This window comes from Symbiobacterium terraclitae, from assembly GCF_017874315.1.
Classification (GTDB): Bacteria; Bacillota; Sulfobacillia; order Symbiobacteriales; family Symbiobacteriaceae; genus Symbiobacterium; species Symbiobacterium terraclitae.
The window spans coordinates 54,425-111,366 of the sequence record NZ_JAGGLG010000002.1; the positions used below are offsets into that span (position 1 = coordinate 54,425).

Sequence of the window (56,942 nt, forward strand, 5' to 3'; positions counted from 1 at the left end):
GAGCCTGGCACGAGTGGGCAGCATGCGTCGCCTGCCCGTTCGCAGGGACGTATGCACCAGCACCTGGCTAGTATCTGGAGACAGGACCTGTGGATATGAGAAAGCGCTCCCCTTGACCGCAGTGCGGTCGCGGGGAGCGCCGTTTTCCGTTCCGTGTCACTCGCCGACCTTCTGGGCCTCCTCCAGCACAGCCGCCGGGATGTCGAGGCCGAGGATCTCCGCGGTCTTCGTGTTGACCATCAGGGTGAGGTCCTCGTTGTACCGCACGGGCAGGTCGCCCGGGTTCCTGCCCTCCAGCACGTCGACGATGATCTCGGCCGTCAGCTTGCCGTGCAGGTAGTAGTTCAGCCCGAGGGTCGCCAGGGCGCCCTGCTCGACGTAGCTCTCCACCGAGGAGATCGCCGGGATCTTCCGGGAGTTCGCGATCTCGATGACCGAGGCGACGCCCTGGGCGAGGGTGTTGTCGGTGATGAGGTAGAGCCCGTCAACCCGGCCCACCAGCGACTGGGCCGCCTGCTGCACCTCAGCGGCGTTGGCCACCATGGCCTCGACGACGCTTAGCCCCAGCTCGCCGGCAGCCGCCCGGATGTCGTTCATCAGGGCCACGGAGTTGGCCTCGCCGGCGTTGTAGATGACGCCGAGGTTTGCGACGTCGATCCCCAGCCGCTGGAAGAGCTCCATCTGCACCTTGACCGGCACCAGGTCAGACGCCCCGGTCACGTGGCCGCCGGGCTTCTGCAGATCGGCCACCAGGCCGGCCCCCACCGGGTCCGTGATGGCGCTGAAGATCACGGGGATCGGGTTGCTCTTCGTCGCCTGGACCGCCGCCTGCGCGCTGGGCGTGGCGATGGCGATGATCAGGTCTTTCTTGTCGGCCACGAACTTCTCCGCGATCTGCTGCGCGATCGTGGGCTCGCCCTGGGCCGACTGGAACTCGATCTTGATCTGCTGGCCGTCCACGTACCCGGCCTCAGCCAGCCCGTCGATGATGCCCTGCCGGGTTGCGTCCAGCGCCGGGTGCTCCACGATCTGGGTGAGGCCGATCTGGATCGGCCCCGCCGTGTTCTGCTGGCCCGAACCGGTCTGCTGGCTGCCCTGGGTGCTGTTCGAAGCCGACCCGGAGCTGCTGCCGGAACCCTGGGGCTGCGATGAGCCCCCGCCACACCCGGCCAGCACGAGCATGGCGGTGAGAAGCACTGCAAGCACTCGACGCACGGCGGATCGCCCTCCTCTGTCGCTCTGAAACTCTCTCTATATGGGAACCCCCGCGAAGGGAGAACCGCCTAGTCGGCCAGCACGGCCCGGTCGTAGTTGAACCCCTCGCCCCGCACCCGCTCGAAGGCGCTGCGCAGGCCGTCGATGGTGAGGCTCTGCTTCTCGGCGCCGCCGACGGTGAACAGGATGCGCCCCTCGTGCATCATGATCAGCCGGTCACCCAGCCGGATGGCCTGCTCCAGGTTGTGGGTGATCATCAGGGTCGTCAGCCGGTGCTGCCGTACCCAGCGGTTGGTCAGGTCGGCGATGAGCGATGCGGCGCGCGGGTCCAGGGCGGCGGTGTGCTCGTCCAGAAGCAGGATGTCCGGGCGCTGCAGGGTGGCCATCAGGAGGCTCAGGGCCTGCCGCTGGCCACCCGAGAGCAGGCCGACCCGGTCGTCCAGCCGCTTCTCCAGGCCGAGCCCCAGGTGGGCCAGCTCCTCCGCGAACTGCCGGCGCCTCCCCGCGTTCAGCGCCCACCGGAGCCCCCGGCTGCGCCCCCGGGCGAGGGCCAGGGCGAGGTTCTCCGCCACGGTCAGGCTCGGGGCGGTGCCCGCCAGGGGGTTCTGCAGCACCCGGCCGATGCGCCGGGCCCGCTCCACCTCCGACTGCCGGGTGACGTCGACGCCCTCCAGCAGGATCCTCCCCCGGTCGGGCGTGATGACCCCGGCGATGGAGTTGAGCAGGGTCGACTTGCCGGCGCCGTTGGACCCGACCACCGTGACGAACTCGCCGGGCGCCAGGTGCAGGTCGATGCCCCGCAGCGCCTTCACCTCGTTGACCGTCCCGGGGAAGAACGTCTTCTGCAGCCCCTCGATGGAGAGTCCGGTCACCGGGCCTCCCCCCCTTCCGCAAGGCGCACCGTCTTCTTGATCTGCGGCACGGAGAGTGCGAGGACCACCAGCGCAGCCGTGACCAGCTTCAGGTCGCTGGCCTGGAAGCCGGCCCTGAGCGCCAGGGCGAAGAGCGCACGGTATATGATGGAGCCCAGCAGGGCCGAGACGGTGGCCCGCGCCACGGTGGGGGTGCCGAAGAGCGTCTCGCCGATGATCAGGGCCGCCAGCGCCGCCACGATGGTGCCGATGCCCATCTGGGCGTCCGCAAACCCGCTGTACTGCGCCACCAGGGCGCCGCCCAGCCCCACGATGCCGTTGGAGAGCGTGAAGGCCAGCAGCCGCATCGAGTCGCTGCTCACGCCCAGCATGCGCACCATGGCGTCGTTGTCGCCCGTGGCCCGCAGGGCCAGGCCCAGCTCGGTGCGGAAGAACAGGTTGAGGACCAGTACCAGCAGCCCCGCGATGACGGCGAAGAGGGCCAGCTGGGCCCAATCGTCGTCCGGCACCAGCGTCCTGAGGTTGAAGAGGGCGATGTTGGAGCGCCCCATGATGCGCAGGTTGATCGAATAGAGGCCTGTCATGGTGATGATGCTGGCCAGGAGCGGCTGCACCTTCAGCCTGGTGTGGATGAGCCCGGTGATGGCGCCGCCGGCGGCGCCGGTCAGGAACCCGGCCAGGGTGGCGGGAAGCGGGTGGACCCCGAGCGTGAGCAGGCGTGCGGCGGTGGCCGCGCCGGTGGTCAGGGTTCCGTCAACCGTCAGGTCGGGCACGTTGACCACCCTGAACGTCATCCAGACGCCCAGGGCGACCAGCCCCCAGACCAGACCCTGTTGACAGACGGGCAGCAGGAAGTACAGGACGAAATCCATGAAGACGCCTCCATTTCGGAAACGGTCTGGCGATGGCGAAAACGAGAAGGGCGCCCGAGGGTGCGGGCGGCCCAGAGCTGGTGTTCCGGCGCGGTGGCGATGCTCCCCGTGACGTGCCCGGGAGGGATGACGCTGTAAGATTCACAGACTTGGGCACTATGATACTTTACCAAGGTGAAGCGTGTCAATAGGAAAAGGACGAATCATGCCGCAGAAACAACAGGATGGGGGCAGACTGGCTGCCCCCACAGTATAGCAGCCCGGGTGGGCGAAACCTGTCGAAACCTGGCGGCGCCGCTGCATCAGGCCTCGACCGGCGCCGAGAGGGCGATGAGGTAGCGGTCGCCCTCGGGCGAGCGCCGCTCCAGTGCGACCACGTAGCGGCGTCCCGGCTGGAGGCCGCGCACCACGGTGCCGTCGCCGGGAAAGGAGAGGTCTGCTGCGTGCACCTGACCGCCCACGGTGTCGAACACCCGCAGGCAGGGCTGCGTGGCCCGGAACCGCCTCTCCCCCAGCATGGTCCGCAGCCGCTCCTCGCCCCTGCCGCACAGTTCCCAGCGCACACGCAGGACCCCCGGGCCGTCGTCGGCGGCCTCGACGACGTCCGGCTGCTCCGGTTCCGGCGCCTGTTCCCAGTCGTCCGCCGCGTCCGCCTCGAAGGCCTGGTCGAGGGTGCCCGGATCAGGCGGCGGCGCGGCCGGAGGCTCGAGGGCCGGCTCGGCGGCCGGACCGGGCGCCACCTCCTCGGCCAGCTCCATGTCCGGGCCGCCGGCCAGCATCGGGCCCTGCGGGCGCCGGCCTGACGCGTGCCGGCGCCGGGCCCGGGCCTCCGCCGCCATGAACAGCAGGCCGGTGGCAATCAGGGCCAGCGCCAGCAAGAGCGGGAATCCCATGTCGTCGTCCTCCCCGGTCACATGCGTCCTAAGCGTGATTCTCTGACCGGAGAGGAGAGTTTATACACGCGCGCCTCCGCGCCTGCGCCCGCCCCCGTCTAGAAGCGGAAGTAGATGAAGGCGGCCTGCCTCGGCGCGGAGACGATGGCGATCAGCACCACCACCGCGGTGTAGGCCAGGGCCCGCACCGGGCTGGGCACCATTCGGGTCCAGAGGTCGTAGATCTCGGCCTGCCGGTGCCGGAACCAGAACTCGGCCACGTGAAGCAGCGCCAGGAAGACGATCAGGCCGAGGTAGAGGGCATTGATCCGGGTGAAGTGCAGGTCGGCCAGCGTCAGCATCTGGCGCACCATGTGCAGGGCGATCCGCGCCCCCTCGGCCCGGAAGAACACCCAGCCCACCGTCGTCGCCTGGAACATCAGGAAGACCGAGGCCCAGCGCACTGCCCGGTCGGGCAGGGGCCAGCGGAATCGGGTGAGGACGAAGCGCCGCCAGAGGCGATGGCCAACCGACAGCAGGCCGTGGTAGAGGCCCCAGAGCACGAAGGTCCAGGCGGCGCCGTGCCACAGTCCGGAGAGGCCCATGGCGGTCAGCAGGGCGGCTGCGGCCCGCCACTCCCCGCGGCGGGAGCCCCCGAGGGGGATATAGATGTAGTCCCGGATCCAGCGGGAGAGGGTGATGTGCCACCGGCGCCAGAACTCCGGCGGGTTCCCGGCCAGGTAGGGGGTGTCGAAGTTGGGCGTGAGGGTCAGGCCGAAGAGGTGGCCCACCCCCAGCGCCATGTCGCTGTAGGCGGAGAAGTCGAAGTAGATCTGGAAGGCGAAAAGGTAGGCGGCGATCCACGACTCGAGCGCACCCAGGTAGCTCGCCTGTGCGAAGAGGGAGTCGGCCAGCGGCGCCACCTGGTCGGCCAGGAGCACCTTCTTCAGGAGGCCGATGGTGAAGAGGAAGGCGCCCAGCTTGAACTCGCGGGGCTGAAACCGGATCCGGTCCTGGTTTTCCACCTGGGGCAGGAAGTCCTCCGCCCGCATGATCGGCCCGGCGATCAGCTGGCCGAAGAAGGCGATGAAGACCCAGAACTCCACGAGGCTGCGGGCCGGCGGCACCTGCCCCCGGTAGACGTCCACGAGGTAGGCGAGCAGCTGGAAGGTGTAGAAGCTGATGCCCACCGGGAGCACCAGCTGGAACAGGCGGGGATCGAGGCCCAGGTGCAGGAGCCGTTCCAGGTTGCTGACGGCGAAGGCGGTGTACTTGAAGATGCCCAGGTTGAGCAGGTTGGCCACGACGCCGGCCACCAGCAGGAGCCGGGGGCGAACGCCCCGGGCGATCGCGCGGGAGAGCCAGTAGGTGAGGGCCGACATCGCGAGGAACAGCAGGAGGTACTGCCATCCCGAGGCGGCGTAGAAGACGATGTTGGCCACCGCCAGCACGGGGATGCGCGTCCGGGGAAACAGCCAGTACAGCAGCAGTGCGGCCAGCATGGTCAGGACAAACTCAGGACTGTGAAACAGCAAGCGCGCCCACCTCCTCGAGGGTCTGCAGGATCATGCCAGCCAGGACCTTGTACCCCTCCGGCGTGAGGTGCACCTGGTCCGTGAAGAGCCCGTCGGGCAGGGCGCTCTCCCAGTTGCGGTAGACGGCGGGCTTCCCCTCGAACCAGGCGTCCACGGCCCGCAGGTTGGCCTGGTAGCCCGGGTGTGCGGTGTTCTCCGCCATCAGGACCTGGTTGGTGGGGCTCAGGAAGATGAGCGGGGGATGGTCGGCCGTCTTCGCCAGGATCCGCTGCAGGAAATCGACCTGCGGGTTGGCGGCCGTCATGTCGAAGGGCTCCGGGCTGAAGCTGCGCTGGTACATGTACTGCTTCATCAGCTCCGGCAGGCCGGGCTTGTCCGTCCACGGGCGGGTATCGTAGACCTCCTTCACGGAGCCCGCCACCCGGAAGAGCCGCTCCTTCAACACGGGCTGGTAGGCCAGCAGCGGGACGAGCCGGCGCAGACCGGCGTTCAGGCGCTCCACGGGCGTGCGGCTGACCGTGGCCTGCGGGTTCTCGATGATGCTGGTGCGGTAGCGGCTCCACGCCTCGGGATCCACCCGCTGCAGGTCGTCGCCCAGCCAGTAGACGATCGGGGCGCCGCCCTCCCGGTTGACGAAGCCGGCGTAGACGAGGTTGATCACCAGCCGGTCCGTGGCGATGCCCCGCCGGCGGAGCTTGTCCAGGACGATGTAAACGTCGCCGACCTGCATCGCGGGCTGGGCCAGGTTGAAGACCCGCAGGGGCCGGCCCTCGGCCTGGGCGAGCTGCTCCATGTAGTAGCCGATGGACTGCTCCGGGCCGCCGGGGCCGCTGTACATCACGGAGTCGCCCAGCAGGATCACGTAGTCCGTGAGCCCCTCGCGCCGGATCTCCCCCTCGATCTGGTCAAGCGCCAGGTCGAGCGTGTGCGGCCCCTCCTTGAACGCCTCGTACGGAATCCGGTAGTGGTACGTCCATGAGTCGGGCACGAGCAGGCCCAGTGCGAACTGAAGGACGAGCAGATAGACAATAGCGTACTTCCAGGTTGACGACACCGAGACTACTCCCTTCGTGGGCGGCTACCACGATTCGGCCGGGGGTCGTGGCACATATCGGACGAACTGCCGGCGGGTTGGGTTCCGGTTCCACCGCCTGGCGGAGAGGCTGTGCAGCGCCGGGCGATACAGGCTATACTTGTGAACAGTAAGGAGGCGATTACCGATGCCCGTCAGCCGATTCTGGTCCTCGGTGTGGACGGTTGTCGGCTTCCTGCTGCTGCTGGCGTTCCTCCAGGGCCTGGCCGACCGGGTGGCGATCCTCTTCGGCCTCCTGCCCTGGGTGGCGCCGGGCGTCGCCCAGTGGGCGCTGGCCGTCAGCCGCGCCGTCGTGCCCATCTGGGGCGCGCTCACCTACGTGGACTGGCGGTGGGGGTGGAAGTCCGACAACGCAGGTCTGCGCCAGACGCCCGCGGCGCGGTTCTGGCTGCTTCCCGGCCTGGCCGGGGGGCTGGCGCTCGCCGGGGCGGGTTTCCTGATCGCCAACTGGGGGCGCGTGCCCCAGCCGGACCTGGCGCCTGTGCCGCTGCTCCAGGCGGCCCTGGCCGCCGTGGCGCTGTTCGGCACTGAGCTTATCTTCCGCGGCATCCTCGCCTCCCGATTCGCCCAGGACCTCTCCGGCCGGGAAGCCCTGCTCCTGACGCTGGCCGGCCCGGTCGTCTGGGGCGTGTTCGCCCCCGTGATCGGGCAGATGTTCCTCGTGGATATCCCCCACCCTTCCATCGACGGGCTGGGGGCTGTGGCCCTCTCCCTTCTGCTGAGCCTGCTCTTCCTGCAGACGCAGTCCGCCTGGCTGGTGGCGGGCGTGCACATCGGGCTGGACCTGGGCCGGCGCCTGCTGGGGCTGGCCTTCTCCGACGCCGCGCTGTTCCTCGTCTCCGCCGTACCCGCGGCCGTGCTCTTCTGGCTGGAGTACGAGCGCATACGGCGCATCCGGCGGCCCGGTCCCCGCGGCGGCCCCAGGCGGGTGGTGTACGGCAAGACGGTCCGCGGCCCGTGGGGGCAGCACTAGGCCGGGGAAGGCCGGACGGTTTGCATCTTTATGCTTGCAAACTGCATAGATATGCGCTACACTCTTCTTCACCGAGGGTGGGGAGGTGCGGCGCGTGAAGGTGATGGCCCTGAAGGGGCGGGACTTCATCTCGCTCCACGACTGGAGCCGGGATGAGCTGGAAGAGGTGCTGTCGCTGGCGCAGTGGCAGAAGGCTCGCCTGAAGGAGGGCATCCAGGACGAGCCGCTCAAGGGCAAGCAGCTCGGCATGTACTTCGCCAAGCCCTCCACGCGCACACGCCTCTCATTCGAGGTGGGCATCCAGCAACTGGGCGGCAGGGGCCTCTTCCTCTCGGCCGAAGACCTGCAGCTCTCGCGGGGCGAGTCCATCGCCGACACCGCGCGGGTGATGAGCCGCTTCCTCGACGGCATCATGATCCGCACCTTTGCCCACCAGGACGTGGTCGAACTGGCCCGGTGGGCGACCGTGCCGGTGATCAACGGCCTCACCGACGAGGAGCACCCCTGCCAGGTGATGGCCGACCTGCTGACCATCCAGGAGCGGTTCGGCACGCTGGAGGGGATCAAGCTCGCCTACGTGGGCGACGGCAACAACATGGCCCACAGCCTGATGGACGGCGGCGCCAAGTTCGGCATGCACGTCACCGTGGCGAGCCCGGAGGGCTACAAGCCGGATCCGGGCCGGGTGGCCCGGGCGCAGGAGACGGCCGAGCGCCACGGCGGGCTCGTGGAGGTGCTGACCGATCCGGCGGAGGCCGTGAGGGGGGCGCACGTGGTCTACACCGACGTGTGGGTCAGCATGGGCCAGGAGCATGAGGCGGAGCAGCGGAGGGCCGCGTTCCGCGGGTATCAGGTCACGGAGAGCCTGATGCGCCTGGCCGCGCCGGACGCCATCTTCATGCACTGCCTGCCCGCCCACCGCGGCGAGGAGGTGGCCGCCGAGGTCATCGACGGGCCGCAGTCGGCCGTCTTCGACGAGGCCGAGAACAGGTTGCACGCCCAGAAGGCGATCATGACCCTCATCATGGGGTAGCGGACCGGACCGAAGCAAACGCATAAAGATACAGCCAGCACCGGCGTGCTGGCTGTTCTTGCTGGATATGCGCTTGTGGCTGCGGCTAGGCTGATGCCTTGGCCGTGGCCCCCTCGCCGCCGGTCAGGCGGGCGATGGCCGAGCGGAACGCAGGCCGGAACCAGTAGTCGACGCCGAGGTAGCCGGCGTAGGCGCCGCCCAGGGCGATCAGGACGAACTCGAGGGCGAGCAGGTTCGGGTTGCTGCTGATCGTGCCGCTCATGAGGAAGGAGAAGTTCATCACCATGCCCATGGTGGCGGCGAAGATGGTGGCGAAGCCCAGGATCAGCGCCAGGCCCACCAGGAACTCGCCGATGGGGACGAGGAAGTTGAACAGGCCGATGTTGGGAAGGGCGAAGTTCTCGAGGAAGGCGCCCCACCAGGCCTGCACGACCGGCTTCGCACCCTCGGAGGCGGGAACCGACTTGGCGATGGCGCCCTTGATGAAGCCCGAGGCGTCGAAGCCGCCCGTGAGCTTGCCCCAGCCGGCGTGCAGCCACTGGTAACCGACGTACAGACGGATCACGAGCCAGATCCAGCTACCCTTGGGGCCCTTGAAGAACTCCGTCATGCGATCTCCTCCTAAAAATAGCGATACACAAGAGCCGATGATAGAAATTCGACCGATATGTGCGAGCGAGGTGCAGGAGTGTTACAAACTCCTTACAGCCACACTGTAACACCGGACCTGCGCAACTCACCATCCGTCGTTGGGTTTATTGTGAATGATACTTTGGAACCATGGCAGCGCTACCGGTATTACCCCTTCGTGCCATTTCGCACACCCGGTCCATTGTGGATCAGTTCGGGCAAGCAGCACGCCATCGGTTCCAGACAGGGGGCAGAAAGGCGGACGCGCGTCGTCGGTCCGGTGGTCCACCGGGCGATTGCCCTAATGCCATCAAGGGGTCTTTCGCCCATGGTTACCTGTGGACGCGGTGTGTTACGCTGAGCACAGGACCACCCGGGGGGTGACCGACGTGCGCGGACTAAACCCGTTCGGGACCCTGATGGCGGCCGCCCGTCCGCCTTCGTCCCGAAATACAGATGAAGAGATACGCCCGTGCCACCTCTGCCTGAGGTGCGTTGAGGCCTGCCCCACGTCGGCGCTCGCCTACGAGCGCCCCCGGTGGCGGCTGGATCTGTCGCTGTGCATGGGGTGCCGCGACTGTACCGCCGTCTGTCCCAACCCCTTAATTCAAAGTTCCTGAGAGAAGTCCAGCACGGCCAGCATCCTGCGGGATGCTGGCCGTTTGCTGTCTGCGGGGCCACCGGCGAGAAGCGCGGTCGTGAACAAAATAACTATTAGCAAGCCTAGTCAGAAAGGAGGAGTTAGAGTGTTACATTCAGAATACAATGGGCCGAATGAATGGCCATTCATTCAGAGAACGGCGGGGAAGCGCTCCGGACTGACTAGGGGGAGGGGAGGATGTGTCGCAAGGATACGCAGCCAGACCGTGGTTGAGGGCCTACCCCGAGGAGGTGTCTCCCACACTCACCATTGAGGACGTGGCCCTGTACGACTTTCTGCGGCAGTCCGCCGAACGGTATGGCGATGCGACTGCAACGGTGTTCTACGGGGCCCGGCTCAGCTACCGACAGCTGTACGAACAGGCGCGCCGCGTGGCCGGCGGGCTCATCAACCTCGGCGTCAAGAAGGGCGACCGCGTGGCCATCATGCTGCCCAACTGCCCGCAGGCGGTGATCGCCTACTACGGGGCGCTGATGGCCGGGGCGGTGGTGGTGCAGGTCAACCCGCTCTACATGCCCCGCGAGCTGAAGCACCAGGTGGGCGACAGCGGTGCGCGGGTGATGATCGCCATCGACCTCGCCTACCCGAAGGTGAGCCAGCTGGCGCTGGAGCAGGTGATCTACACCGGCCTGCAGGACTACATGCCGGCGCCGGTGCGCTGGATTGCCCCGCTGAAGCTCAAGCCGCCGCGCATCGCCTACCGCAAGGGCGTCATGCCCTGGTCCGCCCTGGTGGCTGCGCCGCCCATCACCGCGCCGGTGCCCGTCACGCCGGCCGAGGACCTGGCGCTGCTCCAGTACACGGGCGCAACCACCGGCCTCCCCAAGGGCTGTATGCTGACCCACCGCAACCTGGTCGCCAACGTCATGCAGACCGAGGCGTGGCTCTACCGGGCCAAGCGGGGCCCGGAGCTCGTCACCCTTGCCGCGCTGCCCTTCTTCCACGTCTACGGCATGACCACGCTGATGAACTTCACCATCCGCATGGGCGGCACGATGGTCCTGCAGCCCAAGTTTGAGCCGCGCGAGGCGCTGAAGCTGATCCAGAGGTACCGCCCGTCCATCTTCCCCGGCGCCCCCACGATGTACGTGGGCATCAACCACCTGCCCGACGTGCAGCGGTACCGGCTGGACTCCATCGAAGCCTGCATCTCGGGCGCCGCGCCGCTGCCGGTGGAGGTGCAGACCACCTTCGAGCGCCTGACGGGCGGCCGGCTGGTGGAGGGCTACGGTCTGACCGAAGCCTCGCCGGTCACCCACGCCAACCCGATCTGGGGCCGGCGCAAGGAGGGCTCCATCGGCCTGCCCTGGCCGGAGACCGAGTGCCGGATCGTCGACCCGGAGACCGGCGAGGACGTGCCCGTGGGCGAGGTGGGTGAACTGCTCATCCGGGGCCCCCAGGTGATGAAGGGGTACTGGAACCAGCCCGAGGCGACCGCGGAGGCCCTGCGGGACGGCTGGCTCCACACCGGCGACATGGCCCGGATGGACGAAGAGGGCTACTTCTACATCGCCGACCGGAAGAAGGACCTGATCATCGCCGGCGGGTTCAACATCTACCCGCGCGAGGTGGAAGAGGTGCTCTACCTGCACCGGGGCATCAAGGAGGCCGCGGTGGTCGGCGTGCCCCACGAGTACCGCGGCGAGACGGTCAAGGCGTACATCGTGCCGAGGGAGGGCTACACCCTCGACCCCGCGGAGATCATGGAGTTCTGCCGTCAGCACCTGGCGGCGTACAAGATCCCTCGGATCATCGAGTTCCGGGAGGAGCTGCCCAAGTCCATCGTGGGCAAGGTCCTGCGCCGGGTTCTGCTCGAGGAAGAGCAGGGCCGGAAGGAGGTAGGCTAAGTGGCTCAGCGGAGCGGCGACAAGTACATCGCCATCCTGGACGCCGCTCAGCAGGTGATTGCCCGTCAGGGCTACCACAGTGCGCAGATCTCGCGCATCGCGGCCGAGGCCGGCGTGGCGGCGGGAACGGTCTACCTCTACTTCGAGAACAAGCCCGATCTGCTGGTCTGCCTCTTCCGCGAGCGGCTGCAGCTCCTGATCCGCGAGCAGCAGGAGGCCATCGCGGGGGTGAGCGATCCCCGGGAGAAGCTGCGCCGGGTGATCGCCCAGCACTTCCGCTCGCTGGGGAGCCGGCCCGACCTGGCCGCCGTCACGCAGATCGAGATGCGGCAGGCGGACACCCGGGTGCAGCAGCGGATCAGCGGCCTGATGAAGGGCTGGTTTGCCGTGGTCGATCAGGTGATTGCCGAGGGCCAGGCTGCGGGCCTCTTCACCCGCAACGTGCCGGCCAAGCAGATCCGCAACCTCATCTATGGCACCCTCGACCAGACCGTCACCGCATGGGTCCTGTCGGGGTTCAAGTTTGACCTCGAAGCGCTTGCAGAACCCACCTACAGGCTGATCGCACACGGCGTTATGGAAGACCGAGAAGGAGGTAGTGGCGCACATGGAAATCCTGGTGCTCCTCAAGCAGACCTTTGACACCGAGGCCAAGGTAACCGTCAAGGACGGCCGGGTGGTCGACGACGACGTCACGCTGGTGATCAACCCCTACGACGAGTACGCGGTGGAGGAGGCGCTCAAGATCCGCGAGGCTCACGGCGGCACCGTCACCGTGATCTCCGTCGGCGGCGACCGGGTCGACGAGGCCCTGCGCCGGGCCCTGGCCATGGGCGCCGACGAGGCCGTGGCCATCACGCCGCCCGAGAACGCCGACGAGTTCGTGGTGGCAAACCTGCTCGCCGCCTGGGCGAAGGGCAAGAGCTTCGACCTGCTCCTGGCCGGCAACGTGTCCGTGGACACCGGCGCAGGGCAGACGGCGCTGCGGGTCGCCGAGCTGCTGGGCATGCCGCACGTGGCGGCCGCGCTCAAGCTGGAGGTCGCCGGCGGCACGGCGACGGTGCACCGGGACGCCGAGGGCGACACCGAGGTGGTCACCGTGTCGCTGCCGGCGTTGATCACCGCCCAGCAGGGCCTGAACGAGCCCCGCTACCCGTCGGTCCCCGGCATCATGAAGGCCAAGCGGAAGCAGATCGCCCGCCTGACCGCCGCAGACCTGGGGGTGGACGTCGCCCCGAAGACGGCGATCACCTCCGTCTACCAGGCCACGCAGAACCGGCGGAACCGGATGCTGGGCGGAACGGCGGAGGAGCAGGCCCGCGAGCTGGTCAACCTGCTCCGCAGCGAAGCCAAGGTTGTATAGGGGAGGGCGCGAGGAATATGGCACGCAACATCCTGGTGGTCGCAGAGGTTCGCAACGGGCAGCTCCGCCCTGTGTCGTTCGAGTGCATCGCCGCCGGCCGGGCCATCGCCGAGGGCGGCAGCGTCACGGCTGTGCTGCTGTCGCAGGCGGATGTGGACGGCTCCGAGCTCATCGCGCGGGGTGCAGACCGGGTGGTCCTGGTCAAGGGCGAGCACCTGAAGGAGTACACCCCCGACGGCTGGCTGTCTGCGCTGCAGCAGGTCTACCTGGCCGAGAAGGCCGACGTGGTGCTGATGGGGCACACCGGCATCGGCCGCGACCTGCTCCCCCGGTTCGCCATGCGCAACGCCGCCGGCATGATCAGCGACGCCATCGCCGTCAAGCTGGAGGGCGGCCAGGTGGTCTTTACCCGGCCGATCTACGCCGGCAAGGCCTACGTCACCCAGATCGTCACCGAAGGTCTCATCGTCGCCACCATCCGGCCCAACAACGTGGCCGCCCTTGAGGCCGACGCCGGCCGCAGCGGCGACGTGGTCCAGTCTGAGGCTGCCCCCGTCGACCTGCGCACGGTGGTCAAGGAAGTCGTGCGGCAGGCCGCCACGGGCGTGGACCTCACCGCCGCCAAAATCGTGGTGGCCGGCGGCCGCGGCGTCAAGTCGGCCGAAGGGTTCAAGCCGCTGTACGAACTCGCCGAGGTGCTGGGAGCCGCAGTGGGCGCCAGCCGGGCCGCCGCCGACGCCGGGTTCTGCGACTACGCCCTGCAGATCGGCCAGACGGGCAAGACCGTCACCCCCGACCTCTACATCGCCTGCGGCATCTCCGGGGCGATTCAGCACCTGGCGGGCATGAGCGCCTCGAAGGTGATCGTGGCCATCAACAAGGATCCGGAGGCGCCGATCTTCAAGGTGGCCGACTACGGCATCGTCGGCGACCTGTTCGAGGTCGTGCCGCTGCTGACCAGGGAGTTCAAGGCGCTGCTCGGGTAGCGCTTGTGCAGCAGGGCTCGGCGCCCAGGGACCTCCCGGGCAGCGGGGCTCGGCGCCCAGGCCGCCCATTCAGCGGTATTGCTCCTCGGCAGACTGGCGTGCTCGCTCCGCTGCGCTCGCGCCGTCTGCCTGCGGAGCTTGAACTTGCGGCCTGAATGCGCCTTCGCCCCCGCTGCCCAGGTCAACCGGTGCTTACAGCCGGCCTGGGGAGTCTGAGTGGAGCGGCCCTGAGCGCCTGATGCCGTGGTCAGTGCACGGCCCGAACAGTGCGAAGGCCACCGATTGGATGGAACTGCAAGGAGGGAGAGACTCGTGCCCAACGCGATCCGGAAGGCAGCTGTGCTGGGGGCCGGCGTGATGGGGGCGCAGATCGCGGCGCACCTGGCCAACGTGGGCATTCCCACGCTGCTGCTCGACATCGTCCCGAGGGAGGTCACACCCGAGGAGGCGGCGAGGGGGCTGACCCTCGAGTCCAAGGAAGTACGCAACCGCCTCGCCACCAACGCCCTGCAGACGCTGCAGAAGCTGAAGCCCTCGCCGCTGTACTCCAAGGACGTCCTGCGGCTCATCACCCCCGGCAACCTGGAGGACGACCTGCCCCGGGTGGCCGAGTGCGACTGGGTGGTCGAGGCCGTCATCGAGAACCTGAAGATCAAGCAGGACCTCTGGCGGCGGGTCGCCGAGTTCCACCGCCCCGGGATCATCGTCTCCTCCAACACCTCGGGCATCTCGATCAAGGCGATGGTCGAGGGCACGCCCGAGTCATTCCGCCGCCACTTCCTGGGCACCCACTTCTTCAACCCGCCCCGCTACATGAAGCTGCTGGAGCTGATCCCCACGCCCGACACCGACCCGGAGATCGTGGCCTTCATGGCCGACTTCGCCGAGCGGGTCCTGGGCAAGGGCGTCGTGATGGCCAAGGACACCCCGAACTTCATCGGCAACCGCATCGGCGTCTACGGCATGATGGTCACCCTCGAGGAGATGAACCGGCTGGGGCTCACGCCGGACGAGGTGGATGCCCTCACCGGCAAGGCCATCGGCCGGCCCAAGTCGGCCACCTTCCGCACGCTGGACGTGGTCGGCATCGACACCTTCTGCCACGTGGCCGACAACTGCAAGGCCACCATCCCGGACCCGGCCGAGGCCGCGATCTTCACGGTACCCGACTCCATCCGCGCGATGGTGCAGCGGGGCTGGATCGGCCAGAAGGCGAAGCAGGGCTTCTTTAAGAAGGAAGGCGACCAGATCCTCACCCTCGACCTGGAGACGATGGAGTACCGGCCCCGGAAGAAGGCCAGCTTCGCCTCCCTGGAGGCCGCCAAGGCCAACCCCGACCTCCGGAGCCGCGTCCGTTCCCTCGTCTTCGCGAAGGACAAGGCCGGCGAGTTCCTCTGGGCCATCACCAAGCGCACGCTCCTCTACGCGGCGGAGAAGGTGGGCGAGATCGCGGATGACGTGGTCGCCATCGACAACGCCATGAAGTGGGGCTACAACTGGGAGCTCGGCCCCTTCGAAATGTGGGACGCCATCGGCCTCGAGCAGTCCATCGCCCGGATGGAGGCCGAGGGGCACGCCGTGCCCGACTGGGTGAAGGCCGCGGCCAAGCAGGGCGGCTTCTACAGGCGGGAGGCCGGCAAGAGCTTCTTCATCAGCAAGGGCGAGTACGCCCCGGTGCCCGTCAGCGACCGGGTGATCGACATCGCCGCGCTGCGGGAGACCGGCAAGGTGGTGCGGGAGAAGAAGGGTGCCACCCTGCTGGACATGGGCGACGGCGTACTGCTGCTTGAGACCCATTCGCCCAAGTCGGCCATCGGCAACGATATCATCTACATGTGCCGCGCCGCGGCCGAGGAGCTGGCCAGCGGCCGGTGGTCCGGCCTGGTGATCGGCGCCCGCACCGAGAACTTCTGCGTGGGCGCCAACGTGGCGATGATGCTGCTGGAGGCCCAGGACGAAGAGTGGGACGACCTGGAGATCATGGCCAGGCAGTTCCAGAACGCCTTCATGGCCCTGAAGTTCGCGCCCAAGCCCGTGGTGGTGGCCCCGTACGGCCTCACGCTGGGCGGCGGCTACGAGCTGTGCGCCATCGGCGACCGGGTCGTCGCCGCGGCTGAGTCGTACATCGGCCTGGTCGAGGTGGGCGTGGGCGTCATCCCCGGCGCCGGCGGCAACAAGGAGATGCTGATCCGCGGCCTGGAGGGGATCCCGGCCGGGGTGCAGGTGGACACGCAGCCCATCGTCAACCGCATCTTCGAGACCATCGCCACCGCCAAGGTCGCCACCTCCGCCCGGGAGGCCCAGGAGATGGGCTACCTGCGGAAGAGCGACCAGATCGTGGTGAACAAGGACCACCAGCTCTACGAGGCCAAGCAGGCCGTCCTGGCCATGGAGGCCGCGGGTTACCGGCCGCCCGAGCCGGCCCTGATCCCGGTGGCCGGGCCGGATGGCAGGGCGGTGCTGGAGATGGGCGCCTACGGAATGTTCCTGGGCGGCTGGGCCACCGAGCACGACCTGCTGATCGCCCGGAAGCTGGCCTATGTGCTGACCGGCGGCAACGTGCCGGCGGGCACCCGGGTGACGGAGCAGTACATGCTTGACCTCGAGCGCGAGGCCTTCCTCAGCCTGCTGGGCGAGAAGAAGACCCAGGCCCGGATGGCCCACTTGCTCAAGACCGGCAAGCCGCTGCGGAACTAGGGAGGTGGCGAAGTGGTGCGCGAAGCTGTGATCGTGAGCGGAGCCCGACTGGCGCAGGGCAAGGCGCCGAAGGGGTCGCTCCGCCATATGCGGCCTGAGGACATGGCCGCCACCGTTATAAAGGAAGCGATTGCCCGCACGCCGGGGCTCGACCCGGCTGCGGTGGAGGACGTCGTGCTGGGGTGCGCCTTCCCCGAGGGCGAGCAGGGGCTGAACATCGGCCGCAACGCCGCCATCCTGGCAGGGCTGCCCACCAGCGTCCCGGGCTTCACCATCAACCGGTTCTGCTCGTCCGGGCTGAATGCGATCGCCATCGCGGCCCAGGCCATCCGGTCGGGCGAGATGGAGATCGCCGTGGCCGGCGGCGTCGAGTCGATGAGCCGGGTGCCCATGGGCGGTCATACGCCCCGCCCGCACCCCGGGATGGTCTCCAGCTACCCGCAGCTTTACATGTCGATGGGCCATACGGCCGAGATGGTCTGCGCCCGGTACGACGTGAGCCGGGAGGACATGGACGCCTTCGCCCTCGCGTCCCACCAGAAGGCGGCAGCGGCCATCGACGCCGGCCGGTTCAAGGACGAGATCGTCCCCGTCACCGTGAAGCACACGGTGTTCGACGGCAAGCGGGCAGTGGAGAAGGAGTTCGTCTTCGACACCGATGAGGGCGTCCGGCGCGACACCTCGATGGAGGCGCTGGCGAAGCTGCGCCCGGCCTTCTCCGCAAAAGGCCAGGTGACGGCGGGCAACTCGAGCCAGACCACCGACGGCGCCGCCGCCGTGGTGGTGATGTCGGCCGAGAAGGCCCAGGAGATGGGCCTGAAGCCCATGGCCATCTTCCGCTCGTTCGCCGTGGGCGGCGTTGAGCCCGAGGTGATGGGCATCGGCCCGGTGGCGGCGGTGCCCAAGGCCCTCAAGCTGGCCGGGTTGACGCTGGCCGACATCGACCTGATCGAGCTGAACGAGGCGTTCGCCTCCCAGTCGCTGGCGGTCATCCGCAAGCTGGAGATGGATCCGGCCAAGGTGAACGTCAACGGCGGCGCCATCGCCCTGGGTCACCCGCTGGGGTGCTCGGGCGCACGGCTCACCGTGACGATCATGTACGAGGCCCGGCGCCGCAAGGCGAAGTACGGCCTGGTGACGATGTGCGTCGGCGGAGGCATGGGCGCCGCAGGCGTACTGGAGTTCGTGCACTGATCTCAGTGTTACCGGGCAGGGCGGCTCGCCGCCGCTGGCGCTCAACAGCGGTAATGCTCCTCGTCGGCCGGGCGTGCTCGCTCCGCTGCGCTCGCGCCGGCCTCCTGCGGAGCTTTAAACCGGCGCCAGGAATGCGGCTTCGCCCGCCCTGCCCGGGCCCAGGCGCCCGCGCTCCAGCACGACGTGCGGCAGGGGCAAGGGGGCTCGGCGCCGCTGGCGCGCACCAGCGGTAATGCTCCTCGTCGGCCGGGCGTGCTCGCTCCGCTGCGCTCGCGCCGGCCTCCTGCGGAGCTTTGAACTGGCGCCAGCAATGCGCCTTTGCCCCCCTTGCCCCTGGCACGGGCACCCCAGACCGGTGCAAGTGCGACGACTCCAGCACGGCCGGCGGATGGGGCACGGGGGTTGAGCTCCTCGTCGGCCGGGCGTGCTTGCTCCGCTGCGCTCGCGCCGGCCTCCTGCGGAGCTTTGAACTGGCGCCAGCAATGCGCCTTTGCCCCCCTTGCCCCTGGCACGGGCACCCCAGACCGGTGCAGGTGCGACGACTCCAGCACGGCTGGCGGCAGCCCCAGGGCATGTGGCTGTGCGAGGACTCCAGAACGACAGAGCTGACCATCCAACCGAAGGGGTACCCGGGGGAACCCGGGAGAACGAAGGAGGTACGAAGATGTCCGAGGCTACCAAGATGTTGAAGGGTGGCTCCTTCCTGCTCTCCATGCCGGATCCGGAGCAGGTGTTCACGCCCGAGGACCTGAGCGAGGAGCAGCGGATGATCGCCGGCACGGCCCGCGAGTTCTCCGAGAAGGTGCGGGCGCGGCTGCACGAGATCGAGCAGGATAAGCCGTTCCACTCCCGCCCGCTGCTGCAGGAGCTGGGCGAGCTGGGCCTGCTGGGCCTGGAGATCCCCGAGAAGTACGGCGGCATGGGGCTCGACAAGGTGACCGCCACCGTCGCCGTGGAGGAGTACTCCCGGGCGGGCGCCTTCGCCATCACCATCGGCGCCCACACCGGCATCGGCACGCTGCCCATCGTCTACTTCGGCACCCCGGAGCAGAAGGCCAAGTACCTGCCCAAGCTGGCGACGGGCGAGTGGGTGGCGGCGTACGCCCTCACCGAGCCCAACGCCGGGTCTGACGCCCTGGGCGCCCGCACCACGGCCCGGCTGTCCGAGGACGGCAAGTACTGGATCCTGAACGGTACCAAGCAGTGGATCACCAACGCCGGCTTTGCCGACGTCTTCGTGGTCTACGCGAAGGTGGACGGCGAGAAGTTCTCCGCCTTCATCGTCGAGCGGAGCTTCCCCGGCGTCTCCATCGGGCCTGAGGAGAAGAAGATGGGCCTGCACGCCTCCTCGACCTGCTCCCTCATCCTCGAGGACGCCAAGGTGCCCGTGGAGAACCTGTTGGGCGAGATCGGCAAGGGCCATCACATCGCCTTCAACATCCTGAACATCGGCCGCTGGAAGCTGGGGGCGGGCGCCGTCGGCTCGGCGAAGCTGGTGCTCTCGATCGCGGCCGAGTACGCCAAGACCCGGAACCAGTTCGGCAAGCCCATCGCCGAGCTGCGGGCGATCCAGCAGAAGCTGGCCGACATGGCCGTGCGCACCTACGTCACCGAGTCCATGGGCTACCGCACCGCCGGGCTCCTCGAGAGCGCGCTGGAGGGCCTCGATCCCGATGCCCCCGGCAGCGAGGTGGCCAAGCGCCTCGAGGAGTACGCCATGGAGTGCTCCATCATGAAGGTCTTCGGCTCCGAGGCCTTCGACTTCGTGGCCGACGAGGGTGTGCAGATCCACGGCGGCTACGGCTTCATGGATGAGTACGAGGTCAGCACCGCCTACCGCGACAGCCGCATCAACCGCATCTTCGAGGGCACCAACGAGATCAACCGCCTGCTGATCCCCGGCACGCTGGTCCGCCGGGCGATGAAGGGGCAGCTGCCCATCATGCAGGCGCTGGCCGGCCTGCAGGGCGAGCTGATGGAGCTGACCCCGTTTGAGGAGTCCGACGAGCCGCTGGCCCAGGAGGTCTTCATGATCGACCGGGCCAAGAAGGTCTTCCTCATGCTGGCCGGCCTCGGCGTGCAGAAGTTCCAGATGGCGCTGGAGAAGGAGCAGGAGCTGCTCCTTGGCGTGGCCGACATCGCCATCGAGATCTACGCCATGGAGTCTGCCGTGCTAAGGGCGCTCAAGGCCATCCGCGCGGGGCGGCCCGGCCTGAAGCCCGAGATGGCCCGCGTCTACTGCCAGGAGGCCTTCGAGCGCATTGCCACCATCGCCCGCACGCTCCTGCCCGCCGTGGAGGAGGACGGCGATACCCTGCGCACCCAGCTCTCGATGCTCAAGCGGCTGACCCGCTACACGCCCACCAACACCATCGCCCTGAAGCGGCAGATCGCCGCCCGGGTTCTGGAGAAGGGCGACTACGTCTGCTAATCCCCCCTGCGCAGCGAGACCAGGATGGGCCCGGTCGGGCTCATCCTGGTCCGCGCGTAATACAGCGCGAAAATAAGTCACGCGTAAAATCACCTACGAAACATGAAGGTGTTCTCGGAGTGATCTAGAATCTATTGCTAATGCCTTCCTTCAACCAGGTGTCCAAGGGATATGCGAGCACTCTCAACCAAGCGATAAAGGCACACCCGTCGAAAGGCGGGGCCGCAAAGCCACGGGGCTAAAGGAGCGCATGCTCCCATGCCAGCCGGGTTGCCGCTCGGGATGTCGGCGGACGGCCGCCGGCGTCTTGGGGGTGCTTTTGCCATTGTTTCGGTGGCGCCAAGACGGGGCCCATACGATCATTGGTGGATTTCCCATTGTCCCGGAAAGCGCCAAATTGGCTCCTGCGGCTATTTGTAGAAGGGTTCATAACCACATATATCGAAAAGGACAGGATGAAAAATCCCTAACCTACCTGTATTCGGGAAGGATTCCGGCGATTTGGCGCGAATCCTAGGTAAAAGAGTTATGTTTAACTAGTTCTGTCTTTCAGTGATCACATGAAACAGTTCCTGCCCAATGGAGGGTTACGCGCATGGAGAATCCACTGAGCCAGGCCGAAATTGATGCGCTCGTAATGTCCACGGGCAGCAACGTTCGTACGTATGATTTCCGTAGGCCTAATAAGTTCAACAAAGATCTGATCAGAACGCTGGTGCTGGTCCACGAGAACCTGGCCCGGCTGCTCCAGTCATACCTCTCGGCGGGACTGCGCTCCTGGGTCCAGATCAACGTGCGTTCGACCAACCAGTTCACCTACTCGGAGTTCACCCAGCTGCTGCCCAATCCCACCATCACCCTTTCGTTCAAGATCAACCCCCTCCCGGGCATCTGCCTGCTGGAGATCAGCCACAACGTCGCCTTCGCCATCGTCGAGCGGGTCTTCGGCGGGCCCGGAAGCGATGCGCAGCCGCAGCGGGAGCTGACCGAGATCGAACTCGGCATCATCCAGCGCGTGGTGCGCGACACCTTCGGGCCCATGAAGGAGGCCTGGCGCAACGTCGCCGAGATCGATCCCAGCATCGAGGCTGTGGAGACCAACCCCGTCTTCATCCAGACCGGCGGGCCCACCGAGGTGGTGGCCGCGATCACGCTGGCGGTGGAGATCGGCGAGCACTTGGGCCACATGACCTACGCCTACCCATACTCCACCGTGGAGCCGGTCCTCTCCCGGCTGTCGCCGCAGTCGTGGCTGGCCGACGCCAAGCACATGAGCCCGTCCGAGGAAGACAGCCTGCGGCGGGCGGTTCAGGGGGCACCGCTCCCGCTGACCACCCTGCTCGGGAAGACCCGCATCCGGCTCGGCGAGTTTCTGGCGTTGGGGGTCGGTGATCTGGTTCGCCTGAACACCCGGGTGGGGAGCGAACTGCCCGTCTTCGTGGGCAACAAGCTCGTCTTCCACGGCAAGCCCGGGGTGGTGGGCGACCGGATGGCGGTGCAGATCACGCGCCGGGGCACCTGACCTGCGTGAAGTGGTGTAGTCATGAAAGTTGAGTTCTTGAACCCGTTCGTGTACGCCGGACTGAAGGTGCTCGCTTCGGAGGCCGGACTGAAGAGCGTGGTCTCGGACAAGCCCCTGATGCGCAAGGCGATCTCCACGCTGCACGCCGTCAACGTGGTCATCGGCGTGATGGGCTCCGTGCAGGGCATCGTGATCTACGGGATGGAGCTCGCGATGGCCAAGGGCATCATCCGGGCGATGACCGGGTCCGACTATCCCATCACGGACCCGATGGCCGAGTCGGCCCTCGGCGAGCTTGGCAACCTCATCACCGGTTACGCCGCCGGCACGCTGGAGTCGGCCGGGTGGCCCAGCCGCATCTCGCCGCCCCGCATCGTGCGCGGAACGGGTGTTCGGTTTGCGCCCACGGCGATCAACATGCTGACGGTGCCGATCATCACCGAGATCGGCCAGATCAAGATCTACCTGGCTCTGCGGGAGGTTTCGCCCGCTGCCGGCCCGCCGGCCGGCGGAGAGAGTCCGACGGGAGGGATGGCAGGATGATCCGTGGCATTGAGGCCTCGCGATCGGGTATGGCGGTGGAGCAGGTGCGCACCGACGTGCTGGCCGACAACATCGCCAACATCAACACCAGCGGCTTCAAGCGGTCCAGTGCCACCTCCACCGAGTTCGACACGATGTTGCTCTACCGCATGGGCGACCCTGCTGACGCCGCCCCGCAGCGGGTGGGCGTGCTGGGCAACGGCAGCCGGGTCGATCAGGTGGTGGTGGACGAGCGCCAGGGCGACCTCCGCGAGACGGGGCGCGCTCTCGACCTGGCCCTCACCGGGCCGGGCTACTTTCTGGCCCTGCGGCCAGATGGCAGCCTCTACCGCACGCGCAATGGCGCCTTCCTCCAGATGGCCGACGGCACCATCACCACCACGGAGGGCTACCGGGTGCTGGTGGAGGACGACGCCGGAAACCGCGTGCCGCTGGTTGTGCCCGGGGCCGAGCCCGAGTTCGGCGCCGACGGCACGGTGCTGGCGGACGGCCGGCCCGTCGGGCGCCTGGCGCTGGACGGGGCGGATGCGTCGACCCGGCTCCATACCCGCTACCTTGAGGCGTCCAACGCGGACCTGACCAAGGAGATGACGGACCTCATCGTCACGCTGAGGGCCTACCAGGTCAACCAGCGCGCCATGCGGGTGCAGGACGAGACCCTGGCCAAGGCAGTCAGCGAGATCGGCAAAGTCTGATGGTCGGCGAGGAGGATGATGGCAGATGATCGGGCGTGACCTGCCGGCCCGGATCGTGGAGCATGCGCTGGACGCGGCGTCGCTGCGCCAGCGGGTGATTGCCCACAACCTGGCCAACGCCATGACCCCGGGCTTCAAGCGGTCGCGGGTCGACTTCGAGACGGAGCTGGCCCGGGCCCTGGCCGCCGGGAAGAACCCCGACCAGGTGCGGCCCCAGCTGGTGCAGGAGACCGACTCCATCGGGCGGCCCGACGGCAACAACGTGGACGTGGAAGCCGAGTCGGTGAAGATGGCGGCCAACCAGATCTGGTACAGCGCCCTCACGCGCCAGATCTCCGACCACTTCAGCCGGCTGCGCATGGTGATCACGGACGGGAGGGGCTAATTAGATGCGGATGTTCCAGGCTCTGGAGACGAGCGCGTCGGCCCTCACCACCGAGCGGCTGCGCATGGATGTGATCGCGAACAACCTGGCCAACTACCGCACGACGCGCACGGCGGAGGGCGGGCCCTACCGGCGGCGCACCGTGGTGGTGGAGGAGCGGCCGGGAACCTTTGCCTCCGCCCTGGCCCAGCAGGCCGGCCGGCCGGCTGAGCCCGGACTCGGGGTGCGGGTGGCGGAGATTGCAACCGACCCCAGCCCCTTCAAGGAGGTGCACGACCCGACGCATCCGGATGCCGACCCGGTCACCGGAATCGTGCGGATGCCCAACGTCGACCTCCTGCAGGAGATCACGGACCTCATGCTCGCACAGCGCATGTATGAAGCCAACCTCACGGCGCTGAACGCCGCGAAGTCCATGGCCCTGCGGGCCCTGGAGATCGGCCGGTAGCCGGTAGGAGAGGGGATCTGAAATGGACATTCAACGCCTGAACGCCGTGCTCTCGCTGGGTTCCGGAGCCCGGGGCGCAACCCGCGAAGAGGCGCCCTCGGGTCCGTCCTTCGGCGATGTGCTGGCCAATGCCATCCGGAAAGTGGAGCAGGAACAGCAGACGGCCAACGAGATGGCGGTCAAGCTGGCCGCCGGTGAGGTGGAGGACATCGCCCAGGTCATGATCGCCTCCGAGCGGGCGAGCCTGACCTTGAATCTTGCCATCCAGGTGCGGAACAAGGTCATCGAAGCGTACCAGGAGATCATGCGGATGCCGATGTAGCCGACGGATAGCACCCGTCAGCACCAACCTCACCGGGGGGAAACCACTTGTCTAGCGCGGGCTCCGATGTCATGGGACGGATTAAGAGGGCCTGGGGCGGCATGAGCCGCCCGATGCGGTGGCTCGCCGTCGGCCTGGTCGTGGCCCTGGCGGTCTCGCTGGCGGCCACTTGGTATCTGCGGCGGCCACGCTGGGAGGTCTTCTACAAGGCCACTGATCCGGCCGAGGTCAGCACCCTGGTATCATACCTGGACGAGCTGAAAGTCCCGAGCCGGGTTACCGGCGATGGGTTGACCATCGAGGTACCATCCCGGGACCGCAGCGCCGCAAACCTGGCCAAGGCGCAGGCCGGACTGCCGTCGGCCGGCCACGTTGGGCTGGAGATCTTCGCCGAGCCGCAGTTCGGCGCCACTGAGTTCGACCGCCAGGTCAACTACAAGCGGGCCATCGAGGGAGAGCTGGCGCGCTCCCTGATGCGCATCGCCGACATCGAATACGCCAAAGTGAACCTGAACCTGCCGGAGAAGTCGGTCTTCATCCGGGATCAGGAGCAACCTTCGGCAGCGGTACTCGTTCAGCTGAAGCAAGGCCGTACCCTCGACGGCGACAACGTCAGGGCAATCATGAATTTCGTATCCAGCTCCGTCGAGGGGCTTTCGCCCGACCGGGTCACCGTGATCGACTCCGCCGGCCGGGAGATGCGGCCCAGTGATGAAGAGACCAACCTCAACGCTGAGGCGCTGGCCCAGCAGCGGCAGCGGGAGGAGCAGCTGACCAGCAAGCTGCTTCAGGTGCTGGAGCCGATCTTCGGCAGGGGCAACGTGGCGGCCACGGTCACCGTGGAGCTGGATCACCAGTCCACCCGCACCGAGGAGCGCATCGTCGGTCAGGGCGTGCCCGTTTCCACCGTGACGGAGCGGTCGGGTTCCCAGACCGAGGGCACGAGCTCCGAGCCCGTCGCCCCCGGCGCCGCTGCCACGCTGCCGAACGGGATCACCGCCCCCGCGGTGCCCATCTACCAGGAGCCCAGCACCTCCACTGAATCGGGCTCGTCCTACTCCAGCCGGACCGAGACCAGGTACGACGTGGGTGAGCGGAACCAGGTCACGGTATCTCCGCCCGGCGCCATCAAGCGGGTGAGCGCGGCGGTCACCGTAAACCGGGACACGCTCTCCCAGGCGCAGATCGACCAGATCCGGCAGCTGGCGGCATCCGCCACCGGCGCGCAGCTGATGGACGTGACCGTGCTGGCCATGTCCTTCAGCCCGGGGCCCGAGACCCTGGTGCCCACGCCGGTGCAGGCGGAGACCGGGCGGGTTCTCGACGCCCGCACCCTGGCCATCGCCCTGGGCATCGCCTCGTTCCTGCTGATCCTCGCCGCCCTGCTCACCCGCAGGCGCAGGCATGAGCCCGAGTTCGCCCTCCCCGGCGTTCCCGGGGCGGTGGCGGGCACCACCCTCGACGTTGCCCTGGGCCTCGACCAGCCCCTGCCGGCGGCGCAGGTGGCAGCCTCTGCTGCTGAGGCCGAGCCCGCCGAGCAGGCCCCGGCCGAGGGAACCGAGGAGCAGAGTGCAGTGCAGAAGTTTGAGGAAGTGATGAAGCGGCGCCGGCCTCCGCGGCAGCCGTTGGATCCCGAGGACTTCATGGACGATGACATCCTGGCCGACATCGACGTGCTGCTCGAGCAGGCACCTGAGGCCTGCGCCGAGGTCATCCGGCAGTGGCTCAAGGGAGGGATGTAGCGCTTGGCTGAGCGAGAACAGCGGCTGTCCAGCCGCCAGAAGGCCGCCATCTTCTGTATCAACATCGGGGTGGAGCGCTCGGCCCGCATCCTGAAGCACCTCCGCGATGACGAGATCGAGATGCTCACCGTAGAGATCGCGCAGTCCCGGAAGGTGACCCCGGAGGTGCGCGACGAGGTCCTCACCGAGTTCATCACCATTGCCACCGCTGATAAACACATTCGCACGGGCGGCATCGATTATGCCCGTGAGATGCTCGAACAGGCGCTGGGGCAGGAGCGGGCCCGCGAGATCCTCACCCGCCTCACCTCCCACCTCCGGCGCCGGCCGTTCGACGCCGTCCGCCACACCGATCCGGTTCACCTAGCCTCGCTGCTCCAGAACGAGCACCCGCAGACGGTGGCCGTCATCATGGCCCACCTCGAGGCCGACCAGGCGGCGCAGGTGCTGCTGAACCTGCCGCAGGAGCGGCAGGCCGACATCCTCCGCCGCGTGGCCACCCTCGACCGCACGTCGCCGGAGATGCTGCGCGAGGTGGAGCGGGTACTGGAGCGGAAGGCCTCGGCGATGGTGAGCCAGGAGTCCACCGTGGCCGGCGGTATCAACTGGGCGGTGGAGGTGCTCAACCGGGTCGACCGGACCACCGAGAAGTCCATCATGGGCCTGCTCTCGGCGGACGACCCCGACCTGGCCAGCGAGATCGCCCAGCGGATGTTCCTGTTCGACGACATTGTCAACCTGGACGACCGCACCGTGCAGCGCGTGCTGCGCGAGGTGGACATGAACAAGGACCTGCCGCTGGCCCTGAAGGCCGCCAAGGAAGAGGTCTGGCGCAAGGTCATGAACAACGTCTCCAAGCGGGCCGGCGAGGCCCTCAGGGAGGCTGTGGAGTACCTGGGTCCCGTGCGCATCCGCGACGTCGAAGAGGCCCAGGCCCGCATTGTCGCCCTGATCAGGCGGCTTGAGGAGGCCGGCGAGATCCAGATCGCCAGGGGTGGTGGCGCTGATGAGTACATTTAAGGTCGGAAAGCTGCCGCCCGGGATAGAGGCAACGCCTCCCGTGTGGCCCAAGCTCACGCCGCCTCCGCCCAGGCCTGCCAACCCGCCCGCACCCGTGCGCCGGACCGCTGCCGCCGCCAAGGCAGAGGAAGCAGCCCGGAGCGAGGCGATGCAGGCCGACCTGGAGAAGGCCCGGCTGGAGGCCGCCCGGATCCTGCAAGAGGCTGCCGAGGAGGCAGAGCGAGCAGAGGCCGCCGCGCGGCAGGAGGGCTACGAGCGCGGCAGGCTGGAAGGCCTGGAGGCCGGTCAGGCCGAGGTCGCCGCTCTGCGCAGGGAGGCTGAGCTGGCCCTCGAGAACGCACGGCTTCAGGGCGAGGCCATCCGCAAGGAGGCTGAGTCGGCGGCTGCGCTGGCACGACTTGAGGCCGAGAAGGCCGCCGAGGCCACGCTGGCCGAGGCACGGGCCGAGGCCAGCCGCATCCTCGCCGAGGCGCGGGAACGGGCCGAGGCGGAGGTCAGGGAGCGGCTGGAGCGGTCTCAGGAGGCCCTCGTGGAGCTCGCCGTGGCCGCCGCCACCCGGCTGGTGCAGGGGCACCTGGCCGTCCAGCCCCAGGCGGTGGTGCAGATGGTGGCGGCCGGGCTGCGCCTGGTGAAGGACTCCCCCGCCACCGTGCGGGTCAGCCCCGACGACCTTCCGCTCCTGGAGGCCCAGCGCTCCACGCTCGAGCGCGAACTGGGCGCCGGCGCCCTGACGCTGACGTCGGACCCCGGCCTCAGCAGGGGCAGCTATCTGGTCCAGACCCCAGTCGGTCAGGTTGACGGCACCCTGGAGCAGCAGACCGCACGGCTGCAGGCCGCGATGCGGGCTGCGCTCGGAGGGGTGGAGCCATGAGCGGGGCGCTGGCGTGGGCTGAACTGCGGCGGGCCGTGGAGCAGGTGGAGCTGCTCCCGGTCGTCGGGCGGGTCACGGGCGCGGCCGGGCTGATCATCGAGTCGGCCGGCCCGAAGGCCAAGATGAACGAACTCTGCTGGCTGCGGGGCGACGGGCGCACCGTGGCCGCCGAGGTGGTCGGCTTCCGGCAGGACCGGCTGCTGCTGATGCCGCTGGGCGAAACCGACGGCCTGCGGCCGGGCTGGGAGGTGGTGGCCACCGGCGGCCCGCTGAAGGCGCCGGTGGGCCCGGGCCTCCTGGGCCGGGTGATCGACGGCCTCGGCAACCCGATCGATGACAAGGGTCCCCTGGAGGACTGCGGCCGCCGGCCGGTCATCGGCCCGGCGCCGGACCCCCTGGCCCGCCAGCGGATCCGGAAGCCGCTGGGCATGGGTGTGCGGGCCCTGGACTCCCTGATGACGGTGGGCATGGGCCAGCGCATCGGCATCTTCGCCGGCTCGGGCGTGGGCAAGTCCACCCTGCTGGGCATGGTCGCCAGGGCCACCGCCGCGGACTGCAACGTGATCGCCCTGGTGGGCGAGCGGGGCCGCGAGGTGCGGGAGTTCATCGAGAAGGACCTGGGCGAGGAGGGGCTGAGGCGTTCCGTGGTGGTGGTGGCCACTTCGGAGCAGCCCTCCCTGGTTCGCATCCGTGCCGCCCTCCTGGCCACGACCATCGCCGAGTGGTTCCGCGACGTCCAGGGGCTGGACGTGATCCTGATGATGGACTCCGTCACCCGCCTGGCCCAGGCGCAGCGTGAGGTCGGCCTGGCCGTCGGCGAACCGCCGGCCACCCGGGGATACACCCCGTCGGTCTTCAGCATGCTGCCCCGGGTGCTGGAGCGGTCCGGAACCGGGGCGACCGGCAGCGTGACCGGCGTCTACACCGTCCTGGTGGACGGCGACGACATGAACGAGCCGGTGGCGGACGCGGTCCGCTCCATCCTGGACGGCCACGTGGTGCTCTCCCGCAAGCTGGCCCACGCCGGCCACTACCCCGCCATCGACCCGCTGCAGTCGGTCAGCCGGGTGATGCCCGACGTGACCACTCCTGAGCACCGGGCGCAGGCACAGCGGCTGCGGGCGCTGCTGGCCGCCTACCAGGAGGCAGAGGACCTGATTCAGATCGGCGCTTACCAGAAGGGCACCAACCCGCTGGTGGACGAGGCGCTGGCCAAGATGGACCAGATCAAGCGCTTTCTCATCCAGCCGTTCGACGAGCCCAGCACGTTCCAGGACGCCCTCCAGGGGCTCGCGGCGCTCTGCGGGGAGGGAGCGTAACCGATGAAGCGCTTCCGCTTTCGCCTGCAGCGGCTCCTGGAGATCCGGGAGCACGAGACGAAGCTGGCGCAGAACAACTGGGTGGCGGCCCGCAGGGCGGCGCAGGTCGCGGCGGAGCATCTGAAGGTGGCGTCGGCCCGGCGTGCGGCGTCGGCCGAGCGGCTGGCGGTCCGCCGCCAGGAGCGGATGACGGTCCAGCAGTGGCGCCAGTCGGCCGAGCTGCACGAGGCCCTGGTGGCCGAGGAATGGCTGGCGGCGGAGCGGCTGGCGGCCGCCCTCCAGGAGGAGGAGCGCCGCCGGCAGGAGATGACCGAGGCCGAGCGGCGGGAGAAGGTGCTGCGACGGCTGCGTGAGCGCAGGGCCGAGGAGTACCGCCGGGCGGCCGAGGCCGCCGAGCAGGCCGCCATCGACGAGATGGCGCAGAACGTGTTCCTTGAAGGGGGTGGCAGGCGATGAGCGCTGCGGCACCGCAACCGGCCCCGGCTCCCGAGGAGGAGGCCGCGCCGAAGAAGAAGCGGTGGCGGCTCTTCCGGCGCAGAAAGGCCCAGGAGGAACCGGCAGAGGAGCAGAAGCCACGGCGCCGGTGGTTCCGGCGGGACACGCCCCGCCAGCCGAGGCCGAAGCGTCCCCCCTCGATTGCCTTCTACCTGACCCTGTTCGCCGTCATCACCGGCGTTTTGGCCATCGCCCTGGTCTATAACCCCGGTCTGATTCCCGGCCTGGCCCCGGCGCAGACGGGCGACGATAAGGGGCCGCAGACCGGGCCGACGCCCGAGCAGCTGGCGCGCGAGGTCGAACTGGCCAGGAAACAGGCCGACCTTGCGGCCCTGGAGCGGGAACTGACCGCCCGGGAGGCGGCGGTGCAGGCGAAGGAGGCCGAAGTGGACCAGACCCTGCAAGGACCGGGGGGAACGGAGCAGCAGAACGGGGGGACGGAGCGGAAGGCCGCGGACCTGACGCGCACCGCCCGGCTCCTGTCCGAGATGCCCCCATACAGAGCCGCACCGCTGCTGGCCGGGTTGGATAACAGCACGGCAGTTTCGATCCTGCGGCTGATGACCACCGACGATGCGGCAACGATCCTGGCCGCCATGGAGGCCGGTCGGGCAGCGGAGCTGCTTGAAGCATACGCAGAGGAGGCTGAGCGATGACGGCACCCGTGGTAGGCCCGGGCGGAGCCTCGCCGCCCAGCGTGACCGGAGCAAGGGGCGCCAGGCGCAGTGAGGAGGCCGCCCAGGCGGACGGAGCCTTCGCGGCCCTGCTGGCTGCCCTGGCTCCTGCGGTGAACCAGCCGGCCGGCGGTGCAGCACCGGCCGCTGAGGGCAGCCTGCCCGTGAGCTTCCCGATCCTGTTGGAGAGCGGCGGGGCCGGACAGCCACCGGCCCTGGCGGAGCAACTCCTGGGGCGCACGGTCCCCGATGCGGGGATGGGACCGGCCACCCCGCAGCTCGGCGACGAGTCCCCCGGGCCGTTGGAAGTCCCGGTGCCGTCCACGCCGATCCCGGATGAGCCGGTATCGGTGGCGACGGCGCAGGGCCAGGCCCTGCCCGGTGAAAGCGCACCGACAGATGGAGCCGACGCCGCCCGCACTCCCGTGCAATTCACCCCGCCCGCCCGGGTTGCAGGGGCGGGGCCGGAAGGCCGCAGCCTGACGGACATCCGGGCGGTACAGGCGGAGCCCGCGGACGGTTCCGGGGCGGACGTGGCGCCGGACCCGGCAGCGGATGTTCAGGGCCTGTCAGGCGAGGCCCAGGCCGGGCCTCCAGCGGCGCCGGTGGGCGGTGAGCCGGCCGAGGCCGGGGTGGAGGATGGCACGGGTCAGTCGCCGGAGCTCCAGGCCGGGGCCAATGAGGCCTTACTCTCCGGCGATGCAGCCGAGCCCGATGTCGCGGCGGGCGTGCGGCCCTCCACCCCCACGGATCCGGCCGGGGAAGCCGCACCGGCGGCGGAAGCCTCCCAGGCCAGGGGGCTGGAACGGCTGACGGCCGGCCGCCTTCAGGTGCAGCAGGTGGTGGAGGAGTTCACCAAGGCCGTGCGCGAGTTGCCCGACGGTCAGTACCGGCTCACCCTGCGGCTCCACCCTGAGCACCTGGGCGAGGTACGGCTGGAGCTGCACATGAGCGGGCGGGAGGTTCACGCCGCGCTGGAGGTGGCCAACCCCGATGCCCGGCAGGCCCTGGAGAGCGGGGGCGAGCAGCTGCGGCAGAGCCTGAGCGACGCCGGGTACAACCTCGCCGGATTCGAGGTGGCCACGGGCGAGGGGCGGCAGCCCCGGAGGGGTCCCGAGGAGGAGCCCGACCGGTTGCCGCAGTTCACGGGACGCAGTCGCCTGCAGGCGAAGGGCACCCCCACGGCGGCGATCGGCCGGGTGCGGTCTCCCGGTTCCCGGGGCGGGCGGCTGGACACGATGGCATAGGAGGCGGTAGGCGATGACCGTGAACGGAGTCAACGGCACACAGGCGAGCGCGGCCTCCGGCGCCATGGAGACGACCCGCACCGGCAGGGCCGACCAGCTGGGCAAGATGGATTTCCTCAACCTGCTGGTCACCCAGCTGCGCTACCAGGATCCGCTGAATCCGGTTGACGACCGGGAGTTCCTGGCTCAGCTCGCCCAGTTCTCGGCGCTGGAGCAGATGACGGAGAACACCCGCTGGGCGCAGATGAGCTACGGGCTGAGCCTGGTCGGCAACGCGATCCAGTACTGGACGGACGCCGGAACCGTGGAAGAAGGCATCGTGAAGTCCCTGTTCATGGACGGCGGTGAGCCGCTGCTCATCGTGGGGAACCGTGGGGTCCGGCTGGGACAGGTGATCCAGGCGGCCCCGGCCCCAAGCGGGGACGAAGACGACAGCGACAGCGAGTAGGGGAGGTCATCAGGCATGCGTTCGCTTTTCTCGGGCGTTTCGGGGATCCGTGCCCACCAGACCCGCATGGACGTGATCGGCAATAACATCGCCAATGTGAACACCGTGGGCTTCAAAGCCAGCCGGACGACGTTCACCGACGTCTTCAGCCAGACGATCTCCCCCGGCTCGGCGCTTGCGAATCCGCAGCAGATCGGCCTCGGTGTCGGGGTCGGCTCCATCGACCTCCTGACCGATTACGGCTCCTTCCAGATGACGGGCCGGTCGCTGGACCTGGCCATCTCTGGCAACGGCCTGTTCGTGATGAAGAACGCCAACAACGAGATCCTCTACAGCCGGGTCGGCACCTTCGACTGGAACGCGGACGGCTACCTGTTCTGCCCGCCCCTCGGGATGAAGGTGATGGGCTGGATGGCGGACGCCGAAGGCCGGATCGGCCGTACCGACCAGGCGACGATGAGCGAGATCAAGCTGACGGTCGGCGACGTCTCCCTGCCCGCCGCGACGCAGAACGCCACCTTCAAGGGCAACCTGGACGCCGCCGCCCAGGTGGACGACTCCTACATCACGACCATGACGGCCTACGACAGCCTGGGTCGGCCCATCAGCGTCGCCATCCGGTTCACCAAGACCGATGACGGCTGGACGGTTGAGTACCAGCACGACTACAGCGACTGGGTCGACAACACCGACCCGTCAAAGGGCAAGCAGTGGACCAGGGCCCAGTTTAGCAGCGCGGATACGACGCTCCGGTTCAACACCGACGGCACGCTGGCGATCGACCCGGACAACGAGGAGTCTTTCCTCGCCGAACTGGAGATCATCGACCCGGACGGCGCAGCCGCACCGCTGCAGATCCGCGTGGACTTCAGCAAGGTCACCCAGGCCTACGACGCCAGCGCCGGACCGGGCGCCTCGAAGTCTTCGGTTCAGATCGACACCATGGACGGGCGGGGCATGGGCACGCTGGCCGCGGTGCACGTGAACGAACAGGGCCTGATCATCGGCCGCTATACCAACGGCACCACCAAGGTGCTGGCGCAGATCGCCCTGGCCAACTTCAACAACATGGCCGGCCTGCTGAAGGAGGGCGCATCCACCTTCTCCGAGACGCCCGCCTCCGGCGTACCGCAGATCGGCACCCCCGGCTCGGGCGGGCGCGGCACGCTGGTGCCCGGCAACCTGGAAGGCTCCAACGTCGACCTGGCGCAGCAGTTCACCGAGATGATCCTGACCCAGCGGGGCTACCAGGCCTCGGCCAAGCTGGTGAGCACCGCGGATGACATGCTCCAGGAGATCATCAACCTGAGGCGGTAGACAAGGGCTTCATCCTGACTACGAACAAGAGGAGATGCGCATGAACCGAGGGCTTTTGGTAGCGCTCGTCAGTGCAGTGGTCGTTCTGGCGGTCGGTGTGGCGGGCCTTGCGGTGTACGTCTGGCGCTTCCCGCCCGGCAGCATCGCCGTCGGCGGGGCTGCCGTGGCGCTGGGCCAGCCGGCCGTCGAGAAGGCTTACTACGAGATGGACAAGTTCGTGACCAACCTGGCGGACACCGACCGGCTCCGGTATATCCAGTTCAGCGTGGCCCTTGGGCTGGTTAGCCAGAACGCGAAGGAGACCGCCCAGGAGGCCGAGCCCCAGGTGCGCGACGTGGTGCTCAGCCACGTGCGGGTCCTGACTTCCAAGGACCTCAACGGGGCGGGCGGCAAGGAGCGGCTGGCCCAGGCCATCAAGGAGGGGCTTGACGCCATCCTGCCCGGCCACGTCACCCGGGTCTACATTACCGACATGGTGATCCAATAGCGAGGGAGGGGCGATCCATGTCTAAGCAAGGACTGACCCAGGAGGAGATCGCCGCTCTCTTCGCCTCGGCCCAGAAGGGCGAGCAGCCGGCCGAACAGCCGTCGGAACAGGGACCGGAACAGGCCCCGTTCGCCGCCCTCGATCCGGCCCAGGAGGCGGAGGCTGACCCGTCGCCCCTGGGGCTGCTCTCCGACGTGGAGCTGGAGCTGACGGTGGAGCTCGGCCAGAGCCGCCGCAGCCTGCGCGAGATCCTGGCCATGGGGCCGGGGTCGGTGCTGGAGCTCGACAGGCACGCCGGTGAGGCGGTGGACCTGCTGGTGAACGGCCGGCTGGTGGCCCGCGGGGAGGTTGTGGTGATCGGCGAGAACTACGGCGTCCGCATCACCGAACTGGTCAACCCCGAGGGGAGCCAGGGCCGATGAACGAGGGCGCAGAGGGCCTGCTGCGCTCGAGCGGGGGCGCGGACAGCCTGCTCGTTTTCCTGCTGGGCTCGCTCCTGGTGATCGCGCTGGCCTTCGTGGCCGTGCGCTGGCTCGCCCACTGGCAGTACCAGTTCACCCGGGGCCGGCGGATGCGGGTTCTGGAGGGGCTTGCCGTCGGCCGCGACCGGCATCTGCTGCTGGTGCAGGTGGGGAAGGAGATCCTGCTGCTGGGGTCCGCCGACGGCTCCATCCGGCTGATCCACCGCATCGACGACCCGTCGGTGGTGGCGGAGTGGCTGGCGGAGCCCCAGCAGGAGAGCGGGGCGGCCTCGAACAGCTTCGCCGGACTGGAGGGCGCGGTGCGGGCCAACGTCGATCGCATGCGCAGCCTTCTCAGCCGGAAGGGGGGAGGGGGGCCATGACGAGGTGGCAGGCGCTGCGCCCCGTCCTGCTGACCGCCGTCCTGCTGGTGCTGGCGGCACCGGTCGCCCAGGCCCAGCCGCTGTCGCTTCCCACCTTCGACTTTGTCCGGCCGGCCGAGACCCCCCAGGAGGGGCTACAGACCATGCAGCTGCTCCTCCTGCTCACGGTTCTCACGCTGGCACCGTCCATCGTCATCCTCTGCACCTCGTTCACCCGCATCGTCATCGTCTTCGGCTTCGTCCGCACCGCCCTGGGGCTCCAGCAGTCGCCCCCGAACCAGGTGCTGATCGGCCTGGCGCTCTTCCTCACCGCCGCGGTGATGATGCCGACCTTCAGCGAGGTCAACAGCGTGGCGGTCCAGCCCTACCTGGCCGGCGAGATCGACCAGGTGGAGGCCATCGAACGTGGCACCGTGCCTCTGAAGGAGTTCATGCTCAGGCAGACGCGGGAGGCCGACCTGCGTCTGATGCTGGAGGTAAGCGGCCAGCCTGCGCCCGAGGGGCCAGAGGACGTCGGCTTCCTCACCGTCGTGCCCGCCTTCGTCATCAGCGAGCTGAAGACCGCCTTTACCATGGGCTTCCTCATCTACCTGCCGTTCATCATCATCGACCTCATCGTTGCCAGCCTCATGATGTCCCTCGGCATGATGATGGTGCCGCCGACCCTGATCTCGCTGCCCTTCAAGGTGCTCCTGTTCGTGCTCGTGGACGGCTGGCACTTGGTGGTGGAGTCTCTGGTGCGCAGCTTTACCGGATAAAAGGGGGCGACCGCAGATGACTCCGGAGTTTGCCCTGGACCTGGCACAGGAGGCGGTGCGGGCTGCCCTGTACGTCGCAGCGCCCGTCATCGGGCTCAGCCTGCTGGTCGGGTTGCTGATCTCCATCTTCCAGGCCACCACGCAGGTCAACGAGGCGTCGCTCCAGTTTGTGCCCAAGATCCTGGCGGCCCTCGCCGGACTGGTGTTCTTCGGCCCGTGGATGCTGACCACGCTCATGGACTTCGCCCGGCGCATGATTCAGATGCTGCCCGAGATGGTGCGCTAGCCCGACCATGGAACAGCTCTACGCGCAACTCGCGTCACTGCTGCTGGGAGCCTCCCGGGCGATGGGGATCTTCACCGCCGCACCCATCCTCTCCACCCGGTTCGTGCCCTTCCAGGTGCGCGTGGCGCTCTCCTTCGTCCTTGGCCTCTTCCTCATCCCGGCCGTTGCGCCCCCGCCCGGGAGAACCGAGGGCGCACACCTCCTCCTCGCCGCGCTGCTGGAGTTGGTGGTGGGCCTGGTGATCGGATTCCTCTGCCTGCTGGTCGTGAGCGTGATGCAGATCGCCGGCGCCTGGATCGACCTGGAGATGGGCTTCTCCCTCGCCGGCCTCTTCGACCCGCTCACGGGCGAGAGCGCTACGGTGCTGGGTAACCTGTTTCAGACGACGGCCCTGGTCTTCTTCCTGGCCATCGACGGCCACCACGGGCTCATCCGCGCACTGGCCCGGAGCTACGCCCTGGTGCCGGCCGGCGGCCCGGTGGAGGGCGCCGTCAGCGGACTCTACGTCGCCAGGCTCTTCGGCGAGCTGCTGGGCATCGCGATGCAGCTGATCCTGCCATTCGTGGCGGCCATGCTCCTCACCATGGTGGCGTTCGCCGTGCTGAACCGGGCGGTGGCCCAGCTGAACATCTTCGCGATCGGCCTGGGCACCAAGACCCTGGTGGGGCTGCTCCTGCTCATCCTCATGCTGCCCTTCTACGCCCGGCCGCTGACCGCCCTGTTTGAGGCCGGGTACGCGGAGGCCATGCGGATGCTCGATCTCATGCGGGCCGCGACGGGGGGATAGGCCTTGGATCTACAGCTCTTCGCCGAACGGACCGAGGAGCCAACACCCCGAAGGCTCAGGAAGGCCCGGGAAGAAGGGCGGGTCGCCCGGTCCAACGACCTGGTCGCAGGCGTCGGCCTCGTCGCGGCCACGCTGGCCCTCAGAGGCCTCGGGGCCGCCGCCGTGGAGCAGGTGACCGGCGGCATGGCCGGGGCGTTCGCAGGCCTGCGGGCCACCGAGCTCACGGCCGAGACGACCGCCGTCATCCTCCAGGAGTGGGCCCTGCTCTTCCTGCGCACGCTGCTGCCGTTTGCCCTGGTGCTGCTGGCCATCGGGGTGGCCGTGGGCACCCTGCAGACCCGGTTCATCTTCACCCTGCGGGCCCTGGTCCCCAAGTTCTCGACGCTGAATCCCATAACCGGTCTCTCCCGCATCTTCTCCCTGCGGACGCTTACCGAGCTGATCAAGGGCTTGCTCAAACTGGTCGTCATCGGCTACATCGCGTACCGGAGCGTGGCCGGCCTGACGCCGCAGTTTCCGAACCTCATCGCCCAGCCTGTGCGGATCGGGCTCGTGGCGCTCGCTGACATGGTGCTCGACGTGATGCTGGCCGTGGGCCTGGCCTTCCTGGTCATCGGCGTGCTCGACTACGGCTACCAGTACTGGGAGTTCCAGCGGTCGCTGCGCATGACCAAGCAGGAGGTCAAGCAGGAGCACCGGGAGCAGGAGGGCGCCCCCGAGCTGAAGTCCAAGCAGCGGCAGCGCATGCGGGAGATGGCCATGCGCCGCAGGGCCCTCAAGGAGGTGCCCAAGGCCGACGTCGTGGTCACCAACCCCACACACTTCGCCGTGGCGCTGAAGTACGACGCGGCGGAGGTCGCGGCGCCCAAGGTGGTGGCCAAGGGCGCCGACCTGCTGGCGCTGGAGATCAGGAAGATCGCCCAGGCGCACGACGTGCCCCTGGTGGAGAACCGGGCGCTGGCCCGGGGCCTCTACTACGACGTGGAGGTGGGGCGGCTGATCCCGCCCGAGTATTACCAGGCGGTGGCCGAGGTACTTGCCTTCGTCTACAACCTGCGGCGGCAGAACCGCCAGTCAGGTCAGGAATAGCAACTGCTGATGCTGAGGTGAGAGAGCTGTGACCAACCCGAGCGGCGCCCCGTCGGTCCGGATCGCCGATATCGCAGTGGCTGGCGCCATGGTGGCCATGGTCATGCTGCTCATCGTTCCGCTGCCCGAGTTCCTGGTCGACCTGCTGCTCACGTTCAACGTGGCGGCCGCGATCGTGATCGTGCTCGTCTCCATCTTCACCAACGAGGTGCTCCAGTTCTCGTCCCTGCCCACCCTGCTGCTCATCACCACCCTGTTCCGGATCACGCTGAACGTCTCCACCACCCGCCTCCTGCTCACCACCGGCGAGGCGGGCGAGGTCATCCGCCGCTTCGGCGAGTTCGTCATCGGCGGCAACACGGTGGTCGGACTCATCGTCTTCCTCATCCTCGTGATCGTGCAGTTCATCGTGATCACCAAGGGCGCCGAGCGCGTCTCCGAGGTCGCAGCCCGCTTCACCCTCGACGCGATGCCCGGCAAGCAGATGTCCATTGACGCCGACCTGAACGCCGGCCTCATCACCGAGGCCGAGGCCCGGGCCCGGCGGCGGGAGATCGAGCGGGAAGCCGACTTCTACGGCGCCATGGACGGCGCCACCAAGTTCATCAAGGGCGACGCGATCGCCGGCCTGCTCATCGTCTTCATCAACCTGCTGGGCGGCTTCATCGTGGGCATGCTGCAGCAGGGGATGGCCTTCAACGAGGCCTGGTCGCACTACTCGCTGCGGACCGTCGGCGACGGCCTGGTGACGCAGATCCCGGCGCTGCTCATCTCCACCGCGACCGGCGTGCTGGTCACCCGGGCGGCGGGCGAGTCCAGCCTCGGCGGCGAGCTCTCCAAGCAGCTGGGCGGCGACCCGAAGCTGCTCATGCTGGCGGGCGGCCTCCTGCTGCTGCTGGGGATCGTCCCCGGCCTGCCCACGCTGCCCTTCTTCCTGATCGGCATGCTGATCCTGGGCGTCGGCATCGTCAGCGCACGCTACCAGGCGGTCCGGGCGGTGGCCGAGGTGCCCGAGCCGGAGCCGCTGCCCATCACCAACGAGGCTCTCCCCGAGACGCGAGTGCAGCTCACCCCGGTGGACCCGCTCGAGGTCGAGCTGGGCTACGCCCTCGTGCCCATGGCGGAGCCCGGGCGCGGCGGCGACCTGCTGGACCGCGTGGTGGCCGTGCGCAAGCAGGTTGCGGCCAACCTGGGCCTCCTGCTGCCCTACATCCGGGTGCGCGACAACCTGGCGCTCAGTCCCTACCAGTACGTCATCAAGCTCAGGGGCATCGAGGTGGGCTCCTACGAGCTGCAGCCGGACCGCTACCTGGCAATGGACCCGGGCGGCCTCGAGGAGACCGTTCCCGGCCAGCCGACGGTGGAGCCGGCCTTCGGCCTCTCGGGCCTCTGGATCTCACCCGCGGACAAGCAGCGGGCGGAGCTCATCGGCTACACGGTGGTCGACCCGGCCTCGGTGCTGGTGGCGCACCTCACCGAGGTCATCAAGGAGAACGCGCACCAGCTCCTGGGCCGCCAGGAGGTCAAGGGCATGGTGGACACCGTCAAGGAAAGCCATCCGGCCCTGGTGGAGGAGCTCACGCCCCGGCTGCTCTCCCTCGGCGAGATCCAGAAGGTGCTGCAGAACCTCCTGGCCGAGGGCGTCCCCATCCGGGACCTCGTGCTGATCTTCGAATCCCTGGCGGACTGGGCGCCGGTGACCAAGGACCCCGAGCAGCTCACCGAGAAGGTGCGGGTGGCCCTGGGGCGCACCATCGTGCACCACTTCGAGCTGGGGCCGGTGATTAAGGCGATCACCCTGGCGCCCGACGTCGAGCAGCGGCTGACCGCCGCGGCCGAGAAGCGAGGTCCCGCGCCCGCCCTGGACCCGCAGCTGGCCCAGGCGGTCATCAACGGTATCGGGAGGGAGGCGCAGGCGATGGCCCAGCGGGGCGACACCCCCGTCCTGGTCTGCTCGCCGGCCCTGCGGCCGGTGATCCGGCGTATCGCCCAGCATACCTACCCTCGGTTGATCGTGCTCTCCTACGCCGAGCTGGATCCCAAGCTTGAGATCGAGTCGGTGGGGGTGATCCGGGCATGATGCAGGTCAAGAAGTACGTGGCGCCCACCTACGCGGAGGCCCTGATCCTCGCCAAGAACGAGCTGGGCACCGACGCGGTGATCGTCGAGAGCCGCAAGGTGCGTATCGGCGGCATCTTCGGCCTCTTCGGCCGGGAGATGACGGAACTGACGGTCGCGGCCGAGCGGCGGCCCGAGCCGTACCGGCCTTCCCGCCCGACTCCTTCCCGTCCGGCCGCGGCGGCTGCCCGCCAGGCTCCGGCGACCCCTGCCGGTCCGGGGGCCCCTGCCCCTTCGGCTGTCCCTGCCGTTCCCGTCACTGCGGATGCTTCCGGCGCCGGAGCACCGCCTGCAGCCGCCCATGGCGGCGTGGCCGACCTGACGGGCCTGCGCCGCGAGTTGGCCGACCTGAGGCAGGCCGTGACCCGGCTGGTGGAGGTGCGGCCGGACCCCACGGCGCTGCTGGAGCTGAAGGGCTACGGCCGCAAGGTCTACGAGCAGTTGCTGGACGCCGGGGTGGAGGAGGGGCTGGCCCTCGCGGTGAGCCGGAAGGTCGGCACCCACGCCACCAAGGGCCGCGCCCTCCTGCGCGCCGAGCTCTCCCGTGTGATGGGCCCCGGCGCGCCGATCCATGTGGAGCAGGGCAGGCGGCAGGTGGTGGCGCTGGTCGGCCCCACCGGGGTCGGGAAGACGACCACCCTGGCCAAGCTGGCGGCGCACTTCGCCCTGGAGCGGGGACTGAAGGTGGGGCTGATCACGGCCGACACCTTCCGCATCGCCGCCGTGGACCAGCTCCGCACCTATGCCGACATCCTCTCCATCCCGCTCTATACGGTGGAGCGGCCGGCGGAGGTCACCCAGGCCCTGGCGCACACCGCGGGGGCCGACGTGGTGCTGCTGGACACCGGCGGGCGCAGCCACAGGGACGAGGAGCGCATGGCCGAACTGCAGGAGCTGCTCGCGACTGCGCGGCCCGACGAGACGCATCTCGTCGTCTCCCTGAACACGAACCCCCGGGATGCGCACCGCATGCTGGAGCGCTACCTGCCCCTCGGCGTCAACCGGTTGATCTTCACCAAGGCGGACGAGACCTCCGCCCCCGGTCTGATGCTCAACATCCGGCTGCGGAGTGATCTGCCGGTCTCGTACATCACCGCCGGCCAGGCTGTGCCGGATGACCTGACCCCCGCGGATACCGTGGACTACTGCAAACTTTTCATGGGGGCATAGACGCGATGTTTGACCAAGCCAGCCGTCTGCGCGAACTGGCTGCCGCCTACCGGAACCAGGCCATGGGCCGTGCGCCCCGCCGCTTTGAGGCGATTGCGGTCACCAGCGGCAAGGGCGGGGTCGGCAAGAGCAACCTGGCGGTCAACGTGGCGCAGGTCCTGGTACAGGCCGGCCGCGAGGTGCTGCTGATGGACGTGGACATGGGCCTGGCGAACGCACACATCCTGCTGGGGACCGTGCCGCCATATCACCTGGGGCACTTTCTCCGCGGGGAGGTCGACCTCCCCCAGGTCATCCACCGCACGCCGACCGGGATGAAGCTGATCGCGGGCGGCTCCGGACTGGTGGAGCTGGGGAACCTCAACGCCGCCCAGCTCCGGCCGATCCTCCGGTCCCTGGAGCGGTTGGAGGGCGAGGCCGAGTACCTGGTGATCGACACGGGTGCGGGGGTGGGCGACGCCGTGGTGGAGTTTGCCATGGCCGCTGACCAGGTGCTCGTGGTGACCACGCCCGAGCCCACGGCCATGGCCGACGCCTATACGATGATCAAAGCGCTGGCGGCCCGCAACCCCGGGGCGAAGATCCGGCTGGCCGTCAACCAGGCGGAGCGGCAGGAGGATGCGGAGCGGGCGGCGGAGCGCATCGTGACCACCGCCCGGAACTTCCTGGGTGCGGAGGTGCGGCACGTGGGGACCATCCCCCGGGACCCCCACGTCTGGCAATCGGTCAGGCAGCGGGTGCCGTATGTGCTCGGGTACCCCGGCGCCCCGGCTTCCAGGGCGGTGCGGGCCATGGTCGACCGGCTGGTGGGCGGCGAGGTCGTGCACCCGCCGGCGCCGCGCGGCGGCTTCTTCAGCCGGCTGGCCGGCATCTTCTCCCGGAGCAGCAGCCTGTAGAGGAGGGATCATCGTGACCGTGCAGCATCTGGAGCTGTGGCGGCGCTGGCGCCAGTCCCACGATACAGCTGCACGCGACGCCCTGACCCAGCACTACCTGTGGCTGGTGCGCTACGTGGCGGGGAGGCTGATGGTCGGCCTGCCCAGCCACGTGGACCAGGCCGACGTGGAGGGCCACGGCTGCTTCGGGCTGCTGGAGGCCATCGCTCGCTACGACCCCGAACGGGGTGTGCGGTTCGAGACGTTTGCCATCCCCTGGATCCGCGGCGCCTGCCTGGAGGGGCTGCGGGCGATGCAGTGGGCCCCTGCCCTGCGCAGACGGGTGCGGCAGCTGGAGAAGGTGCGGGACGAGCTGTTGGGCACCCTGGGCCGGGAGCCGACGGCGGGCGAACTGGCCGCGCACATGGGCATCACGGTGGAGGAGGCCGAGCGGCGACTGCAGGAGGCAGGCACCCTGGCCGTGCTCTCGCTGGACGAGGCGGCGGCCTTCGACGATGGCGAGGCCACGGCCCTGGCAGACCGCGTGGCCGACGACGAGGCCGTCGATCCGGAGCTGGAGAGTCAGCTGGCCGAGCGGCGGGAGGTGCTGGCCCGGGCGGTCGCTTCCCTGTCGGAGCAGGAGCAGCTGGTGATCGCGCTGATCTACCAGGAGGGGCTGATCGCGAAGGAGGTCAGCGAGGTACTGGGGGTCTCGCAGGCGCGGATATCGCAGGTGCACAGCAAGGCGATCCTGCGGCTGCGCGGGAAGCTGTCACGGATGAAGCAGGATCTCGTGTCGTGAGCGGCAGCGCCCGCGGTCAGACAGGGGACCTAGAGGGGGAGAACCGTGTCAACCGTTGCATACCTGCTACTGGGCCTGGCCGTGATCGGCGCCCTGGCCTATGCCCTCTACGAGGTGACTGCCAGGCAGAGGCGGCTGATGGCTGAGCTGACCCGCCTGGAGCGCCTCACCGCCGAGGTGGCGATGAGCGCCGAGGCGGTGCTGGACGAGGTGGACCGGCGGGTCGCGCAGTTGAAGCAGCTGGCGGACGCCCTGGCCGCCGGCGCGCCCGGCGCGGCAGAGCCCGCGCGGCCGGCCCGCCGCCAGCGCGGCGGCGCACGGACGGCTCCGCGGCCCGCACAGGAGGAGGCTCCGGCGGTGCCGCACGACGCGGCGCAGGAGCCGGAGCCCGAGGCTGCGGCACAGACCTCGCCGGATGAAGCGGCGGGCGCCGCGGCAGCCGACCGGTACGCCGGGGTGCGCGAGGCGGTCTGCCGCATGGCCGACGAAGGGAAGAGCCCGCTGGAGATCGCCGAGGCCCTGCAGCTTCCCCGGGGGGAGGTACAGCTCATCCTGAACCTGCGGGGGAAGAGCCACCAGATGGGATGAAATTGGGCGAAACACCGTGTATGGACGCGATTTTCGGCGCAAAGCGCATCTACTGCGAAGCTGATTGACTTAACTTTTCGGCGCGCGCGTGCCATGGAAGAATCAAGACCCACGAGAGGTTGTGGCCTGCATGCGAGTTGATGGACCGAAGATCACCACAGCGGCGGGGCTGAACCGCATTGACCGGCCGAAGGTGAACGAGGCCCGGGCCCGCGCGCGCGAGGCAGCGGAAGCGCTCAGCGAGGACCGGCTCTCTCTTTCATCGCGTGCGCTGCAGGTGCGCGACATCGAGCCCGCGCTGAGCGTCATGCCGTCGGTGCGGGCTGACCTGGTCAACCGCCTTCGGGAGCAGATTCAGCGGGGTGAGTACCAGGTCGATCCCGGGAGGCTGGCCGACCTCCTGATCCGCCTGCGGGTGGTGGAGCCATGAGCGCCACGGCACTGCTCCAGGAGATGATCGAGCTGACCCGCGCGCAGATCAATCACGTCATCGCCGGCGACGTCAAGGCGCTCACGGACGGTGCTGCCGAGCAGGAGCGGCTGCTCCGGGAGCTGCAGACCGCCGAGATCGACGCCGAACCGGAGGAGATCCGACGGCTCCACGACGAGCTGCGGGCGGAGACGAACCGGTTGTCCGCCCTGCTCCACATGGAGAGCGGGCGGGTCGATTTCCTGCTGCGGCTGTTGCTCGGCGGCAACGACAACAGGGACCCCGGGTATCCGTCCGGCAAGGCGCGCGGCGGCACGTTCCTGAACCGTCGGGCATGAGGAGGGCGATCGGATGATCAGGGGACTGAACACGGGTTTGAACATCGCCACCCGGGCGATGCAGTCCGCCCAGTGGGCGATGATGTTGCATACCAAGAACATCTCCAATCACAACAACGAAAGCTACACCCGCCAGTGGCTGGAGAATCCGGCGGACCCCACCGGCAAGCTGCCGCACGTGGCCCGCCTGCGCGACATCTTCGTGGACCACCAGTTCCGCACCGTCGCCGCCGCTTCCGGCGAGGCCGGGACCATCCTCGACATGTGGCGGCGCGTGGAGGAGATTTTCGGCGACCCTGTAGAGGGCGGCTTCGGCCTCGCCATCGACCGGTTCTTCGACAGCTTCAAGGCGCTCTCGGAGAACCCGTCGGACGAGACCGTGCGTCTCGAGGTGCTGGCGGCCGCACACGACCTCACCCAGAACTACGCGCTGACCATCTCCCACCTCAACCAGGTGCGGGACCTCATCAACGAGGAGATGACGGCGCTGGTCGCCGACATCAATGCCAACCTGCTGGCGGTGCGCGAGCTGAACGCCCGCATCGCCTTGCTCCAGCACTCCGGCGAGTCGGCCAACGACCTGTTGGACCAGCGGGATAAGCTGCTGGACGAGCTGGCCGCCCAGACCGGCGCCGTGCCCACCGTCCTGTCCGACGGCACGGTGCGGGTGATGATCGGTGCGGTGCCCGCGGTGGACGGCCTCTACGTGAACCAGCTGGAGCTGGTCGAAGGGCCCAACGGCATCGTGCCGCAGTGGGTGGGCAAGGACGTGCCCAAGTTCAACGGCGGCGGTAAGCTGCGCGGCCTGCTCTACATGCGTGACACCGAGCTGAGTCAGGCCATCGCCGAAGTGGATTCGTTCATGAAGGACCTGGCCAACGCCGTGAACAAGATCCACCGCACGGGCTTCGGCTTAGAGGAGGCCGGCGACGGGTCGGACCTGGACTTCTTCCTGGTGCAGGATGACGTGGTCGGCTCCGTGACCGTGAACCCGGCCGTGACGCCCAGGCGCATCCGCGCCGCGGGGGCCAGCCCGGCGCTCCAGATGGACGGGCGGATCGCCGACGCCATCTACCAGCTGGCCGAGGGGCTGGTGCCGGGCGACCGGAGCACGAGCCCGATCGTCCGCTACCGCAACCTGGTGGGATTGATCGGCTCGAAGACGGCCCAGGCCGACCGGGAGGAGACCGTGGCCAACAACCACCTGCGCACCATCAAGGAGACGCGCTCCGCCAAGTGGGGCGTCTCCGTCGATGAGGAGGTGGCCGGCCTCACTGCGCAGCAGAAGGCCTTCGCCGCCGCTGCCCGGGTGATCCAGATGATCGATGAGATGCTCGACGTACTGATCAACATGGTGTAACGGGGGGACGGGCCATGCGGGTGACCAACTGGATGCTGCTCAACGCCGCGATCTACGATCTCGGCGCACTGCGGGAGAAGTACGCCCTGGCCCAGCGGAAGGTGAACGGCCGCTCTCTCGAGCGCCCCTCCGACAATCCGCGGGCGGTGGTGGAGGCCATCGACCTCATGGGTGCCAAAGTGCGGTTCGAGCGCGCCCAGGAGGCCATCAGCCAGGCCAAGGAGTGGCTGTCGGCGGGGGAGACGCGCCTTACCACGATGTTGGATCTGCTCCAGTCCGTCCGGGAGACCGCCGTCCAGTTCGGCTCTCCGGCCAGCCTGGAGCCGTCGGCCCGGGAGAACCTGGCCCAGCAGATCGAGTCGCTGCGGGACGCCATCAAGCGCGAGATGAACGCCCGCCACCGCGACTTCTACCTCTTCTCCGGCTGGTCCACCGATGTGCTGCCCTTCCCGGACAACGGGACCGGCGGCGTCACCTACGCGGGCGGCGTGGACCAGGTGATGGAGCGGGAGATCGCGCCGGGCTACCGGATCAAGATCAGCATTCCGGGCAACCGGTTGCCCGTCTCGATCATCCAGGACCTGACCGACATGGCCACCGCCATGCGGGCCGGTGATACCGTGGCAGTCACCACGACCCACCTGAGCAAGGTCGTCTCGGCGATGGACCGGTTGATTTCCCTCCGCTCCGAGCTGGGGCTCAGCTACCAGCACGCGGAGCAGTATGAGAACTACGCCCGGGATGGCCTGGTCAACGTGGAGGAGCGGTTGGGGAAGGTCAGCGGCGGTGACCTGGCCGAGTCGGTGATGGAGATGACGGAGGCCTATACGGCCTACCAGACGGCCATTGCCGCCTTCTCGAAGGCGCTGCCCGTGAGCCTGCTGGACTACATGCTGCGGTAAAGGGGCTAGTCCGAGGAGGAGGATCAAAGCATGCGCGTTACGGGTTCCACCGAGGTCAAGGCTGACTGGTCCGTCCGGCAAGGTGCCGGCCAGTCAGCGGCCGGCGCGGTCCGCAGCGCAGAGCAGCTGCCCGGGGCCGCGGGGCAGAAACAGGCGGGAGCGCTCGACACCGATGTGCTGGAGCGCATCGCCGAACGGATGTCCGCTGCCGCGGAGTCGCTCCAGACGACCTTGCAGTTCAAGGTGGTCTACGGCAACCGGGTAATCGTCCAGGTGGTGGACCGCATCTCGCGCGAGGTGCTGAGCGAGTTCCCCCCTGAGCGCCTGGTGGAGGCCTTCCGCGGCCTGCGTGAGCTCCTCGGCGTGTTGGTTGACGAGAAGGTGTAGGGGGTGGGCGGTGCATGAGCGGATTGGGCCTCAGCGGCCTGATTTCCGGCGGTGATACCAGAGCCATCATTGAAAAGATCCTGCGGTATGAACTCGAGCGAATTGAGAACAGGGAACGGGATCAGCAGAAGCTGGAGAAGAAGCAGCAGGCCTGGCGGGATGTCCGGTCAGCCCTGACGAACATCCAGTCCAAGCTGGACGCCCTGCGGCTCCCGTTTGTCTACCGCTCGCGCAAGGTCACGCTCACCGACGAGTCCGTCGCCACGATCAGCGCCGCACAGGGGTCCGCGCTCACCAGCTACTCGCTGGCCGTGCTCAGCCTCGCGCAGACCCACGTGATCACGCAGCGCGACGACAGGGTGGTGGCCAACCCGAACGCCCAGCTGGGCATCAGCGGGACGTTCCGGATCGGCAACGACCCCGCTGATCTCAAGGAGATCACCATCGAAGCGGACGACACCCTGCACTCCCTGGCCGACAAGATCAACGCGGCCAACGCTGGTGTGCGGGCCAACGTCATGGCGGCGGGCCCCGACAGCTACCGCCTTGTCCTGACCTCGGACGCCTCCGGCACGGCCAACGCCATCCGCCTGGAGGAGGTGGCGGGCACGCCGCTGCAGGAGCTCGGCCTGCTCTCGGGGGGCGGTTCCATTGCCAATGAGCTCTCCGCCGCCCAGGATGCCGTCTTCACGCTGAACGGCATCCAGTACGTCCGCGCCACGAACACCGTGGACGACGCCGTCCCGGGGCTCACCATCACCCTCAAGAAGGTGACGGGCGCCGGCAACCCCGTCCAGGCCACCGTGGAACTGGACCCGGACAAGGTGCTGGAGAGCGTGAAGGGCTGGGTCGACGCCGTCAACTCCGCCCTCAGCCTGATGGCCAAGCTGACCAGCTACAACACAGAAACCCGCGAGGCGGGCATCCTGAACGGCGAGATGCAGATCCGCCGCCTGCAGACCACCCTGCGGTCCATGGTGGCCAATGAGGTCAGCGGCCTCCCGCACAACTGGCGGACGCTGATGGACGTGGGCATCTCCACCGGTGCGTACGGCTCGGCGGACTACGGCAAGCTGGTCATCGACGAGAAGAAGTTCAAGGAAGCCCTGGCCAAGGATGCCGAGGCGGTTGCCACCCTCTTCGGCGCCATGCGGGTCAACCCCGCCCTGGAGCCGGGCACCAGCATCACGGTCATCGGGACCGGCGACGGATCTGGCCGTCTCACCGACCTGATCAACGGGGTCACCGACAGTGACCGCTTCGGTTCCACCGGCGGCGGCTGGGAAGGCGTGGGTGCGCCGAGCGAAGCCAATCCGCACGTGATCGAGATCACCTTCGCCTCCGCCAGGACCATCGACCAGATCGTGCTGTACCAGCCGGACAACCTCGCGTCGCTCAAGGCGTTTACGCTGGAGTACTGGGACGAGACCTCCGGCAGCTGGAAGGCGCTGGCGACGGTGGACGATTACAACGGCGCCGTCTACACCGCCAACTTTGACCCGAAGACGACCAGCCGCATCCGCCTCTCGGTCACGGCCACCCACGGCGACGCCCCCGTCAGGCTTACGGAGATCCAGGTGGGGCAGTACAACCGGGGCGCGGCCGCCGAGATGAGCCGGTATCTGCGCCAGCTGCTCGACGTGGAGAGCGGCATGGTGGAGAACCGGGAGAAGACGCTGGCGAGCCAGATCAAGCGAATCCGGGACACGATCGGCCGCCTGGAGGAGCAGCTGACGGCCCGTCAGAAGCAGCTGGAGGCCCAGTTTGCGCGCATGGAGGAGGCCCTGGCCAGGCTGCAGGCACAGGGCAACGCCTTCGCCGCCATGTTGATGGGCTTCTACTCCTGAGATCAGCGAGTCGGGGGATGACCAACGTGAACGGCCTCAACCAGTATCGGACCTACCAGGCAGAGACGGTCGCCCCGGAAGATCAGATCGCCCTGCTGTACCAAGGGGCGCAGCGCTTCATCGACAGAGCCGTGGCCGCGCTGGAGCAGGAGCGCTTCATTGAAGTGAGCGAGAACGTCGGCAAGGCGCAGCGCATCTTCGCCGAGCTGTCTGCAGCCCTGAACCCCGCCGCGGGGGAGATTTCGCAAAATCTTGCCCGCCTTTACGACTACTGGACCTGGCGCCTGAGCCAGGGGCTCATCCGCAAGGACGCCGCGGCCCTCCGTGAGGTCTCCGCCACGGTGGGCGATCTGGCCGGCGCCTGGGCCGAGGCGGCCCGCCAGGTCAGGGTTCAGCGGGCGCAGGCCCATGGCTGACGAACTGCGCCAGGCGCTCGCGGCAGCCCTGGCCCTGGGCGGGCAGTTGCTGGCGGAGCTCCAGGAGCAGCCGACCGAAGCGGGGCTGGCCAGGGTGGAGCAGCTGATCGTCGAGCGGGGCCAGATGGCGGAGCGGGCCCGGGAGCTGTTCCAGCCGGGCGACCAGCAGGCCCTGCGGGGGGAGCTGGAGGCCCTGCTCAGGCAGCAGCGCGCCCTGGACGGGCAGATGCAGCGGTGGCTGGCGCACCTCAAGTCGGCCGCGGATGCCACTCGGGCGTCCCGGGCCACCACCGACGGGATGCGAAGGGTGTTGGGTGCTGGCCCTTCCGCCCGGCAGCTCGACGTACGCCGCTGATGCTGCCATGCGATTTTTGATTGGGGTCATGCGAGGAAGAACGGAAGAGATTGGGCGAGTAAACCGATACTAATTGGTTCCTACGGGGGGCTTTCTCGCTTAAGCGAGGGCGCCAACCCGTTCATACATGTGATAGTCAGTGGGTATGAGCACCGGCCCGGCCGGCAGGGAGGATGCTTCAACCCACCGATGAGAGATCGCACAAAGCGAGCAAGGAGGCTACCGACGTGCGTATCAACACCAACATGGCTGCTCTGAACGCCTGGCGCAACATGAGCGTCAACAACACCCACATGAGCAAGTCCCTGGAGAAGCTCTCCTCGGGCTACCGGGTCAACCGGGCGGCCGACGACGCCGCCGGCCTGGCGGTTTCCGAGAAGATGCGGGCCCAGATCCGCGGCCTGAACATGGCTGTCCGGAACGCCCAGGACGGCGTCTCCCTGGTGCAGACCGCTGAGGGCGGCGCCCAGAAGATCCAGGACATGCTGCAGCGCATGCGTGAGCTGGCCGTCCAGGCCTCCAGCGACACGCTGACCGACAACGACCGCGCCCTGCTCAACGAGGAGTTCGGGAACCTCGCCGATGAGATCCGCCGGACCAGCATGTCCACCAAGTTCAACGAGAAGGACCTCATCAACAGCGCTGCGGAGGCCCTCGGCGCCCTGACCATCCAGGTCGGCCCGGGCACCGATCCCAACTCCGACCACATCGAGATCACGCTGCAGTCCCTCGAGGATACCGACCTGGGCGTTGACAAGGCCACCCTCAACATCAACACCAAGGCTGCCGCCCAGAACGCCATCGGCGCGATCGATACCGCCATCAACACGGTCTCCGTCGCCCGCGCGAACCTCGGTGCGCTGCAGAACCGGCTCGAGGCTGCCATCGAGACCCTGCAGATCCAGTCCGAGAACCTGACCGCCGCCGAGAGCCGTATCCGGGATGCGGACATGGCCTTCGAGATGGCTCAGTTCACCAAGTACCAGATCCTGCAGCAGGCCTCGATGGCCATGCTGGCGCAGGCCAACACGGCCCCGCAGGCGATCCTGTCGCTGCTGCGGTAAACTGCGGATCTATAGTGTGCCCCGGGGACACCGTCCCCCCCGGACGGGGGGACGGTGTCTTTTCACCGGGGGATTGGCAAGGCCGGTGACGGATCCGGGCCGATCATGTCAGTGGCAGATCCGCAGGGCCCATGTTGGGAGGAGGGAGTCTCTTGGACCTCGCAACTATCGGTGGGTTGATCTTCGCGCTCGTAGCCATCGCCGTCGGCGCGGCCCTGGAGCATGTGACGCTGTCGTCGCTGCTGGGTTCCAGCGCTTTCCTGATCGTGATTGGCGGGACTATTGGCGCCACCATCGTTTCGCATACAACTGAGGATCTGAGATCGGTGCCCAGGGGCCTGAGGCTGTCGTTTTCGCCGCCCAAGCAGGATTACCGGGCCATGATCGACCTGCTGGTGGGGCTCAGCGAGAAGGCCCGGCGCAACGGCCTGCTCTCCCTGCAGGAGGACGCCGATCAGGCGACCAACCCCGTGGTGCACAGGGGCCTGACCATGGCCGTGGACGGTGCCGACCCCGAGGCGGTCGTCAGCGTGATGCAGTCGCTCAGCGAGCAGCAGGCGAACGAAATCCTGCGCGGGGCTGCCGTCTTCGAGACCGCCGGCGGCTTCGCGCCGACGCTGGGCATCATGGGCACGGTGATGGGGCTCATCACCATCATGGGCAACCTGAGCGATCCTGACACGCTGGGTCCGGCCATCGCCGTCGCCTTCCTGGCGACGCTCTACGGGCTGGGGTCGGCCAACCTCGTCTTCCTGCCGATGAGCAACAAGATCAAGGGCATCGCCAAGCAGCAGAGCCATTTCAACGAGATGATCATCGCCGGAATCGAAGGCATTCAGGCCGGCGAGAACCCCCGGAACCTGCGTGAGAAGCTTTCCATCTACCTGCCTTCCGGAGGCGGTGCAAGAGGGCGCGCTGCTGCAGGCGCTCCTGCACAGGAGGGGGCATAGCTGAATGGCCCGGACGACAAGAGCAACGAGGGGCGATCATGAGGGAGGCGGCGGCGGTCACGGCGGCTCCAACGTTCACCGTTGGATGGTCTCTTACGCCGACTTCATGACCCTGATGTTCATCGTATTCGTGGTCATGTTCTCCTTCGCGCGGGTCGACACCGCGAAGTACACCAGCCTGGCCCGCTCGCTCGCGGCTGCCCTGGGCCCGCTGGGGCCTGACATCGCACCGCTTCCTGCGCGGGGCCAGGAGGGCACGGCCATGCCGATCATCCCGCCGGACCGCCCCGGAAGCCTGCCGGACGTGCCCGACTGGCCGGCGCACCTCATCGCGCCGCCTGAGGAGCCGCCGGAAACCAACCCGGTCCCACCCGTCGAGCCTCCGCCTGCTGCGCTGGAGCCCTCTCCGGAGCCCTCGCAGGTCGTGACGGCCGAGCCGGGCGTGCCGGAGGAGTTCGTCCCGCCGCCTGAGCCCGTCGACCCCCTGGCCGAGGTGGCAGACATCTTCCGCGGCCTGCCTGGCGTCCGCAGCGGTCTCATCGCCGTTGCGCTGGAGGAGCGGGGCATCGTGCTCAGCGTGGCCGGCAGCCTGCTCTTCAACCCGGGTGAGTACGCCCTCAGGCCCGAAGCCGCGCCCTACCTGGCGGAGGTGGCCGAGAAGCTTCAGGGAGTCGAGCTGCCGATCATGGTCAACGGCACCGCCGACGGGTCCGGCGAGGGCGCTGCGGGGTTCGAGCTCGCTGCCCTGCGGGCCGGCGCAGTGGTGAAGTTCCTGAGCGAGCAGCACGGCATTCCGGCAGACCGCTTCGTCTACTTCGGATACGGCGACAACAGCACGAACGGTGACCACGTGACCATCGTGGTTGCCCGCAAGCAGCCGATGTGACCCCCCCGACCCTGGCATGGTCGGACAGGCCGGGACATACCCATAGCCTGAGTGCGGCCGGGCCGCGTTCGACCTCATGGCCGGGGGGCGACCACATTGGAGAGCTGGAAGTCGGCGTTGATCACCTTCAGTGTGATCTTTCTGGCTGAGTTGGGTGACAAGACCCAGTTGATGGTGATGGCGCTGGCTGCACGATCCCGGGCGCCGCACATGGTGTTCTTCGGCGCCGTGGCCGCCCTCGTCGCGTCCTCCTTCTTCGCGGTGCTGGCGGGCGACGGCCTGCTGCGCAACATCCCGCCACGGTACCTTCGCCTGATCACAGGCGGGGTGTTCATGGCGGTGGGTGCGGCACTGGTGTCAAAAGCGTTTCGGTAGCTGGGGCGGCCGTCTCGCCTGGGACGGCTGCTGAATATTGACAGGCATGCAAATGATGGTATCATAATCAGTACACAATATTCTATCCAGCACGTCCGCATAGCCATGCGTCTTCGCCGGCTGCCGCCGGGTGGATTGCCGGGTAGCAGGGGCTACAGACGAAACGGCAACCGGCTGTTGCCGTTTTTTTCATCCGACCGAACGCGCCTGGAAGGGGGGACAAGCACCAGCGACGCAAAGGGTTTGGAAGGGACTGCCCAAGCCGGAGTGTCCACTGGCCTCAGTACGATCTGCGCCGAAGCAGGACCACTCAGACAGATCAGAGGCAGCTAGCGATGGTTCTTCGTTAGCATGCGAGGAGGCAACGGAATGAGGTCCGTCACACGGGTATTATCGCTGTTACTGGTCACAGTGCTGGCGGTCGTCAACCTGATCGCCGCGCCGTCAGCCGGGGCTGCTGACGGCCCGGTCACGGTCACCCAGTCCGCCGCCCCGTCCGAGATCCTGGCCCAGGGGGAGGTCGAGGTCACCCTTTCGATCAAGGGTACGCCCCCGGTCAATGTCGTCCGCCCGAACGACGTCATCCTGATCATCGACCGTTCCGGCTCGATGTCGTCGGAGAACCGCATTCAGGCTGCAAAGCAGGCGGCCAAGGGGTTCATCGATCTGATGGACCTCTCGAAGCACCGTGTCGGTATCGTGGACTTCAGCACCACCGCCGCGGGCTTCCCGCTCACCACCGACAGGGACGCAGCCAAGGCTTACATTGACACGCTGCAAGCCCAGGGGAACACCGCAACCGGCGACGCCATCGACGTGGCCACCCAGCTTCTGGCTGACCACCGGCCGGAGGCGCAGCCCGTCATCGTCCTCATGACGGACGGCGATGCGAACGTGGGCAGCCCCACGCCGTACGAGTACGCCAAGCTGAAGGCGGCCGAGGCCAAGTCGGCCGGGATCGTGTTCTACACCATCGCGCTGCTGGGGGTCAACGACGACCCCGACACGAGCGCACCCAACCTGCTGCTCAAGGAAATGGCCACCACGGCGCACCACCACCACTTTGTGCTGGGCTCTGTGGGGCTTCCCGAGATCTACGCCCGGATCGTCCACGAGATCGGCATCGCCAGCGCCTATGATGTGACGGTGTCCGATACCGTGGCCCCGGAGTTTGAGATCGTGCCGGACTCCTACATGCACAACATCCCGCAGCCCGCCGTGTCGGGCAACACCCTCACCTGGCACTTCCTCGAGCTGAAGGACGAGGTGCTGACCTTCACCTACCGCATTCGGCACAAGGAAGGTGCCAGGACCGGCAAACTGTACGTATCCTCCAAGATCTCGCTGTCCTACAAGGACTACGCCGGCGCCAACCACTGGGGCGAGGCGCCCAGGGCGAGCGTCACGGTCAAGTACCCGGCTCCGGTGATTACCGCCGTGGATCCCGACAACGGTTCCATCTACGGCGGCGAGACGATTGTCATCACCGGCCAGAATTTCCGCCCGGGCGCCCAGGTGCTCATTGACTCCAAGCAGGCCACCGACGTGGTCGTGGCGCCCGACCGGATCACGGCCACGGTGCCGCCCGGCAAGGCCGGGACCGTGCCGCTGGTGGTGAAGAACGACGACGGTCAGACGGCGTCCGCCAGCTACCGGTACTGGGCGGCGCCCGAGGTGACCGAGCTGGCCCCTGCGGAAGGCCCGCTGAGCGGCGGCACCAAGGTGACCCTGCGCGGCCGCTACTTTGACCAGACCATGCAGGTTACCTTCGGTGGTGTCCCCGCATCCGCGACCACGTTCATCGACGGGACGACCTTCACCGCGGTCACGCCGCCCGGCGCAGCCCCCGGGCCTGTCGACGTGGTTCTCTCCAAGACCGACGGGTCGAGCCTGACCCTGCCCGGCGGCTTTACCTACCTCCCGCCCGATGCCACGCAACCGGAGATTTTCTCCATCTCGCCCGACAGTGGCAATGTCGCCGGCGGTGATCTGGTCGAACTGACCGGCCGCAACTTCGCCCCTGGCGCCCGCGTCTGGTTCGGTGCCAAGGAGGCCCAGGTCTCCGCCTTTAACGGTCCGGAATCCGTGGTGGTCAAGTCTCCTGCTGCCACCGCGCCCGGTCCCGTCGAGGTCGTCCTGGAGAACCCCAACGGGCAGACCGCCCGGGTACCTGATGGCTTCACCTACGTCGTGCCCGCCCCGGTTGTGACCAACGTCAGCCCCGCCTCCGGCTCGGCGCTGGGCGGTGAGCTGGTCATCATCGACGGGAGCAACATCAGCAGCGGTGCGACCGTGTACTTCGGCGATCAGCCGGCGCAGCTCGTGAACTACTACGGCGAGCATCGCGTCCGCGTGCGCACGCCGGCTGCGACCCGCGGCGGTCCGGTGTCGGTCAAGGTGGTGAACCCCGACAACCAGGAAGGCGTCTGGAGCGGGCAGTTCGAGTACCTGCTGCCGCCGGCGCCCTCCGTCACGTCGGTCAACCCGGCCGAGGGTCTGGTCGACGGTGGAGAGAAGGTCACCATTTCGGGCAGCAACTTCACGGCCGGCACGCAGGTCTACTTCGGCTCCCAGCCGGCCACGGTCCAGAACCTGACCGCCACCGCGATCACGGTGGTCACTCCGGCCGCTGCTGCAGCAGGTCCGGTTGACGTGCGGGTGGTGGACCGCTGGGATCAGGAGACCGTCGTTCCCGATGGTTACACCTACCTGGAGCCCGCGCCCCCGCCCGCAGTTGAGCTGTCCCGGGTCGAGCCCGCCAGTGGTCCGCTGGCCGGCGGCCAGGTGGCCTACGTCTACGGTGCGAACTTCGCGAGCGACGTCCGCATCTACTTCGGCGGTGCGGAAGCATCCGTGCTGAACTACTACGGCGCTGACAGCGTGCGGGTGCGGACTCCTGCGGGCGCAGCACCGGGGCCGGTCGACGTCCGGGCGGTCAACCCGGACGGAAGTGAGGCCATCCTTCCCGCCGGCTACACCTACGACGCTCCGCCGCCTCCGCCCGATCCCACCGTCACGAGCATCTCACCCGGCGAGGGCGAGGCATCCGGCGGAACCCTCGTCACCATCTCCGGTTCGGACTTCGAGCAGGGGCTGACCGTCTGGTTCGGCGGGGCTGAGGCCACCGTGGTCAACTACTATGGACCCGACCGCATCCGGGTGCGGACGCCGGGGTCGTCGGTCTACGGCCCGGTCGACGTCCGGATTGCGAACCCCTCCGGCGGGGAGACGACGGTGGTGGGCGGGTTCACCTATCTCGAGCCGCCTCCTCCGCCCGTTCCGGAACTGTACAGCCTGTCGCCTGACATCGGCGTCACCCGGGGCGGCGAACTCGTCTACATCGACGGCGCCAACCTGGCCAAGGGCCTCAAGGTTTTCTTCGGGGGTCAGGAGGCTGAGGTGGTCAACTACTACGGACCCGAGCGGATCCGCGTCCGGGCGCCGGCTGTCCCGCAGCCCGGAGTCGTGGATGTGCGCGTCGTGAACCCGGACGGTGGGGAGGCCGCGCTGGTCCAGGCGTTCACCTACGTGCCGCCGGAGGTCAAGATCACCAGCCTCTCGCCGAGCTCGGGGCCCATGGAGGGCGGCACCCTGGTCGTGATCGTGGGCGCCGAGTTCACCCAGGCGTCTCGGTTCTACTTCGGCGGCATCGAGGCGACCATGGTCAACTACTACGGCAGCGACCGGGTGCGCGTGCGGGCGCCCGCCTCGCCGGTCTCCGGGCCGGTTGACGTGCAGGTGGTGAACGTCGACGGAGGCGAGTTCACCCTGACAGGCGGCTACACCTACGACGCGCCGCCGCCTCCGCCGACCCCGACGATTACCGGCTACTCTGCTGAGTTCAAGAACGGCGCCTACTTCATCTACGTGGACGGGACCAACTTCCAGCAGGGCGTGAAGGCCGACTTCAACGGCACACTCACCGATCCGATCAACTACTACGGCACGACCCGGATTCGGATCCGCGTCTACGTGTCGCCGGGAACTTACCCGCTGAAGGTGGTCAATCCCGACGGCCAGGAGAGCAACACCATCCTCGTCGACCTTCCGTAGCAGGGCGTCCCACCAGGTCGGGGTGCACACCCCGACCTGGCCCTTTACAGCGTGAAGCGCAGGCCCTTCCCGTTCGTCCGGAGGGGCCTGCGCGAACTTATCCTGCCCCGTGAGCGTCTCCCATACGAAGGGGGGATCGCACCTGTGAACAAGGTCATCGGCATCATCCTGATCCTCATCGGTCTCCTGGCCCTGTTCCGCTTCAGCATGTCCAGCGCCTGGCTCTTCCTCCTCATCGCTGCGGCGCTCGCCCTCGCGGTGCAGGCCGGGTGGCTGGGCCGTGGTGCGTACGCAGCCGCCGTCGTCTTCGTGCTGCTGGCATTCGCCGGCCTCGCCCTCCGCACCCTCTTCTTCAGCCTGGCGATGCTGTTCAAGCTCGCCCCCCTCATCCTGCTGGCGCTCGGCATCTACTACGTCTACAAGGCATTCATCCGCTAGGAGGTGTGGCGGTGA

The 56,942-nt window shown here is 68.2% G+C and carries 59 protein-coding genes and 1 riboswitch (1 of these 60 cut by a window edge); of the genes, 52 read left to right on the forward strand and 7 right to left on the reverse strand.

Annotated elements, in window-relative coordinates:
* Positions 1–156: 156 nt before the first annotated feature.
* From J2Z79_RS01710 to J2Z79_RS01735, 6 genes are all read right to left on the reverse strand, one after another.
* Entirely contained in the window at positions 157–1,215 is a 1,059-nt protein-coding gene (locus J2Z79_RS01710; RefSeq protein ID WP_209465124.1) for an ABC transporter substrate-binding protein, read from the reverse strand.
* Positions 1,216–1,283: 68 nt separating this feature from the next.
* Positions 1,284–2,087: an ABC transporter ATP-binding protein gene (locus J2Z79_RS01715; protein ID WP_209465125.1), complete on the reverse strand. Its 804-nt coding sequence runs from the start codon at positions 2,085–2,087 to the stop codon at positions 1,284–1,286.
* On the reverse strand, positions 2,084–2,959 hold the full coding sequence (locus tag J2Z79_RS01720) for an ABC transporter permease (protein WP_209465126.1): 876 nt from the start codon (positions 2,957–2,959) through the stop codon (positions 2,084–2,086). Before J2Z79_RS01720 ends, J2Z79_RS01715 begins: the two co-directional genes overlap by 4 nt.
* A gap of 302 nt (positions 2,960–3,261) precedes the next feature.
* Positions 3,262–3,852 (reverse strand): hypothetical protein, encoded by a 591-nt coding sequence (locus tag J2Z79_RS01725; protein ID WP_209465127.1) that lies wholly within the window; start codon positions 3,850–3,852, stop codon positions 3,262–3,264.
* A 98-nt stretch (positions 3,853–3,950) separates the two neighbouring features.
* Positions 3,951–5,366: an MBOAT family O-acyltransferase gene (locus J2Z79_RS01730; RefSeq protein ID WP_209465128.1), complete on the reverse strand. Its 1,416-nt coding sequence runs from the start codon at positions 5,364–5,366 to the stop codon at positions 3,951–3,953.
* Entirely contained in the window at positions 5,347–6,420 is a 1,074-nt protein-coding gene (locus tag J2Z79_RS01735) for an SGNH/GDSL hydrolase family protein (RefSeq protein WP_209465129.1), read from the reverse strand. The genes J2Z79_RS01730 and J2Z79_RS01735 overlap by 20 nt, the downstream gene beginning before the upstream one ends.
* Positions 6,421–6,586: 166 nt before the next feature.
* On the opposite strand from J2Z79_RS01735, the gene J2Z79_RS01740 reads away from it, so the two are divergent.
* On the forward strand, positions 6,587–7,432 hold the full coding sequence (locus J2Z79_RS01740) for a CPBP family glutamic-type intramembrane protease (RefSeq protein ID WP_209465130.1): 846 nt from the start codon (positions 6,587–6,589) through the stop codon (positions 7,430–7,432).
* Between the two features lie 103 nt (positions 7,433–7,535).
* Positions 7,536–8,465, forward strand: a complete 930-nt coding sequence (gene argF / locus J2Z79_RS01745) for an ornithine carbamoyltransferase (RefSeq protein WP_209465266.1) — start codon at positions 7,536–7,538, stop codon at positions 8,463–8,465.
* A gap of 85 nt (positions 8,466–8,550) precedes the next feature.
* Here the strand turns inward: argF and J2Z79_RS01750 are convergent, their stop codons facing one another.
* Positions 8,551–9,075, reverse strand: a complete 525-nt coding sequence (locus tag J2Z79_RS01750) for a DoxX family membrane protein (protein ID WP_209465131.1) — start codon at positions 9,073–9,075, stop codon at positions 8,551–8,553.
* Positions 9,076–9,514: 439 nt separating this feature from the next.
* Between J2Z79_RS01750 and J2Z79_RS19240 the strand changes: the two genes are divergently transcribed.
* The 50 genes from J2Z79_RS19240 to J2Z79_RS02000 all read left to right on the forward strand — a co-directional run.
* Positions 9,515–9,715, forward strand: coding sequence for a 4Fe-4S binding protein (locus J2Z79_RS19240; protein WP_374711305.1), 201 nt, complete (start codon positions 9,515–9,517; stop codon positions 9,713–9,715).
* A gap of 220 nt (positions 9,716–9,935) precedes the next feature.
* Positions 9,936–11,603 carry a long-chain-fatty-acid--CoA ligase gene (locus J2Z79_RS01760; RefSeq protein ID WP_209465133.1) on the forward strand — a complete coding sequence of 556 codons (1,668 nt, stop codon included), beginning with the start codon at positions 9,936–9,938 and terminating at the stop codon, positions 11,601–11,603.
* Complete coding sequence (locus J2Z79_RS01765) at positions 11,604–12,245, forward strand: fatty acid metabolism transcriptional regulator FadR (RefSeq protein ID WP_209465134.1); 642 nt, start codon at positions 11,604–11,606, stop codon at positions 12,243–12,245.
* Positions 12,211–12,966: an electron transfer flavoprotein subunit beta/FixA family protein gene (locus tag J2Z79_RS01770; RefSeq protein WP_209465135.1), complete on the forward strand. Its 756-nt coding sequence runs from the start codon at positions 12,211–12,213 to the stop codon at positions 12,964–12,966. Before J2Z79_RS01765 ends, J2Z79_RS01770 begins: the two co-directional genes overlap by 35 nt.
* Positions 12,967–12,983: 17 nt before the next feature.
* Positions 12,984–13,952: an electron transfer flavoprotein subunit alpha/FixB family protein gene (locus J2Z79_RS01775; RefSeq protein ID WP_209465136.1), complete on the forward strand. Its 969-nt coding sequence runs from the start codon at positions 12,984–12,986 to the stop codon at positions 13,950–13,952.
* A 312-nt stretch (positions 13,953–14,264) separates the two neighbouring features.
* Complete coding sequence (locus J2Z79_RS01780; protein ID WP_209465137.1) at positions 14,265–16,649, forward strand: 3-hydroxyacyl-CoA dehydrogenase/enoyl-CoA hydratase family protein; 2,385 nt, start codon at positions 14,265–14,267, stop codon at positions 16,647–16,649.
* 15 nt (positions 16,650–16,664) lie between these two features.
* Positions 16,665–17,843, forward strand: coding sequence for a thiolase family protein (locus J2Z79_RS01785; RefSeq protein WP_209465267.1), 1,179 nt, complete (start codon positions 16,665–16,667; stop codon positions 17,841–17,843).
* Between the two features lie 664 nt (positions 17,844–18,507).
* Positions 18,508–20,274, forward strand: coding sequence for an acyl-CoA dehydrogenase family protein (locus J2Z79_RS01790; RefSeq protein ID WP_209465138.1), 1,767 nt, complete (start codon positions 18,508–18,510; stop codon positions 20,272–20,274).
* A gap of 189 nt (positions 20,275–20,463) precedes the next feature.
* Positions 20,464–20,552, forward strand: a riboswitch (cyclic di-GMP riboswitch).
* A gap of 317 nt (positions 20,553–20,869) precedes the next feature.
* The gene (gene fliM / locus J2Z79_RS01795) at positions 20,870–21,796 is read left to right on the forward strand and encodes a flagellar motor switch protein FliM (protein ID WP_209465139.1); all 927 of its coding nucleotides are present in this window, start codon (positions 20,870–20,872) and stop codon (positions 21,794–21,796) included.
* Positions 21,797–21,817: 21 nt separating this feature from the next.
* The gene (locus tag J2Z79_RS01800; RefSeq protein WP_209465140.1) at positions 21,818–22,339 is read left to right on the forward strand and encodes a chemotaxis protein CheX; all 522 of its coding nucleotides are present in this window, start codon (positions 21,818–21,820) and stop codon (positions 22,337–22,339) included.
* Positions 22,336–23,034: a flagellar hook-basal body protein gene (locus J2Z79_RS01805; protein WP_209465141.1), complete on the forward strand. Its 699-nt coding sequence runs from the start codon at positions 22,336–22,338 to the stop codon at positions 23,032–23,034. Before J2Z79_RS01800 ends, J2Z79_RS01805 begins: the two co-directional genes overlap by 4 nt.
* A 25-nt stretch (positions 23,035–23,059) precedes the next feature.
* A complete protein-coding gene (gene flgB / locus J2Z79_RS01810; protein WP_209465142.1) occupies positions 23,060–23,419 on the forward strand; it encodes a flagellar basal body rod protein FlgB in 360 nt (119 codons plus the stop codon).
* Positions 23,420–23,423: 4 nt separating this feature from the next.
* The gene (gene flgC / locus J2Z79_RS01815) at positions 23,424–23,867 is read left to right on the forward strand and encodes a flagellar basal body rod protein FlgC (RefSeq protein ID WP_209465143.1); all 444 of its coding nucleotides are present in this window, start codon (positions 23,424–23,426) and stop codon (positions 23,865–23,867) included.
* A gap of 22 nt (positions 23,868–23,889) precedes the next feature.
* A complete protein-coding gene (fliE, locus tag J2Z79_RS01820; RefSeq protein ID WP_209465144.1) occupies positions 23,890–24,189 on the forward strand; it encodes a flagellar hook-basal body complex protein FliE in 300 nt (99 codons plus the stop codon).
* Between the two features lie 101 nt (positions 24,190–24,290).
* Positions 24,291–25,931 (forward strand): flagellar basal-body MS-ring/collar protein FliF, encoded by a 1,641-nt coding sequence (fliF, locus tag J2Z79_RS01825; protein ID WP_209465145.1) that lies wholly within the window; start codon positions 24,291–24,293, stop codon positions 25,929–25,931.
* A 3-nt stretch (positions 25,932–25,934) separates the two neighbouring features.
* A complete protein-coding gene (gene fliG / locus J2Z79_RS01830) occupies positions 25,935–26,951 on the forward strand; it encodes a flagellar motor switch protein FliG (protein WP_209465146.1) in 1,017 nt (338 codons plus the stop codon).
* A gap of 40 nt (positions 26,952–26,991) precedes the next feature.
* Positions 26,992–27,822: a FliH/SctL family protein gene (locus J2Z79_RS01835; protein ID WP_209465147.1), complete on the forward strand. Its 831-nt coding sequence runs from the start codon at positions 26,992–26,994 to the stop codon at positions 27,820–27,822.
* Complete coding sequence (locus J2Z79_RS01840; RefSeq protein WP_209465148.1) at positions 27,819–29,141, forward strand: FliI/YscN family ATPase; 1,323 nt, start codon at positions 27,819–27,821, stop codon at positions 29,139–29,141. Before J2Z79_RS01835 ends, J2Z79_RS01840 begins: the two co-directional genes overlap by 4 nt.
* Before the next feature lie 3 nt (positions 29,142–29,144).
* Positions 29,145–29,597 carry a flagellar FliJ family protein gene (locus J2Z79_RS01845; RefSeq protein WP_209465149.1) on the forward strand — a complete coding sequence of 151 codons (453 nt, stop codon included), beginning with the start codon at positions 29,145–29,147 and terminating at the stop codon, positions 29,595–29,597.
* A complete protein-coding gene (locus J2Z79_RS01850) occupies positions 29,594–30,292 on the forward strand; it encodes a MotE family protein (RefSeq protein ID WP_209465150.1) in 699 nt (232 codons plus the stop codon). Before J2Z79_RS01845 ends, J2Z79_RS01850 begins: the two co-directional genes overlap by 4 nt.
* On the forward strand, positions 30,289–31,557 hold the full coding sequence (locus J2Z79_RS01855; RefSeq protein ID WP_209465151.1) for a flagellar hook-length control protein FliK: 1,269 nt from the start codon (positions 30,289–30,291) through the stop codon (positions 31,555–31,557). The genes J2Z79_RS01850 and J2Z79_RS01855 overlap by 4 nt, the downstream gene beginning before the upstream one ends.
* Positions 31,558–31,570: 13 nt before the next feature.
* The gene (locus J2Z79_RS01860; protein ID WP_209465152.1) at positions 31,571–32,005 is read left to right on the forward strand and encodes a flagellar hook capping FlgD N-terminal domain-containing protein; all 435 of its coding nucleotides are present in this window, start codon (positions 31,571–31,573) and stop codon (positions 32,003–32,005) included.
* A gap of 15 nt (positions 32,006–32,020) precedes the next feature.
* Entirely contained in the window at positions 32,021–33,322 is a 1,302-nt protein-coding gene (locus J2Z79_RS01865; protein ID WP_209465153.1) for a flagellar hook protein FlgE, read from the forward strand.
* A gap of 40 nt (positions 33,323–33,362) precedes the next feature.
* Entirely contained in the window at positions 33,363–33,809 is a 447-nt protein-coding gene (locus J2Z79_RS01870; protein ID WP_209465154.1) for a flagellar basal body-associated FliL family protein, read from the forward strand.
* Positions 33,810–33,826: 17 nt separating this feature from the next.
* Positions 33,827–34,231: a flagellar motor switch protein FliN gene (gene fliN / locus J2Z79_RS01875; RefSeq protein WP_209465155.1), complete on the forward strand. Its 405-nt coding sequence runs from the start codon at positions 33,827–33,829 to the stop codon at positions 34,229–34,231.
* Positions 34,228–34,653 carry a FliO/MopB family protein gene (locus J2Z79_RS01880; protein WP_209465156.1) on the forward strand — a complete coding sequence of 142 codons (426 nt, stop codon included), beginning with the start codon at positions 34,228–34,230 and terminating at the stop codon, positions 34,651–34,653. Before fliN ends, J2Z79_RS01880 begins: the two co-directional genes overlap by 4 nt.
* Positions 34,650–35,411: a flagellar type III secretion system pore protein FliP gene (gene fliP / locus J2Z79_RS01885; protein WP_209465157.1), complete on the forward strand. Its 762-nt coding sequence runs from the start codon at positions 34,650–34,652 to the stop codon at positions 35,409–35,411. Before J2Z79_RS01880 ends, fliP begins: the two co-directional genes overlap by 4 nt.
* Positions 35,412–35,427: 16 nt before the next feature.
* Positions 35,428–35,697, forward strand: coding sequence for a flagellar biosynthesis protein FliQ (gene fliQ / locus J2Z79_RS01890; protein ID WP_209465158.1), 270 nt, complete (start codon positions 35,428–35,430; stop codon positions 35,695–35,697).
* Positions 35,698–35,704: 7 nt separating this feature from the next.
* Positions 35,705–36,484, forward strand: a complete 780-nt coding sequence (gene fliR / locus J2Z79_RS01895; protein WP_209465159.1) for a flagellar biosynthetic protein FliR — start codon at positions 35,705–35,707, stop codon at positions 36,482–36,484.
* A gap of 3 nt (positions 36,485–36,487) precedes the next feature.
* Positions 36,488–37,573 carry a flagellar biosynthesis protein FlhB gene (gene flhB / locus J2Z79_RS01900; protein ID WP_209465160.1) on the forward strand — a complete coding sequence of 362 codons (1,086 nt, stop codon included), beginning with the start codon at positions 36,488–36,490 and terminating at the stop codon, positions 37,571–37,573.
* 28 nt (positions 37,574–37,601) lie between these two features.
* A complete protein-coding gene (flhA, locus tag J2Z79_RS01905; RefSeq protein WP_209465161.1) occupies positions 37,602–39,653 on the forward strand; it encodes a flagellar biosynthesis protein FlhA in 2,052 nt (683 codons plus the stop codon).
* Positions 39,650–40,861, forward strand: coding sequence for a flagellar biosynthesis GTPase FlhF (gene flhF, locus J2Z79_RS01910; protein WP_209465162.1), 1,212 nt, complete (start codon positions 39,650–39,652; stop codon positions 40,859–40,861). The genes flhA and flhF overlap by 4 nt, the downstream gene beginning before the upstream one ends.
* Positions 40,862–40,866: 5 nt before the next feature.
* Entirely contained in the window at positions 40,867–41,757 is an 891-nt protein-coding gene (locus J2Z79_RS01915; protein ID WP_209465163.1) for a MinD/ParA family protein, read from the forward strand.
* A 13-nt stretch (positions 41,758–41,770) separates the two neighbouring features.
* Positions 41,771–42,538, forward strand: a complete 768-nt coding sequence (locus J2Z79_RS01920) for a FliA/WhiG family RNA polymerase sigma factor (RefSeq protein WP_209465164.1) — start codon at positions 41,771–41,773, stop codon at positions 42,536–42,538.
* A 45-nt stretch (positions 42,539–42,583) separates the two neighbouring features.
* Positions 42,584–43,126, forward strand: a complete 543-nt coding sequence (locus tag J2Z79_RS01925; RefSeq protein WP_209465165.1) for a DUF6115 domain-containing protein — start codon at positions 42,584–42,586, stop codon at positions 43,124–43,126.
* Between the two features lie 130 nt (positions 43,127–43,256).
* Positions 43,257–43,556 carry a flagellar biosynthesis anti-sigma factor FlgM gene (gene flgM, locus J2Z79_RS01930; RefSeq protein ID WP_209465166.1) on the forward strand — a complete coding sequence of 100 codons (300 nt, stop codon included), beginning with the start codon at positions 43,257–43,259 and terminating at the stop codon, positions 43,554–43,556.
* Positions 43,553–43,894 carry a hypothetical protein gene (locus J2Z79_RS01935; protein ID WP_209465167.1) on the forward strand — a complete coding sequence of 114 codons (342 nt, stop codon included), beginning with the start codon at positions 43,553–43,555 and terminating at the stop codon, positions 43,892–43,894. The genes flgM and J2Z79_RS01935 overlap by 4 nt, the downstream gene beginning before the upstream one ends.
* A gap of 13 nt (positions 43,895–43,907) precedes the next feature.
* Positions 43,908–45,254, forward strand: a complete 1,347-nt coding sequence (gene flgK / locus J2Z79_RS01940; protein WP_209465168.1) for a flagellar hook-associated protein FlgK — start codon at positions 43,908–43,910, stop codon at positions 45,252–45,254.
* 14 nt (positions 45,255–45,268) lie between these two features.
* A complete protein-coding gene (locus J2Z79_RS01945; protein WP_209465169.1) occupies positions 45,269–46,156 on the forward strand; it encodes a flagellin in 888 nt (295 codons plus the stop codon).
* 30 nt (positions 46,157–46,186) lie between these two features.
* On the forward strand, positions 46,187–46,543 hold the full coding sequence (locus J2Z79_RS01950; RefSeq protein ID WP_209465170.1) for a flagellar protein FlaG: 357 nt from the start codon (positions 46,187–46,189) through the stop codon (positions 46,541–46,543).
* A gap of 14 nt (positions 46,544–46,557) precedes the next feature.
* A complete protein-coding gene (gene fliD / locus J2Z79_RS01955) occupies positions 46,558–48,390 on the forward strand; it encodes a flagellar filament capping protein FliD (RefSeq protein WP_209465171.1) in 1,833 nt (610 codons plus the stop codon).
* A gap of 17 nt (positions 48,391–48,407) precedes the next feature.
* Positions 48,408–48,806, forward strand: a complete 399-nt coding sequence (fliS, locus tag J2Z79_RS01960; protein ID WP_209465172.1) for a flagellar export chaperone FliS — start codon at positions 48,408–48,410, stop codon at positions 48,804–48,806.
* On the forward strand, positions 48,799–49,161 hold the full coding sequence (locus J2Z79_RS01965; RefSeq protein ID WP_209465173.1) for a hypothetical protein: 363 nt from the start codon (positions 48,799–48,801) through the stop codon (positions 49,159–49,161). The genes fliS and J2Z79_RS01965 overlap by 8 nt, the downstream gene beginning before the upstream one ends.
* Before the next feature lie 227 nt (positions 49,162–49,388).
* Positions 49,389–50,225, forward strand: a complete 837-nt coding sequence (locus tag J2Z79_RS01970) for a flagellin N-terminal helical domain-containing protein (RefSeq protein WP_209465174.1) — start codon at positions 49,389–49,391, stop codon at positions 50,223–50,225.
* Between the two features lie 152 nt (positions 50,226–50,377).
* A complete protein-coding gene (locus J2Z79_RS01975; RefSeq protein ID WP_209465175.1) occupies positions 50,378–51,175 on the forward strand; it encodes a flagellar motor protein in 798 nt (265 codons plus the stop codon).
* 4 nt (positions 51,176–51,179) lie between these two features.
* Positions 51,180–52,061 (forward strand): flagellar motor protein MotB, encoded by an 882-nt coding sequence (locus tag J2Z79_RS01980; protein ID WP_209465176.1) that lies wholly within the window; start codon positions 51,180–51,182, stop codon positions 52,059–52,061.
* Positions 52,062–52,157: 96 nt separating this feature from the next.
* Complete coding sequence (locus tag J2Z79_RS01985; RefSeq protein ID WP_209465177.1) at positions 52,158–52,436, forward strand: TMEM165/GDT1 family protein; 279 nt, start codon at positions 52,158–52,160, stop codon at positions 52,434–52,436.
* Between the two features lie 369 nt (positions 52,437–52,805).
* Entirely contained in the window at positions 52,806–56,489 is a 3,684-nt protein-coding gene (locus tag J2Z79_RS01990; protein WP_209465178.1) for an IPT/TIG domain-containing protein, read from the forward strand.
* 144 nt (positions 56,490–56,633) lie between these two features.
* A complete protein-coding gene (locus tag J2Z79_RS01995) occupies positions 56,634–56,927 on the forward strand; it encodes a hypothetical protein (protein ID WP_209465179.1) in 294 nt (97 codons plus the stop codon).
* Positions 56,928–56,938: 11 nt separating this feature from the next.
* A protein-coding gene (locus J2Z79_RS02000) for a putative motility protein (protein ID WP_209465180.1) crosses the window boundary here: on the forward strand, positions 56,939–56,942 show its start. Its footprint extends 146 nt past the window's final position; only the first 4 of its 150 coding nucleotides appear in the window; its start codon is at positions 56,939–56,941; its stop codon lies beyond the right edge, outside the window.

Coding starts and splice junctions, on each gene's coding strand:
- J2Z79_RS01720 (WP_209465126.1), bottom strand. CDS start 2,959: ATGGATTTCGTCCTGTACTTCCTGCTGCCCGTCTGTCAACAGGGTCTG.
- J2Z79_RS01855 (WP_209465151.1), top strand. CDS start 30,289: ATGACGGCACCCGTGGTAGGCCCGGGCGGAGCCTCGCCGCCCAGCGTG.
- flgC (WP_209465143.1), top strand. CDS start 23,424: ATGCGGATGTTCCAGGCTCTGGAGACGAGCGCGTCGGCCCTCACCACC.
- J2Z79_RS01850 (WP_209465150.1), top strand. CDS start 29,594: ATGAGCGCTGCGGCACCGCAACCGGCCCCGGCTCCCGAGGAGGAGGCC.
- fliN (WP_209465155.1), top strand. CDS start 33,827: ATGTCTAAGCAAGGACTGACCCAGGAGGAGATCGCCGCTCTCTTCGCC.
- J2Z79_RS01865 (WP_209465153.1), top strand. CDS start 32,021: ATGCGTTCGCTTTTCTCGGGCGTTTCGGGGATCCGTGCCCACCAGACC.
- fliQ (WP_209465158.1), top strand. CDS start 35,428: ATGACTCCGGAGTTTGCCCTGGACCTGGCACAGGAGGCGGTGCGGGCT.
- J2Z79_RS01805 (WP_209465141.1), top strand. CDS start 22,336: ATGATCCGTGGCATTGAGGCCTCGCGATCGGGTATGGCGGTGGAGCAG.
- J2Z79_RS01775 (WP_209465136.1), top strand. CDS start 12,984: ATGGCACGCAACATCCTGGTGGTCGCAGAGGTTCGCAACGGGCAGCTC.
- J2Z79_RS01860 (WP_209465152.1), top strand. CDS start 31,571: ATGACCGTGAACGGAGTCAACGGCACACAGGCGAGCGCGGCCTCCGGC.
- fliE (WP_209465144.1), top strand. CDS start 23,890: ATGGACATTCAACGCCTGAACGCCGTGCTCTCGCTGGGTTCCGGAGCC.
- J2Z79_RS01845 (WP_209465149.1), top strand. CDS start 29,145: ATGAAGCGCTTCCGCTTTCGCCTGCAGCGGCTCCTGGAGATCCGGGAG.
- flhF (WP_209465162.1), top strand. CDS start 39,650: ATGATGCAGGTCAAGAAGTACGTGGCGCCCACCTACGCGGAGGCCCTG.
- J2Z79_RS01770 (WP_209465135.1), top strand. CDS start 12,211: ATGGAAATCCTGGTGCTCCTCAAGCAGACCTTTGACACCGAGGCCAAG.
- J2Z79_RS01840 (WP_209465148.1), top strand. CDS start 27,819: ATGAGCGGGGCGCTGGCGTGGGCTGAACTGCGGCGGGCCGTGGAGCAG.
- J2Z79_RS19240 (WP_374711305.1), top strand. CDS start 9,515: ATGGCGGCCGCCCGTCCGCCTTCGTCCCGAAATACAGATGAAGAGATA.
- J2Z79_RS01965 (WP_209465173.1), top strand. CDS start 48,799: ATGGCTGACGAACTGCGCCAGGCGCTCGCGGCAGCCCTGGCCCTGGGC.
- J2Z79_RS01880 (WP_209465156.1), top strand. CDS start 34,228: ATGAACGAGGGCGCAGAGGGCCTGCTGCGCTCGAGCGGGGGCGCGGAC.
- J2Z79_RS01870 (WP_209465154.1), top strand. CDS start 33,363: ATGAACCGAGGGCTTTTGGTAGCGCTCGTCAGTGCAGTGGTCGTTCTG.
- J2Z79_RS01945 (WP_209465169.1), top strand. CDS start 45,269: ATGCGGGTGACCAACTGGATGCTGCTCAACGCCGCGATCTACGATCTC.
- flgK (WP_209465168.1), top strand. CDS start 43,908: ATGATCAGGGGACTGAACACGGGTTTGAACATCGCCACCCGGGCGATG.
- flgB (WP_209465142.1), top strand. CDS start 23,060: ATGATCGGGCGTGACCTGCCGGCCCGGATCGTGGAGCATGCGCTGGAC.
- argF (WP_209465266.1), top strand. CDS start 7,536: ATGGCCCTGAAGGGGCGGGACTTCATCTCGCTCCACGACTGGAGCCGG.
- J2Z79_RS01750 (WP_209465131.1), bottom strand. CDS start 9,075: ATGACGGAGTTCTTCAAGGGCCCCAAGGGTAGCTGGATCTGGCTCGTG.
- J2Z79_RS01800 (WP_209465140.1), top strand. CDS start 21,818: ATGAAAGTTGAGTTCTTGAACCCGTTCGTGTACGCCGGACTGAAGGTG.
- J2Z79_RS01950 (WP_209465170.1), top strand. CDS start 46,187: ATGCGCGTTACGGGTTCCACCGAGGTCAAGGCTGACTGGTCCGTCCGG.
- fliD (WP_209465171.1), top strand. CDS start 46,558: ATGAGCGGATTGGGCCTCAGCGGCCTGATTTCCGGCGGTGATACCAGA.
- flgM (WP_209465166.1), top strand. CDS start 43,257: ATGCGAGTTGATGGACCGAAGATCACCACAGCGGCGGGGCTGAACCGC.
- fliP (WP_209465157.1), top strand. CDS start 34,650: ATGACGAGGTGGCAGGCGCTGCGCCCCGTCCTGCTGACCGCCGTCCTG.
- J2Z79_RS01790 (WP_209465138.1), top strand. CDS start 18,508: ATGTCCGAGGCTACCAAGATGTTGAAGGGTGGCTCCTTCCTGCTCTCC.
- J2Z79_RS01990 (WP_209465178.1), top strand. CDS start 52,806: ATGAGGTCCGTCACACGGGTATTATCGCTGTTACTGGTCACAGTGCTG.
- J2Z79_RS01740 (WP_209465130.1), top strand. CDS start 6,587: ATGCCCGTCAGCCGATTCTGGTCCTCGGTGTGGACGGTTGTCGGCTTC.
- J2Z79_RS01725 (WP_209465127.1), bottom strand. CDS start 3,852: ATGGGATTCCCGCTCTTGCTGGCGCTGGCCCTGATTGCCACCGGCCTG.
- J2Z79_RS01980 (WP_209465176.1), top strand. CDS start 51,180: ATGGCCCGGACGACAAGAGCAACGAGGGGCGATCATGAGGGAGGCGGC.
- J2Z79_RS01915 (WP_209465163.1), top strand. CDS start 40,867: ATGTTTGACCAAGCCAGCCGTCTGCGCGAACTGGCTGCCGCCTACCGG.
- fliM (WP_209465139.1), top strand. CDS start 20,870: ATGGAGAATCCACTGAGCCAGGCCGAAATTGATGCGCTCGTAATGTCC.
- J2Z79_RS01935 (WP_209465167.1), top strand. CDS start 43,553: ATGAGCGCCACGGCACTGCTCCAGGAGATGATCGAGCTGACCCGCGCG.
- fliF (WP_209465145.1), top strand. CDS start 24,291: ATGAGCCGCCCGATGCGGTGGCTCGCCGTCGGCCTGGTCGTGGCCCTG.
- fliS (WP_209465172.1), top strand. CDS start 48,408: ATGACCAACGTGAACGGCCTCAACCAGTATCGGACCTACCAGGCAGAG.
- fliR (WP_209465159.1), top strand. CDS start 35,705: ATGGAACAGCTCTACGCGCAACTCGCGTCACTGCTGCTGGGAGCCTCC.